General features: G+C 68.5%; 55 protein-coding genes, 3 tRNA genes and 1 pseudogene (1 of these 59 only partly in view). 25 read left to right on the top strand and 34 right to left on the bottom strand.

The window, feature by feature from the left end:
• The 3 genes in view from eccCa to G6N16_RS02405 are tightly spaced (at most 49 nt apart) and all read right to left on the bottom strand, a layout consistent with a single transcriptional unit that may run on beyond the window.
• A protein-coding gene (eccCa, locus tag G6N16_RS02395) for a type VII secretion protein EccCa (RefSeq protein WP_083032504.1) crosses the window boundary here: on the bottom strand, positions 1 to 2,971 show its 5' portion. Its footprint begins 1,109 nt before the window's first position; 2,971 of the gene's 4,080 nt are visible here — the first part of the coding sequence; the start codon lies at positions 2,969 to 2,971; the stop codon falls past the left edge of the window.
• A gap of 1 nt (position 2,972) precedes the next feature.
• Entirely contained in the window at positions 2,973 to 4,412 is a 1,440-nt protein-coding gene (eccB, locus tag G6N16_RS02400; RefSeq protein ID WP_083032506.1) for a type VII secretion protein EccB, read from the bottom strand.
• A 49-nt stretch (positions 4,413 to 4,461) separates the two neighbouring features.
• On the bottom strand, positions 4,462 to 4,770 hold the full coding sequence (locus G6N16_RS02405; RefSeq protein ID WP_083032507.1) for a DUF2710 family protein: 309 nt from the start codon (positions 4,768 to 4,770) through the stop codon (positions 4,462 to 4,464).
• 105 nt (positions 4,771 to 4,875) lie between these two features.
• Here G6N16_RS02405 and G6N16_RS21530 point away from each other — a divergent pair, with 105 nt between their 5' ends.
• Positions 4,876 to 5,031 carry a hypothetical protein gene (locus G6N16_RS21530; RefSeq protein ID WP_165756840.1) on the top strand — a complete coding sequence of 52 codons (156 nt, stop codon included), beginning with the start codon at positions 4,876 to 4,878 and terminating at the stop codon, positions 5,029 to 5,031.
• On the opposite strand, the gene G6N16_RS02410 is transcribed toward G6N16_RS21530, so the two are convergent.
• The 6 genes from G6N16_RS02410 to G6N16_RS02435 form a co-directional block, all read right to left on the bottom strand.
• Entirely contained in the window at positions 5,006 to 5,317 is a 312-nt protein-coding gene (locus tag G6N16_RS02410) for a DUF2694 family protein (protein WP_083032509.1), read from the bottom strand. The genes G6N16_RS21530 and G6N16_RS02410 overlap by 26 nt on opposite strands.
• Positions 5,314 to 5,631, bottom strand: a complete 318-nt coding sequence (locus tag G6N16_RS02415) for an ESX-1 secretion-associated protein (RefSeq protein WP_083032510.1) — start codon at positions 5,629 to 5,631, stop codon at positions 5,314 to 5,316. The genes G6N16_RS02410 and G6N16_RS02415 overlap by 4 nt, the downstream gene beginning before the upstream one ends.
• Before the next feature lie 28 nt (positions 5,632 to 5,659).
• Complete coding sequence (locus G6N16_RS02420; RefSeq protein ID WP_234805955.1) at positions 5,660 to 7,126, bottom strand: DUF4226 domain-containing protein; 1,467 nt, start codon at positions 7,124 to 7,126, stop codon at positions 5,660 to 5,662.
• Between the two features lie 48 nt (positions 7,127 to 7,174).
• Complete coding sequence (locus G6N16_RS02425; RefSeq protein ID WP_133052976.1) at positions 7,175 to 7,549, bottom strand: DUF4226 domain-containing protein; 375 nt, start codon at positions 7,547 to 7,549, stop codon at positions 7,175 to 7,177.
• A 149-nt stretch (positions 7,550 to 7,698) separates the two neighbouring features.
• Positions 7,699 to 8,517, bottom strand: coding sequence for a C40 family peptidase (locus tag G6N16_RS02430; RefSeq protein WP_083032513.1), 819 nt, complete (start codon positions 8,515 to 8,517; stop codon positions 7,699 to 7,701).
• A 30-nt stretch (positions 8,518 to 8,547) separates the two neighbouring features.
• On the bottom strand, positions 8,548 to 9,309 hold the full coding sequence (locus G6N16_RS02435; protein WP_083032515.1) for a helix-turn-helix domain-containing protein: 762 nt from the start codon (positions 9,307 to 9,309) through the stop codon (positions 8,548 to 8,550).
• A 144-nt stretch (positions 9,310 to 9,453) separates the two neighbouring features.
• On the opposite strand from G6N16_RS02435, the gene G6N16_RS02440 reads away from it, so the two are divergent.
• Positions 9,454 to 9,858: a WhiB family transcriptional regulator gene (locus G6N16_RS02440; RefSeq protein ID WP_083032516.1), complete on the top strand. Its 405-nt coding sequence runs from the start codon at positions 9,454 to 9,456 to the stop codon at positions 9,856 to 9,858.
• 58 nt (positions 9,859 to 9,916) lie between these two features.
• Here the strand turns inward: G6N16_RS02440 and G6N16_RS02445 are convergent, their stop codons facing one another.
• Both G6N16_RS02445 and G6N16_RS02450 read right to left on the bottom strand, forming a co-directional pair.
• Positions 9,917 to 10,993: a phosphotransferase family protein gene (locus tag G6N16_RS02445; protein WP_083032548.1), complete on the bottom strand. Its 1,077-nt coding sequence runs from the start codon at positions 10,991 to 10,993 to the stop codon at positions 9,917 to 9,919.
• 154 nt (positions 10,994 to 11,147) lie between these two features.
• Positions 11,148 to 11,387, bottom strand: a complete 240-nt coding sequence (locus G6N16_RS02450) for a hypothetical protein (protein ID WP_083032518.1) — start codon at positions 11,385 to 11,387, stop codon at positions 11,148 to 11,150.
• Positions 11,388 to 11,632: 245 nt separating this feature from the next.
• Between G6N16_RS02450 and G6N16_RS02455 the strand changes: the two genes are divergently transcribed.
• Positions 11,633 to 11,998 carry a SpoIIAA family protein gene (locus tag G6N16_RS02455; RefSeq protein WP_083032519.1) on the top strand — a complete coding sequence of 122 codons (366 nt, stop codon included), beginning with the start codon at positions 11,633 to 11,635 and terminating at the stop codon, positions 11,996 to 11,998.
• Here the strand turns inward: G6N16_RS02455 and G6N16_RS02460 are convergent.
• Positions 11,995 to 12,531: a DUF488 domain-containing protein gene (locus G6N16_RS02460; protein WP_083032521.1), complete on the bottom strand. Its 537-nt coding sequence runs from the start codon at positions 12,529 to 12,531 to the stop codon at positions 11,995 to 11,997. The two genes, G6N16_RS02455 and G6N16_RS02460, sit on opposite strands and share 4 nt — an antisense overlap.
• A gap of 42 nt (positions 12,532 to 12,573) precedes the next feature.
• Positions 12,574 to 13,323: an SDR family oxidoreductase gene (locus tag G6N16_RS02465; RefSeq protein ID WP_083032522.1), complete on the bottom strand. Its 750-nt coding sequence runs from the start codon at positions 13,321 to 13,323 to the stop codon at positions 12,574 to 12,576.
• Between the two features lie 76 nt (positions 13,324 to 13,399).
• On the opposite strand from G6N16_RS02465, the gene G6N16_RS02470 reads away from it, so the two are divergent.
• On the top strand, positions 13,400 to 14,281 hold the full coding sequence (locus G6N16_RS02470) for a LysR family transcriptional regulator (protein ID WP_083032524.1): 882 nt from the start codon (positions 13,400 to 13,402) through the stop codon (positions 14,279 to 14,281).
• A gap of 30 nt (positions 14,282 to 14,311) precedes the next feature.
• Positions 14,312 to 15,037, top strand: coding sequence for a VIT1/CCC1 transporter family protein (locus tag G6N16_RS02475; RefSeq protein ID WP_083032525.1), 726 nt, complete (start codon positions 14,312 to 14,314; stop codon positions 15,035 to 15,037).
• A gap of 37 nt (positions 15,038 to 15,074) precedes the next feature.
• On the opposite strand, the gene G6N16_RS02480 is transcribed toward G6N16_RS02475, so the two are convergent.
• Positions 15,075 to 15,536, bottom strand: a complete 462-nt coding sequence (locus G6N16_RS02480) for a MarR family winged helix-turn-helix transcriptional regulator (RefSeq protein ID WP_083032527.1) — start codon at positions 15,534 to 15,536, stop codon at positions 15,075 to 15,077.
• A gap of 255 nt (positions 15,537 to 15,791) precedes the next feature.
• Between G6N16_RS02480 and G6N16_RS02485 the strand changes: the two genes are divergently transcribed.
• Positions 15,792 to 16,403: a hypothetical protein gene (locus G6N16_RS02485; RefSeq protein ID WP_110810926.1), complete on the top strand. Its 612-nt coding sequence runs from the start codon at positions 15,792 to 15,794 to the stop codon at positions 16,401 to 16,403.
• 134 nt (positions 16,404 to 16,537) lie between these two features.
• On the opposite strand, the gene G6N16_RS02490 is transcribed toward G6N16_RS02485, so the two are convergent.
• Positions 16,538 to 18,013, bottom strand: a complete 1,476-nt coding sequence (locus G6N16_RS02490; RefSeq protein WP_234805956.1) for a serine/threonine-protein kinase — start codon at positions 18,011 to 18,013, stop codon at positions 16,538 to 16,540.
• A 177-nt stretch (positions 18,014 to 18,190) separates the two neighbouring features.
• Here G6N16_RS02490 and G6N16_RS02495 point away from each other — a divergent pair, with 177 nt between their 5' ends.
• Positions 18,191 to 18,970 (top strand): DUF3159 domain-containing protein, encoded by a 780-nt coding sequence (locus G6N16_RS02495; protein ID WP_083032530.1) that lies wholly within the window; start codon positions 18,191 to 18,193, stop codon positions 18,968 to 18,970.
• A 22-nt stretch (positions 18,971 to 18,992) separates the two neighbouring features.
• Here the strand turns inward: G6N16_RS02495 and G6N16_RS02500 are convergent, their stop codons facing one another.
• Positions 18,993 to 19,211 carry a hypothetical protein gene (locus G6N16_RS02500; RefSeq protein ID WP_083032531.1) on the bottom strand — a complete coding sequence of 73 codons (219 nt, stop codon included), beginning with the start codon at positions 19,209 to 19,211 and terminating at the stop codon, positions 18,993 to 18,995.
• 187 nt (positions 19,212 to 19,398) lie between these two features.
• On the opposite strand from G6N16_RS02500, the gene G6N16_RS02505 reads away from it, so the two are divergent.
• A complete protein-coding gene (locus tag G6N16_RS02505) occupies positions 19,399 to 20,862 on the top strand; it encodes an HNH endonuclease signature motif containing protein (protein WP_083032533.1) in 1,464 nt (487 codons plus the stop codon).
• Between the two features lie 10 nt (positions 20,863 to 20,872).
• On the opposite strand, the gene G6N16_RS02510 is transcribed toward G6N16_RS02505, so the two are convergent.
• Positions 20,873 to 21,736 (bottom strand): AAA family ATPase, encoded by an 864-nt coding sequence (locus G6N16_RS02510; protein ID WP_234805957.1) that lies wholly within the window; start codon positions 21,734 to 21,736, stop codon positions 20,873 to 20,875.
• A 161-nt stretch (positions 21,737 to 21,897) separates the two neighbouring features.
• Positions 21,898 to 23,742 (bottom strand): alpha/beta fold hydrolase, encoded by a 1,845-nt coding sequence (locus G6N16_RS02515; protein ID WP_133052977.1) that lies wholly within the window; start codon positions 23,740 to 23,742, stop codon positions 21,898 to 21,900.
• Positions 23,743 to 24,343: 601 nt separating this feature from the next.
• Between G6N16_RS02515 and G6N16_RS02520 the strand changes: the two genes are divergently transcribed.
• On the top strand, positions 24,344 to 24,994 hold the full coding sequence (locus G6N16_RS02520) for a TetR/AcrR family transcriptional regulator (RefSeq protein ID WP_234805958.1): 651 nt from the start codon (positions 24,344 to 24,346) through the stop codon (positions 24,992 to 24,994).
• An 8-nt stretch (positions 24,995 to 25,002) separates the two neighbouring features.
• Here the strand turns inward: G6N16_RS02520 and G6N16_RS02525 are convergent, their stop codons facing one another.
• Positions 25,003 to 25,617 (bottom strand): pyridoxamine 5'-phosphate oxidase family protein, encoded by a 615-nt coding sequence (locus G6N16_RS02525; RefSeq protein WP_083032539.1) that lies wholly within the window; start codon positions 25,615 to 25,617, stop codon positions 25,003 to 25,005.
• 192 nt (positions 25,618 to 25,809) lie between these two features.
• Positions 25,810 to 25,892 (bottom strand) — tRNA-Leu (locus G6N16_RS02530).
• A 228-nt stretch (positions 25,893 to 26,120) separates the two neighbouring features.
• Here G6N16_RS02530 and G6N16_RS02535 point away from each other — a divergent pair.
• The 7 genes from G6N16_RS02535 (at position 26,121) to pknB (ending at position 36,155) form a co-directional block, all read left to right on the top strand.
• On the top strand, positions 26,121 to 27,833 hold the full coding sequence (locus G6N16_RS02535; protein WP_163787745.1) for an FHA domain-containing protein: 1,713 nt from the start codon (positions 26,121 to 26,123) through the stop codon (positions 27,831 to 27,833).
• Between the two features lie 99 nt (positions 27,834 to 27,932).
• A complete protein-coding gene (locus tag G6N16_RS02540) occupies positions 27,933 to 28,400 on the top strand; it encodes an FHA domain-containing protein FhaB/FipA (protein WP_083032542.1) in 468 nt (155 codons plus the stop codon).
• Positions 28,397 to 29,956, top strand: a complete 1,560-nt coding sequence (locus G6N16_RS02545; RefSeq protein ID WP_163787746.1) for a PP2C family protein-serine/threonine phosphatase — start codon at positions 28,397 to 28,399, stop codon at positions 29,954 to 29,956. The genes G6N16_RS02540 and G6N16_RS02545 overlap by 4 nt, the downstream gene beginning before the upstream one ends.
• A complete protein-coding gene (locus G6N16_RS02550; protein ID WP_083030199.1) occupies positions 29,953 to 31,350 on the top strand; it encodes a peptidoglycan glycosyltransferase RodA in 1,398 nt (465 codons plus the stop codon). The genes G6N16_RS02545 and G6N16_RS02550 overlap by 4 nt, the downstream gene beginning before the upstream one ends.
• Positions 31,347 to 32,822 carry a D,D-transpeptidase PbpA gene (pbpA, locus tag G6N16_RS02555; protein ID WP_083030198.1) on the top strand — a complete coding sequence of 492 codons (1,476 nt, stop codon included), beginning with the start codon at positions 31,347 to 31,349 and terminating at the stop codon, positions 32,820 to 32,822. The genes G6N16_RS02550 and pbpA overlap by 4 nt, the downstream gene beginning before the upstream one ends.
• Positions 32,823 to 32,979: 157 nt before the next feature.
• On the top strand, positions 32,980 to 34,287 hold the full coding sequence (locus G6N16_RS02560) for a serine/threonine-protein kinase (RefSeq protein WP_083030197.1): 1,308 nt from the start codon (positions 32,980 to 32,982) through the stop codon (positions 34,285 to 34,287).
• Positions 34,284 to 36,155, top strand: coding sequence for a Stk1 family PASTA domain-containing Ser/Thr kinase (gene pknB, locus G6N16_RS02565; RefSeq protein WP_083030196.1), 1,872 nt, complete (start codon positions 34,284 to 34,286; stop codon positions 36,153 to 36,155). Before G6N16_RS02560 ends, pknB begins: the two co-directional genes overlap by 4 nt.
• A gap of 63 nt (positions 36,156 to 36,218) precedes the next feature.
• Here pknB and G6N16_RS02570 read toward each other — a convergent pair whose 3' ends face one another.
• Entirely contained in the window at positions 36,219 to 36,887 is a 669-nt protein-coding gene (locus tag G6N16_RS02570) for an aminodeoxychorismate/anthranilate synthase component II (RefSeq protein ID WP_083030195.1), read from the bottom strand.
• Between the two features lie 63 nt (positions 36,888 to 36,950).
• Positions 36,951 to 37,694 (bottom strand): DUF881 domain-containing protein, encoded by a 744-nt coding sequence (locus G6N16_RS02575; RefSeq protein WP_083030194.1) that lies wholly within the window; start codon positions 37,692 to 37,694, stop codon positions 36,951 to 36,953.
• Between the two features lie 96 nt (positions 37,695 to 37,790).
• On the opposite strand from G6N16_RS02575, the gene crgA reads away from it, so the two are divergent.
• On the top strand, positions 37,791 to 38,072 hold the full coding sequence (gene crgA / locus G6N16_RS02580; RefSeq protein ID WP_083030193.1) for a cell division protein CrgA: 282 nt from the start codon (positions 37,791 to 37,793) through the stop codon (positions 38,070 to 38,072).
• A gap of 157 nt (positions 38,073 to 38,229) precedes the next feature.
• Positions 38,230 to 38,661, top strand: a complete 432-nt coding sequence (locus G6N16_RS02585) for a PH domain-containing protein (RefSeq protein ID WP_083030192.1) — start codon at positions 38,230 to 38,232, stop codon at positions 38,659 to 38,661.
• A 96-nt stretch (positions 38,662 to 38,757) separates the two neighbouring features.
• Here G6N16_RS02585 and G6N16_RS02590 read toward each other — a convergent pair whose 3' ends face one another.
• Positions 38,758 to 39,303: a peptidylprolyl isomerase gene (locus tag G6N16_RS02590; protein WP_165756826.1), complete on the bottom strand. Its 546-nt coding sequence runs from the start codon at positions 39,301 to 39,303 to the stop codon at positions 38,758 to 38,760.
• Positions 39,304 to 39,429: 126 nt separating this feature from the next.
• Here G6N16_RS02590 and cwsA point away from each other — a divergent pair, with 126 nt between their 5' ends.
• Entirely contained in the window at positions 39,430 to 39,852 is a 423-nt protein-coding gene (gene cwsA, locus G6N16_RS02595) for a cell wall synthesis protein CwsA (RefSeq protein ID WP_083030191.1), read from the top strand.
• On the opposite strand, the gene G6N16_RS02600 is transcribed toward cwsA, so the two are convergent.
• The 11 genes from G6N16_RS02600 to dnaA all read right to left on the bottom strand — a co-directional run bounded on the left by G6N16_RS02600 (position 39,782) and on the right by dnaA (position 52,632).
• A complete protein-coding gene (locus G6N16_RS02600) occupies positions 39,782 to 41,035 on the bottom strand; it encodes a glycosyltransferase 87 family protein (protein WP_163787747.1) in 1,254 nt (417 codons plus the stop codon). The genes cwsA and G6N16_RS02600 overlap by 71 nt on opposite strands.
• Before the next feature lie 78 nt (positions 41,036 to 41,113).
• Positions 41,114 to 41,374: a hypothetical protein gene (locus G6N16_RS02605; protein WP_133052910.1), complete on the bottom strand. Its 261-nt coding sequence runs from the start codon at positions 41,372 to 41,374 to the stop codon at positions 41,114 to 41,116.
• Between the two features lie 73 nt (positions 41,375 to 41,447).
• Positions 41,448 to 41,520 (bottom strand) — tRNA-Ala (locus G6N16_RS02610).
• A 169-nt stretch (positions 41,521 to 41,689) separates the two neighbouring features.
• A tRNA-Ile gene (locus G6N16_RS02615) sits at positions 41,690 to 41,763 on the bottom strand.
• A gap of 92 nt (positions 41,764 to 41,855) precedes the next feature.
• Positions 41,856 to 42,830 (bottom strand): DUF3566 domain-containing protein, encoded by a 975-nt coding sequence (locus G6N16_RS02620; RefSeq protein ID WP_234805785.1) that lies wholly within the window; start codon positions 42,828 to 42,830, stop codon positions 41,856 to 41,858.
• Between the two features lie 33 nt (positions 42,831 to 42,863).
• Positions 42,864 to 45,371: a DNA gyrase subunit A gene (gyrA, locus tag G6N16_RS02625; RefSeq protein ID WP_083030188.1), complete on the bottom strand. Its 2,508-nt coding sequence runs from the start codon at positions 45,369 to 45,371 to the stop codon at positions 42,864 to 42,866.
• A gap of 43 nt (positions 45,372 to 45,414) precedes the next feature.
• Positions 45,415 to 47,439, bottom strand: a complete 2,025-nt coding sequence (gyrB, locus tag G6N16_RS02630; protein ID WP_083030187.1) for a DNA topoisomerase (ATP-hydrolyzing) subunit B — start codon at positions 47,437 to 47,439, stop codon at positions 45,415 to 45,417.
• A 207-nt stretch (positions 47,440 to 47,646) separates the two neighbouring features.
• Positions 47,647 to 48,216 carry a DUF721 family protein gene (locus G6N16_RS02635; RefSeq protein ID WP_083030186.1) on the bottom strand — a complete coding sequence of 190 codons (570 nt, stop codon included), beginning with the start codon at positions 48,214 to 48,216 and terminating at the stop codon, positions 47,647 to 47,649.
• Positions 48,209 to 49,357 carry a DNA replication/repair protein RecF gene (gene recF / locus G6N16_RS02640; protein ID WP_083030185.1) on the bottom strand — a complete coding sequence of 383 codons (1,149 nt, stop codon included), beginning with the start codon at positions 49,355 to 49,357 and terminating at the stop codon, positions 48,209 to 48,211. The genes G6N16_RS02635 and recF overlap by 8 nt, the downstream gene beginning before the upstream one ends.
• Positions 49,358 to 49,373: 16 nt before the next feature.
• Positions 49,374 to 50,561: a DNA polymerase III subunit beta gene (dnaN, locus tag G6N16_RS02645; protein ID WP_083030184.1), complete on the bottom strand. Its 1,188-nt coding sequence runs from the start codon at positions 50,559 to 50,561 to the stop codon at positions 49,374 to 49,376.
• A gap of 580 nt (positions 50,562 to 51,141) precedes the next feature.
• A complete protein-coding gene (dnaA, locus tag G6N16_RS02650) occupies positions 51,142 to 52,632 on the bottom strand; it encodes a chromosomal replication initiator protein DnaA (protein ID WP_083030183.1) in 1,491 nt (496 codons plus the stop codon).
• A 599-nt stretch (positions 52,633 to 53,231) separates the two neighbouring features.
• Here dnaA and rpmH point away from each other — a divergent pair.
• The 6 genes and pseudogenes from rpmH to rsmG form a co-directional block, all read left to right on the top strand.
• Entirely contained in the window at positions 53,232 to 53,375 is a 144-nt protein-coding gene (gene rpmH / locus G6N16_RS02655) for a 50S ribosomal protein L34 (RefSeq protein ID WP_068001749.1), read from the top strand.
• A 23-nt stretch (positions 53,376 to 53,398) separates the two neighbouring features.
• Positions 53,399 to 53,761 (top strand): ribonuclease P protein component, encoded by a 363-nt coding sequence (gene rnpA / locus G6N16_RS02660; RefSeq protein ID WP_083030182.1) that lies wholly within the window; start codon positions 53,399 to 53,401, stop codon positions 53,759 to 53,761.
• Complete coding sequence (gene yidD, locus G6N16_RS02665) at positions 53,758 to 54,096, top strand: membrane protein insertion efficiency factor YidD (protein ID WP_407663614.1); 339 nt, start codon at positions 53,758 to 53,760, stop codon at positions 54,094 to 54,096. Before rnpA ends, yidD begins: the two co-directional genes overlap by 4 nt.
• Positions 54,089 to 55,222 (top strand): membrane protein insertase YidC, encoded by a 1,134-nt coding sequence (yidC, locus tag G6N16_RS02670; protein ID WP_083030181.1) that lies wholly within the window; start codon positions 54,089 to 54,091, stop codon positions 55,220 to 55,222. Before yidD ends, yidC begins: the two co-directional genes overlap by 8 nt.
• 84 nt (positions 55,223 to 55,306) lie before the next feature.
• Entirely contained in the window at positions 55,307 to 55,882 is a 576-nt protein-coding gene (locus G6N16_RS02675; protein WP_083030205.1) for a Jag family protein, read from the top strand.
• A gap of 52 nt (positions 55,883 to 55,934) precedes the next feature.
• Positions 55,935 to 56,612: pseudogene (rsmG, locus tag G6N16_RS02680) on the top strand (16S rRNA (guanine(527)-N(7))-methyltransferase RsmG); the annotation flags it as partial.
• Positions 56,613 to 56,622 lie beyond the last annotated feature (10 nt).

Here is a 56,622-nt window from a genome sequence, read left to right on the forward strand (position 1 = left end):
CCAGGGCGATCACCCGGTCCCCGGTTGCCATGTCCTTCTCGTAGAGGTCGCCGAAGTTGTCGACCACCAGGAACACGTCGCCGAAGTGGTCATCGGGATCGGTGCCCCGACTGTCGGCGTCCCGCCCGAAACGCCGGTCTCGGAACTCGGCGATGTCGATCTGGAACGCCTTGAACGCCGCCTCCCGCGCGTCTCGCAGCGCCTCCAGGGTTGCCAGGGTCCGCGCCACGCCCTCGGCGTCGGTCATCGACACCACCGCCGCCACGTGCGGCAGCTCCTCGGCCGGGAACAGCGCCGAGCCGATGCCGTAGAAGGTGATCCGTTCGGGTCGGTACATCAGCGCCGCGGTGGTCATCAGGGTCATCAGGGCGGTGGACTTTCCGCGCTGGGTGGTGCCGACCACCATCACGTTGTCCATCGCCGCGTCGACGACGTGCACCCGCTGGGTGTGATCCTCGGGCAGATCCTCGATGCCGGCCGGGAACACCAGTCCCGGGTTGTCGCCGTAGTCCTGCTGCCACGGTTTGCCCCGCCATGCCTGAACCAGCCGGTCGGCGGTTTCGGGTGCTTCCAGTGGCGGCAGCCAGATCCGGTGGGGCGCCCGGGCCGGATGCGCGACGAGGGCGTCGCGGATCACCTCGAGCAGCTTCATCCGCTTGAAACCGTCGTCGTGGTACAGGAATTCATCGGGTTCGGGTTCGACGTCGACGGCAGCCAGTGCGGCGGCGTCCGCCTCCGACAGTGGCTGGTGCTGCCAGGTCAGCGCCCGTGGACGGTCGAGGGACAGGTCGACCGTGGCGGGGCCGCAGTCGGCCTTGGGCACGACGAACGGCGTCGACACGTAGAAGCAGCGGAACTGTTCGAGCTCCCGGGGACCGACCTTGAGCAACGCGTACCCGTTGTCCTGCGACGGCAGGTGCAGCGCGGCGTCGCTGCCGATCACATCGCGGGAGTCCTCGGCCGTCTCGGCGCGCAGGGCGACCCGAAAGGCGATGTTGCTCTTGGCCTTACTCAGCGAGGAAAGGTCCAGGCGTTGCCCGCCGAGGGTGAAGAAGACGTTGCAGCCGCGGCCCTCCTGGCCGATGTGGATCACCAGGTCGATCCAGTCCGGGTGGTGATGAAACAGCTCCAGGTATTCGTCGATGATCACCAGCAGGATCGGCACCGGCTCCAGATCCCGGCCGGCCAGCCGCATCTCCTCGTACTCGTTGGCGTCCCGTGCTCCGGCCTGTTTGAACAATCGGTAACGACGGGCGATTTCACCGTTGACGGCCTTGCGCATCCGCTCGGCCAGATGCCGGTCGTCCTTACCCAGGTTCGACAGCGAACCGGCCACGTGCGGCAGCCCGGCCAGGTCCTGGGCGGCGGATTCGAACTTCATGTCGACGAAGATGATGTTGAACGTCTCCGGCGAATGGGTGAGTGCGATCCCGTTGCACAGCGCCAGGAAGTATTCCGACTTCCCGGATCCCGACGTGCCGATCACCACCGAGTGGAAGCCGTATCCGCCGAAGTCCTTGGCCCGCAACGAGATGTTCTGCAGCTCGCCGCCCGGTTTCACCCCGACCGGAACGGTCGCCCACAGCGGGTCGGCGCGGCCGCGCCGCTGCGCCCACAGTCGGTCGATGTCGAGCCGGCGCGGGTCGGTGATACCGAGGGCCCGCAGCAGCTCCGCGCCCTGGCCCGGCGTCTCCGCCTGTTCGCCGGCACCCAGTGGCGTCCAGCGCGCCAACGCGCGCGCATACCGGGCGGCCGTCGACTCCGACAGCTCGTCGGGCTTGGCGTAGAACGATCCGCCGTGCCGCAGCACACCGTCGTGCAGCTCGAATCGCTCGTCGTCGCAGGAGAATCCGACGCCGACGCCGGGCCGCGCGGCCAGTCGCAGCACGGTGATGCCGGACATGCCCATCCGGCCGGTCACCCCCTCCCAAGCGTCCGGGGCGGTGACGGCGTCGTCGACGATCAGCCAGTGCGGGCGCGGGCGGTCGGTTCCCCGGGCCATCGGCGAGGGCATCGACACCGGACTGGCGGTACTCGGCGGGCTCCACGGACCGCGGCTCTTGTGGTGCAGTTCGGCGTCGAGCTCCTCCTCCAGTTCACCCGGTGAGGCGAACACCAGCCGCCGGGGTCCGCAGGCGTCGAAGCGGGTGTCGTGTTGGTTGTGCGGCAGCCACAGTAGCCACGCCCAGTGCTCGGGGTGCCGGGTGACCAGCAGGATCTTCACCTCGGCCGGACTGTGGTAGGCGGCCACCGAGCACAGCGCGGCCCGGGCAACCGCGCGCCGCTGCGCCGCATCGTCGCCGATCACCGAGAATCCGGGCCGCGACCGCAGGCTGAGCACCTTGCCGATGTCGCGAATCCTGCTCTGCTCCAGGATGAAATCGCGCAGCGCGCCGCCGGTGACCGGTTCGAGTTCTTCGCCGACGGGCACCTCGGGCCATTGCAGCGATACCGCGGAGTCCGCGGCCTGCTGGATCCCGATGCCGATGCGTACGTCCAGGAAGTCGGGGTCGGCCGGGCGCCGCTCCCACATCCGCGGACTGCCGATGACCGCGTCGAGTGTGCGCGGGTCGGCGTGGACGAACTGCTGACCGCGCCGCTGCTGGTCGGCCGCGCGCTGGATCTCGTCGCGGTCATCGTCGAGCTGGCGCAGGTATCCGCGGCGCTGCCGCTCCAGTTCTCCCCAGCCGATCCGGCGACCGCGGCCCAGCCGGCCGCTGAACATCATGGCGCCGAATCCGACGAGACCGATCATCGGGAAGAAGCCCGACTGCAGCGATCGCACGCCGGAGGCGTACATCACCACCAGGGTCCCGATGATGCCGACCAGCAGCGCCGGGATGGCAATCATCAGCAGGATGTTTCGGGGTTCCCGCTCCGGCAGGGCCAGCGGCGCGGCGACGGCCACCCGCGCCGGAGGCAGAACCGGCGGTGGAATCCGTTGCGGACGAACGTATCCGCGCTTCGACACGTCAGCCGCCGCCGATCGCGTCCCGGGCGGCCAATGCCGCCGGCCGGGTGACGGCCGGTCCCGCGGCGAAGGTGCGCAACAACGGCCAGGGTGCCTGCACGACGTCGCCGGCGTCGATACCCAGCGCCGAGAGCGTCGCCTCATCCCAGTCGATGCCGAACCGGACCCCCTGCGGGGAGATCCAGAACAGGCTCTCCCGAGTCTCGGTCTCCGGTGCGGCACTGGTGCTGGCCACCAGGTTCGCCGCACCCGGCAGCACCAGGGTCTGGTCCGCCTCCACCGAGTCGGGTCGCCGGTCCTCACGTACCAGCGACACCAGTCGCGGGTCCTGGGACTGCGGGATCGGCAATCCCCGCCCGGACAGCACCCGGGTGACCGACCGGCGGTCGGTGGCCAGCTTCGCCCAGGACACGCAGGTGACCGGGTTGGTGGCGGTGTCGACGAACTCCAGGCGTCGATCCGGGTAGTAGTCGACCGCGAGTGCGTCGACGGCGGGCAGCCCGATCAACCTGTCCGGCGAGATCGGCTGCGGCGCGGTGCTGCCCTGGTGCACGGCGGTGCGCAACAGGTCGGCGACGAATCGGCTGACCGACTGGACCCCGTCGGCCAGCAGCACGTGGTAGCCCGACGGGGTGCCGCCGGCGTCGTGGGTGGCCAGGACAGTACCGACCGGGGTGCCGTCCAACCACCGCGACGGGGTGCCCGCGCCCGGCACGACGGGCACGATCAGCGGCTCGGTCGCCGGCAGCGCGTCGTAGAGCGCGGTGGAGATCGGGATGGGCCGGGTTACCCCCGGGTCGAGCCCCAGGTTGAACGTCAGGGTTCGGTCCGTCGGGTCGATCCGGGACCGCTGCCCGTTCCAGACGACGTGGGTGGCTCCCGCGTGGCTGACCAGGATGGCGCGGTCGGGGGCCAGCTCGTCGGCACGGCCGCCGGTGGTCGGGGTGCCCGCGATGGCGGTCACCCGGATCGCCGAGCCATGACCCGGTGCGGTGTCGCACAGCGTCCACGCCGAGTTTCCGCGGGTGACGGCGAGTTCCTCGGGGGCACCGGGGATTCCGATCATCGGGCCGGTCGGGTGGCGGGCGATTTCCGAGGCGCTGACCCAGGTGGGCGCCTCCGAGCTGCCGGTGGCCAGCCGCGCCGAGGTGAGGTTGAGCGCGGGATGCAGCCGCCCGTCGATACGCGCGTAGACCGCTCCGGTCCGGCGGTCTCCGACGATGCTGGCCTCCCCCACCAGCCCCGCCGGTTTGAGGACGTGCAGCAGCGCCATCCAGCCCACGCCGATCAGCACGAACAACATGCCCAGTGCCAGGGCGGCCTGTTGCTTGCGGTCGTCGTGCTTCATCCGGACGGAGAACCGGGTGATGGCGGCGCGCAACCGCCGGTTGTAGAACAGGTGTCCGGAGTTCTGGTCTCGGTTGGAGAGGTTCAGCGGCATGGCATCCGCCCGTGGAGTCCGGGCCGATGTCGCGCCGCCGGCCGGAGGGTCATTGCAGTTCGCTGCCGTAGCGGGCCAGGTTGTCGGCGTATGCCTCGTCGCGGAGTGCCGCGAAGACGCTGTTGATCCGGTCGGCGAGTTCGTCGTGGGTGTATTCGGTGACCGTGTGGGCGCCCAGGACCAGTTCGAGTAACCGGCCGTCGGCGTTGACGACGGCGCGTACGTCGCCGAGGTCGGCGGTGTAGGTGATGTGCTCGGCCTCGCTGACCAGGGCCTCCCAGCGGTCGGCGGCCGCGGTCAGGTCGGCCAGTACCGCCTCGACCAGGGCCCGGTCCTCGCCGGGGTCGTTGACCGTCACCTCATCCTCACCCCCCGCGCTCGAGCGTACGACCGAACCGGCGTACTCCCAAGGGGTTGGGACAACTGAATTGTGCGACCCGGTGCCGGGCAGTACCGTGCGGTGATGGCCGAGGTGTCGTTACAGCAGCAGTTGGACGAGGTGCGCGCGCTGCTGTCCCGCGCCCGGGCGCTGTTCGGCGCGAATCCCGTTGAGCCGCCTGCTGATTTCGTGCCGGAAATCGTGTCGCCCGGTGCTACCCCCGGCGCTCGGCGCGTTTGAGCCGATGCTCCAGCAGGTGTTCCCGGGCGGTCGCCAGGTGGGCCGGGGTCGGTAGTTCGTCGGACGGGGTGTGGCCGGCCGCGGTGATCTCCTCGCGAACCGCCAGCACCGCCATCAGGTGCGAGACCTGCCCGGCCCGGGTGATGGCCTCCGCCAGGCTGGCCGCATCGGTGCGCAGCGCACCCTCGGTCAGGATGACGCTGTCCAGGTAGCCGCCCCGGGTGCTGCGGAACAGGATGTGTCCGCTGGGATGGGGGGCGTCGAACGCCGGATCCGGTCCGATCACGGCCGGTCCTCGAGCAGCGCGCGCAGCCGGGCCGCGCCGTCGGCCTCGTTGCGTTCCCAGAGGTTGGCCGCCTCGTGCAGATGCTGGGCGAGTTGATGGTGCTCGTCGGCCTGGGCCAGATAGCACTTTCTGCGCTGCTCCAACAGGTCCCGGGCCGCTTCCCGGAACTCACCGAAGATGGGGCCGAGGGAGTCGATGCTGCACTGGATGTCGCCGTGCTTTTCCGGCACTGCGCGCAGCTGATCGGCGGCCTCGTCGTGCCGGGCGGCCAGACCGCGCAATTGGGCGGGATCGACGTCGATGTTGTCGGCCATCGCGGGTTTCCTTTCGGCATGTCCGACCCTAGGTGGCCGGGCGGGTGGGTGCAGGGGTTTGTCCGGGTTGGGCTGCGGCGGGCGCTCTCTCAGCGTCCTCGGCCATCAGCGGTTGCCAACCCAGGAAGTTCGGGCCGCCGACGTTGGCGATCGGCTGCAACTGGCCGTCGAACCAGGCGCGGTTCCCGTCGAGGGCGACCGCGAGCCGGTCGGTGAACATCGCGATGTCCCCGGACTGCAGCTTCGCCGGGTCCAGCGGGTGCTCGATCGGGGTGTCCGGCGCCGGCACCACGATGCCCTGCTGGCGGAACGCGTCGGTGATCGGGGTGCCGGCCAGCGTCGCGGTGAGCGCGGCCGCTATCCGACCGTCGGCGACGGTGACGACGTCGCCGTCGGGCAGGGTGACCCCGGCGGGTTCGGCCTGCGCCCCGTCGCCGGCGCTCGGTCCGGTCTCAGGGTTCGCGTCCTCGGCCCCACCGGGGTCCGGGTCGGTATCCGGGTCGGCGGTCCTCGGGTCGTTGGGATCTGCGAACAGATCCTGCAGTCTCTCCGATGACGCCAGCGGATACCTGTCCGCGGTCGGGGAGGTCCCGAGTCCGCTCTCCCCGCTGCCGACCGCCGGCATCGACAGCGTCGGCAGGCTCGGCAGGGTGACCGGTGTGCCGCCGCTCTGCCCGACGGGCGTGGTCCCGACGGGGGTGCCTGCGGCCGGGGCGCTCTGGGCGGGCTCGGCGCTCGCCGGTGCAGTCGTCGCCGGGGATTCGAGGTAGGGGTCCAGATACGGGTCCGCCGGGTCGCCGACGCCGTAGGCCTCCGCGGGCGGCGGGGCGGCGGGGTTGGTCGCCCCGCCGGACGTTGGCACGGCCGCACCGGGACTCGTCGCGCCCGGGGTTGCCGTACCGGGAGTCGTCGCGCCTGCTGCGGACGGGTCCGACGGCGGGGTCGCCGAGGCGCGGTACAGGGCCGACCAGGCGCTGGCCAGCCCTGCGCGGGATACCGCGTCCAGGCTCGCATTTTCGATCACCGCGCCGATCTCGCGTAGCTTGCCGATCAGGTACCGCTGGAAGTCCCGGGCGCCGGCCGGGGTGTCCAGGTCGGTGCGGGTTCGGACCGCGTTCTCGACGTCGGCCTGCAGTCTGTCCAGCGCGGCGGTGCCGTCTGCGGTGACGGCGTGCGCGCTGAGGATGGCGGTGACGACGTGCAGGTCCAGCAGGGCGACCGCCGAGTTCTGGTTCGCCAGTGCGGTCTCGGCCAGGTTTATCGCCGACGCCCCCGCGCCGTCGCCCGGTCCGATCGGTGCGTGGCTGTCCGGGTCGAACAGCGTGGGGTGGTTGCGCCGGATCGCCTCGACGACGCCCTCCCAGGCCTCCGGTCGTTGGCCGAGCGCCGTCAGGTCGGTCTGCGCCGGATCCAGTCCCGATCGCCACGCCTCGGGGTCTCCGGTACACCGCGCGACGTGTCCGATGACGCTGAGCACATCGGCGAAAGTGGTCACGCCGCGGACGCTACCGCCGCTGCCTCAAGGTGCCAATTCAACCCGGGGTCAGTCTGTGGATAACCCGGCGCTCTGCCGATAGATCTCGGAAAGTTCCTTCAGCACAGCAGCTTTAGCCTCGCCGGCGGACTGCGCGTCGGTGACGACCGCACTGATATCGCGCAGCTTTCCGATCAGCAGCCGACGGGTGGCCGCGGCCTGCTCGGGCGCATCGGCGCCCACCCGGTCACCGGCGGCCACCAGTGCGTCGAGTTCCTCATCGATGCCGTCGAGTCGGCGCAGTGCGGCGTCGACGGCGGCGTGCGCATCGCGCAGGGTCGCGCGCAGCCGTGCGTCGGCGGCGGCGAGTTCGGCGTCCCGGCGCGCCAACACGGACTGCGCGTCGCTCAGTACCCCGGCGGCCCGGCCCCGCTGGTCCGACATGGCCTCACCGTACTCCCGGTCGCCCCCGAGCACACTTCACTCCCGCACCCTCGGGCCGCACTCCCGCTCCCGGCCATTGACCCAGACCTCACGCCGACGACACGCGCGTTTCGACCGACGTGGATTCTGAACCGATGCCAAAGGGGCGCTCAGCCGGGGCGCCGGATGGCGATCGCCGATCCCAGCCTGCTGATCTGCACGTTGCGACCGGGCTCGGGCGCCTCGACCACCATGCCGTTGCCGATCGCCATCTGGACGTGCCCGGTGCTGGGGAACACCAGGTCGCCGGGCTGGACGTCGGAGCGAGCAACCGGGATCCCGATGTTGATCTGCTCGTAGGTGGTGCGCGGCAGGCTGATCCCGGCCTGCCGGTAGGACCATTGGGTGAGGCCCGAGCAGTCGAAGGTGTCCGGACCGGTGGCGCCCCACACGTAGGGCCGGCCCAGCCTGGACAGCGCCGAGCGCACCGCCGCCGCGCGGGCCCCCTGCGGAAGCGTGAGCTTGAGCCCGGTGCGCCCGCGGCGCTGCGCCAGGTAGCGCAGGGCCCGCAGTGCCGCGGCCCGACGCCGGGCGTTGTTGCGGGCGGCGAGCACATGCCGGTGCTGCGCGCGCAGGCGCCGGATCCGTCGTCGCAGCGCCTCTCGTTGCGCGACTGGCGAATTCGACGTCGGCACCTGGTCCGCTCTGGCCTCGGCGAGGATCCGACCGGTTGCGGTGCGCGCCTCGGCGTGCTCGGCGTGAGCGTCGGCCAGGCGGGTGTGGGCCGTGCCGTCGGTCACCCCGGCCCGCCAGAAGTCGGTGCGGGCGTCGGTGATCGTGCGCCGGTAACCGGCGGTGACGGCTACCCGATCGGCGCCGGCGCCCAGCGCCGCGACGGCCTTCTCGGCATCGGGCGCGCCGACGGCCATCGGGGCGGACTCACCGAGGAACAGCGCGTGCGCCCGGGTCAGCAGCTCCAGCTCCGACATCCTCGGCACCTCCCCGTCAGTTCGTCCCCGTCAGTTGGTTTCGCCCACGCTCCGGTCGCCGGCGTGGGCTGCGACGAAGGCCCGGACCCGGGCCAGCGCCCCCGCCGGCACCGCGCCCCGGATGCGGATGTCCCACAGTTCGTCGGCGTCGATGCCCAGCAGGGCGGCGATCACGGTTTCCGGCAGCCCGGACTCGGTACAGGCGCGGTCGAACTGGGCGGCAAGGGCACCGGGCAGCCGGGCGAGCAATTCGGCGCGGGTGTGTTCGAGTTCGCGCAGCGAGTCCAGCAGCGCACCGCCGGGCGCCGCGCCCGCGTTCACCGCGACCCGCCACGAATTGGCGGCCAGTAGCTCGGCCTTCACGCACTGGGTGATCACCGAATGAATATACGTCTCATATTCGTTTGATGTGCTCGCGGGCAGTCGGGCGATCACCGCGCGCAGCGTTTCCAGCTGGGCTTCGGCGAACCCTTCGAACACCGCCGTGTCGGCGTTGCGGTCCACCACAACGGGTCCGGGCCCGGGCGTTTTCGGCTTGGCCGGCACACCGGTCAGTTCGGCCAGTTCTCGTTGCGGATCGTCGGAGAGCAGTAGCCGACCGTAGCTGCCCGGCGGCAGGCCGAGGCCGTTCTCTACCTTCTGAACTGTGCTTTTATGCGGCTTACGGGCGCCGCGCTCCAGGAAGCTCAACCCCATCACGCTGACCCCGGTGGCTGCCGCCAGCTCGGCCAGCGACCATCCCCGCGCCTCCCGCAGGGACCGGATCGCGGCGCCGGCAGATTCCCGGCTCATCCGCGTACTCCGACCATGCCCGAATGGTACACAGCCGGTTCATCCGCCTGTGGATATCTGGTTTGATCGTCGTTTCTCTTGCCTTCGCGCCGTTTCCATGTATACGATATTGTCATCGTTTTGAATCGGAGGAGGGATCAGATCATGGAGCTTCCGCCCTGCACGACGGATCCGGACCTGTGGTTCGGCTACTGCGACGACGACAGCACCGACGGCACCTCCAAGGCCCGGGTGTACCAAGCCGCCGCGTTGACCGCCCGCACGCTGTGCCTGCGGCGCTGTCCGCTGGCGCAGCAGCGCCGGTGCGCGCGCTATGCGCTGGAGGGCGGGGAGGCCTTCGGAGTGTGGGCGGGGATCAAGCTGCCCGGCAACCAGTGGCGGCAGCGCCGCGAGCTGGACCGGGCCCGCGCACACCTGCGGCGCATTGCCGCCGGCGAGGTCACCCCGCGCGAGATCCCGGAGAACGACGCCCTGCTGCGCCGCGGCGGCGGCCCCGCACCCGCGCAGGCGATCGTGTTCCACCTGCCGGTGCGCCGCCCCGCCGCCTGACGCCCGCCACCGCCGGTTCCCCAGCCTCGCGCCGAGCCTGCGCGCCGCTCCGGGACCGCTACGTCGCCGTCATCTCGTCGATCAGCTCAAGGGTGCCGAGCTCGCGGATGGCGGCGCAGCCCCGAGACAGCATCGCCAGCATCATGTCGTCGCCGCGCTCGCTCGAGGCGGCGAAGGCCACCCCGAAGGTGGAGATGAGGGTAATCTGCGGCAGACCCAAACGGTAGTCGCGCCAACAGCTTTGCGCGTCGTACCCGGTCACGCCGTAGCCGATCAGCGCCCGGTGGTAGGCCTCGACCAGTTCGCGTTCGGCGCCGGAGCGCTGCTCCACCGGGAGTCCGGTACCCAGGAAGTAGGCGAGATCGCGGGCGGGGAGTCCGACCGACAGTGTCTGCCAGTCCACCACCGTCACCCGGGTTCGCTGGGGGTCATAGAGCAGATTGTCCAGCCGGTAGTCGCCGTGCAGCAGCGCGAAACGCTCGGGCTCGCACATCAGCCAGTCCCGGGTGTGCTCGGCGGTCGCCGTCAGCGTGTCGCGGTCGGCGGCCGTCATCCGGTCTCCGAGCACGCCGAGGGTGGTCTCGGCGGCCGCGACGGCGGCCATCTGCAGGCCCGCGGCGAAGTCGGCGTCCGGGCGCGGCATCGTCACCCCGGGGAAGGTCAGCCACTCGGGGTCGCCCCACCGGGGGCCGTGCAGTCCGGCAAGTGCGACGACGGCGAGCTCGGCCTCCCGGATGGAACACCCCCGGATCTGGTCACCCTGCACCGAGGGTGCCAGATCTCCGAGCAGCATGGCGAAATCCAGTCCGTCCCGGTCGATCTCGCAGAAATAGCACGGCGGCAGCGGCACCGCCAAGGTGGCGGCGGCATGCGTGTAGAACATGTACTCGGCCCGGTATCCCAGGGTCACCCGGGCCCGGACGTCCTGGTCCTGGGACACCAGTTTGGCCACCAGCGTGCTCGGCAGCTCGGCGGACGGATCGGCGTATTGCGGCCGGACCCGGTACGTGGCCCCGGTCTGTCCAGTGCCGACGGTTTCGACCGTCACCGCGGTGACCGGCGCGCCGAGCACCTCGGTCAACCAGGTCGCGGTGATGTCGTCGGGGCCCGCCGGAATCTCGACACTTGTCGCCATGGCCACCTCACTGTGATCGCTTCTGCGGATGCGACGCTTCACCGGCATCGCGTTACAGAGTCAAGCACGAACGTAAGGCTTTCGGGTCGATGCGCTGATATCCGCGGCGACCAGCGGGCCCGGGCCGAGACCGTCGCTGTCCGGCCGGGGACGGCTACGGGGTTCCGGCGGCGACGCGGTAGCAGTTGGTGCCGCCGATGCCGAACACCGTCACGCTCTCGCACCGCATGAAGCTGCCGTCGGGCTGATCCGACGGGTGGTCGCACCGGCCGCCTCCGTTGCCCAGCACCGTGATGTTCGTTCCCATGCACTCGGCCGAAGCGACCGGAGCCGAGATGACCCAGCCGGTCAGCGCCGCGCCGACGGCCATAACAGCGATTCCCAACTTTTTCATGATTTTCCCCCTTGGCTCGTGGCAACGGTGCGTTGCCGTGACCGCAACGTTGCCGAATCGTTGCCCGGAAAGCCATGGATTTAAACAGCTTGACTAACAAGTTCATCCGTTCGGACTACAAGAACCCGGCCCGAGCGCCTCCGGTCGTATGACACCAGCTCAGGCACCCGAGAGCGGCGCGGCTCCCGGCCCGGATCGGGCGTACCGTCGAGACTGCCTCACCGCGCTCTGCCGAAGGAGATCCGATGATCGAGTTGCTGTCCGATATGCCCGCCGGAGTCGCCGGGATCTCGGTGTCCGGAAAGCTCAGCCGCGACGACCTCGCGGTGGTGCCGACCCTGGAGGACGCCTTCAAGGGCGACGAGTTCCGGCTCGTCGAGGTGATCAACGACGACTACGCGGGCTTCGGCCACGGAGGTCTGGTGGAAGACATGCGCGTCGGGTTCGGCGCGCTGATCAAGCACCACGCCCAGTTCAAGCGAATCGCCATCGTGACGAACCTGAGCTGGGTCACCCACACCATCCACGCCCTCGCCTGGATGATCCCCGGCGAGATGAAGACCTTCACCCTCGACGAACTGGACCAGGCCAAGGAGTGGGCCGCGAGCTAGTCTGCCGCCCGCACCGGCGGATAGGTGATGTCCCAACCGTCGACGCGCGCGTTTTCGTCCAGTACCGCCCGCCGGGTCGAGGTGGGCGAAAGGATGTCGATCACCTCGACACCGGCGACGATCAGTGCGTCGGTGATCAACCGGCGATGGCAGCGCCACGGCACCGCCTCGCTGCACATGATCGCCGGGCGCTCACGGGCAGCCATCGCCAGCAGCTCGTCGAGACCCTCCCGGAACTGCGGGGTTGCCATGTAGTCGGCGTAGTCGCGAAACGCCTTGACCCGCCACGCGCCGTTGGGGCTCGCGACGCCCACCGGGGTGTGGCGTCGTCCACCCAGCTTGGGCAGCCAGCGATACTCGATGTCATCGGGCAGTTCGGCGATGATCGCGTCCCGGTTCCACTGCGGGAACTTCCGGGACGACGGGTAGGACCGCACGTCGGCGAGCAGCGTTATGTCGTTGGCGCGCAACATCGCCAGCACTTCCCCGAACTCGCGGGTCGAGTGCCCGATTGTCCACACCCGTTCTGCCATCACGTTTCACTGTAGTGACCCGCGGCGGTTGGGTGGAGGTGGTCAGCGGGTGGTGTAGCCGCCGTTGACGAACAGCGTCTGCCCGTTGACCCAGTGTCCCGGACCGGCGAGGAACACCACCAACGGCGCGATGTCCTCGATTCGGGTCAGCCGGTTGCCCATCGCCTGGGACTTGTGGAACTCCACCCGCTCCGGGGTCTCCTGCGGATAGAAGAACGGCGTGTCCATCGGTCCCGGGGCAACGTTGTTGACGTTGATGCCACGGTCGGCGAATTCCTTTGCGCCGGCGCGGGTGAAGTGCTCGACGGGACTCTTGGACCCAGCGTAGGACGAGTAGCCGTCGGTGAAGGCGGCCAGCAGCGACGTCACGATCGTGGTCACCGAACCGCCGTCGTTGAGCCGCCGGCCGGCCTCCTGCAGAAAGAAGAATGCGGCCTTGGCGTTGACGTCGAACATGGCGTCGTACTCGTCCTCGGCGATCTCCAGGATCGGCTTGCGCAGCACCTTGCCGACGGTGTTGACCGCGATGTCGACCGACCCGAACGCGCCGGCCGCGACATCGAAGAGTGCGGCGATGTTCTCCGGCCTGGTGAGATCGCCCCGTACCTTGATCGCCTCGGCGCCGGCGGCCCGCACCGCTTCGACGGTCCGGTCCGCATCGGGTTCGCTCGCCGCGCTGTTGTAGTGCACCGCGACGTTGACACCGGCACGGCCCAGTTCGGTGCTGATCAGACCGCCGAGATTCTTCGCGCCGGCGGCAACGACGGCAGACTTTCCTTTGAGTTCGCTCATGGCTCGGACGTTAATCCGTTCATCCACAAAACAGAAACAGTTGATTCACGTTTTCTCACAATTAGTATTTGTTGTCATGGTCGCCGATCTTCGCCGCCTCCGGCATTTCACCGCGGTTGCGGAGGCGGGCGGTTTCACCGCCGCTGCCACCACCGCGCACCTCAGTCAACAGGCGCTGAGCACCTCGGTGCGTCAGCTTGAGACGGAGTTGGGCGTCGACCTGTTCGTGCGCACCGGGCGCCGCGCGGTCCTCACCCCGGCCGGACGGGCACTGCTCGCCGAGGCGCGGCCACTGCTGACGGCCGCCCGCACCGTCGACCAGCGGGTCCGTGCCGCGGCGGCCAGCCCTCGAGTATGGACGGTCGGACACAGCCCCGCACTGGACAGCGCGCAGGTGTACACGCTCATCGAACCGGCGATCACCGCGTTCCCGGAGATGTCGTTCACCCTGCGTCAGTGCTATCCCGATCAGTTGATCGCCGGGATACTCGACGGCACATTGGACCTGGGCCTGCGCCGCGGCGTTGCCGACGGCGCCGATATGGCCGCGGGGGTCATCGGCTACCACCGCATCCGCGCCGCAATACCCGCCTCCCACCGACTGGCGGAAGCTCCGCACATCACCGTGAACGACCTCGCGGACGACCGACTGGTGCTGTGGGCGCCACCCGGGGCGTCCTTCTTCAGCGACTTCCTGATGGCCGCCTGCCGACGCTGCGGCTTCGAACCCGACTTCGTGGTGAGCCGAGTGCAGGGTGCGGCGATGGTGGCCGCTCCGCTGACCACCGGAGCGATTGCCCTGGTGACGGCCGAGCCCGGGCCGGTCATGAATGGCCGCGTCCGCGTCGTCGAGCTGGAGCCACCGCTGCTGGTCCCGGTCCAGGCGCTGTGGCAACGCCACACGGTGTCCGACATCCGTGATGTCCTGCTCGCCGACGAGCGGGTTCGCCAAGGCTAAGTTTGCTGGCGCGGCCCCCGCGAGCTCTCTATGGTCAGGAGCGTGACCGCCACCTCGCATCCGTTTGAGCCACACACCGAAGGCCTTGCGGCACGGCTGAACTGGCTTCGCGCCGGCGTGCTCGGCGCCAACGACGGCATCGTGTCGACGGCGGGCATGGTGGTCGGCGTCGCCGCGGCGAGCGCCGATCGCGGTCCCATTTTGACCGCCGGCGTTGCCGGCCTGCTCGCCGGGGCCGTCTCCATGGCACTGGGTGAGTACGTGTCGGTCAGCACCCAGCGGGATACCGAGAAGGCGTTGCTGACCAAGGAACGCCGCGAGCTGCGGACCGAACCGGCCGCCGAACTGGAGGAACTGACCGGTATCTACCGGGCGAAGGGGTTGTCACCGGAGACTGCGCGGACCGTCGCCCAGGAGCTCACCGCGCACGACGCGTTCACCGCACACGCCGAGGCGGAGCTCGGCATCGACCCGCAGGAACTGACCAACCCGTGGCAGGCGGCGTTCTCCTCGGCGCTCTCGTTCACCATCGGTGCATTGCTACCGCTGATCGCCATCCTCTGGCCGCCCGCGACGGCGCGGATCCCGATCACCGCCGTCACGGTGCTGGCGGCGCTGGCCGTCACCGGCGTCGTCTCGGCACGCCTCGGTCGGGCAAATCCGCGGCGAGCAGTACTACGCAACATGGTCGGCGGCGGGCTCGCGCTGCTGGTCACCTTCGCGGTCGGACATCTGGTCGGGGTTGCGATCGGCTGATTCGCGGGTTCGGTCAGGGTCGCGGGCGGTCCCGGCTTCAGTCCCGACGGCAGTTGGCGGTGTCGTCGGACCCCGTCGGCCACGGGATCCCGACCTCGCCGAGAAGTTGCTTGAGTTCATGGCGGCGGTCGTCGCCGAGGCCCGTCAGCACCCGCTCGTCGGCGACCCGGATGGCCGCCTCGGCCCGTTTCAGCAGCGTCGTGCCGTCCCGGGTGAGCCTGGCCGGCAACGCCTTCCCGGTCGCCGGGGTGACCGGTCGGGTGACCGCGCCGCGCTCTTCCAGGCCGCGCAGCACCTGGTTCATCGCCTGCGCCGAAACCTGCGTGCCGCGGGCTAGCTCGGCGCTGGTCTGACCCGGCTTCAGAGCGAGAATCCGCATGCACACGTACTCGGGCAGCCCGATGCCCAGCGGACTCAGTTCGGCGGTGACCTGCGGCCGTAGCGCAGCCATGACCCGATACAGCAGAAAGCCCAGTGGCTCGTCGTCGGCGCCGGTCATGCCCCATATCGTGACACGCACCTCCTTTCCTGCGAGCGTGCGCGTCCCCGGTCGACACGCCGCACCCCCTTCCCGCGAGCTTCCCGCGCGCGTGCGTATCTCGCGCGTGCGTATCCCCGGTGGACACGCCGATCGTTCACAGCCGCCTCACATATCAGGTTCCTTGACACCTACACCGACCGTGCGTATCAAGGAAATTGATAGATGGGCTCGCCACACTGGGTTGGCCCGGTATCTACGCGAAGGGACACGAGGATGTTTTTCAACGGATTCAACGGCGGACCCGGTTGGGGCGGACAGCAATTCGGCGGGCCCGGCGGGTTCGGCGGCGGCTTCGGCGGTGGGTTCGGGCCCGGCGGGTTCGGAGGCTTCGGCGGGGGCGGCTTCGGCGGTCCGGGTGCCGGCAGAGGACCCTGGTTCCTCAAGCGCGCCGCGTTCGGCACCGCCGCGGTTCTGCTCGACGGCCCCGCCACCGCCGCCCAGGTGATCGAGCGCGTCTCGGCCGCCACCGACGGCGCGCTCAACCCTCCGGAGGACATCGTCGAACTGGCCATCGCCCTGCTCGCCGGGCGCGGACTGGTCACGGTTGACGACGGGGTGGCCTCACTGACCGATCTCGGCAGGCAGCTCCTGGCCTTCCGCGGCGTCACCAGCGAGACCGCACAGCTGTTCTTCAAGAAGGCCGGCAAGTTCGCCGACGTGTTCAAGATCCGCAAGGAGCTGTTCGAGGTCGCCGGGCTGGCCCGCACCATCGCCTTCACCGGGACCGACGAGCAGAAGGCCAAGCTGGCCGAGACCCGCGGCAAGGTCCTCGCGGCCCTGACCGAGGCCAAGAAGGAACTGCACCGCGTCCTCGCCGACGGCTGATTCCCGCAGACCCGCCGCGGGTGACCTTCGGGTCATCCGCGGCGGTCTGCGCTGGTGAACCACCGCGCGGGCCCCGGACCCGAATGGGCATGCGCCGCCGAACATTGGCGCGCGTGCAGGAGATTCGGGGATCGCTACCTGTCGATATCCGAATCGGTGATCAACAGGCTGCCGTCGCGACGGATGATCCGGAACCACCGATTCTCGCTGGACACCCGCCCGTCGTTGCTCACGTACTCCAGATGAGCGACGACGCGCTGGTCCCCGTCGGGAGCAACCGCGGTCACCGACACCGAGCGGATGGACGCCCAGAAGTCGCGGTAGCCGCTCCATCCGGCACGCTGCTGGTAGCCCGCGTCGAGCTTCGGCCAGGCGTCCTCCGGGCGACCCGGAAGCAACGCGTAGTAGCCGGTGACGAATGCCTGCATCTCATCGAAGCCGATTCCCGTGGCCGGGGCCGAAGCGCTGGTGCTCACGGCCGGCGCACTGCTCACGACAGAGCCTCCACGGGGACCCGCGGTCGAGTTCCCACCGCCCCGCTGACCCATGATCGCGACCGTGGCGGCGACAGCCACCGCCACCAGCGCCAGGACGCCGAGCAGGATCAACAGCACCGGACTGCGCTGCGGCACCGCGGCGGGCATCGGTGTGACCGGCTGCGGGGCGGGCGCCGGGATGGGCTGTGGCAGTACCGCGGTCTGCGGTGCCCACCGGGTCACCGGGACCGTTGCCGGCGTCGGTTCCCGACCGACCCCGACGGCGGGCGCAGACGGCTGGGCGGCGGCCTGCAGCGCCGCCGCGAACTCACCGCAGGTCGCATACCGCTGATCCGGGTCTTTCGCCAGCACCCGGCGAAACACCTCGTCCACGCCGGCCGGCAATGCCGGATTCACCGCCGACGCCGATGGGATCGGCGCTGTCAAATGCGCCATCAGCACCGTGGACATCGAGTCCCCGGCATACGGCGGCTGTCCGGTCATCAGCTCAAAGGCCGTGCAGCCCAACGAGTAGAGGTCGGCCCGACTGTCCAGCGGGCGGCCTTCGATGGCCTCCGGCGAGACGTAGGAGACGGTGCCCATCGTCATCCCCACCGAGGTCAGCGCCGTGCCCTGGTCGGCCACCTTCGCTATCCCGAAGTCGGCGAGCTTGACCGTCGCGAGTTGGCCACCCGGTTCGAAGGCCAGCAGGATGTTCGCCGGCTTCACGTCGCGATGGGTGATCTGATACTGCGCGTAGGCGTAATCCAGTGCTGCGCCAGCCTTTTCGATGACGGGAATGACGAGGCCCAGCGGCAGCGGTCCGTGCTGCTGCAGCATCTGCGCCGCGTCCGAACCGTCGATGTACTCCATCGCCAACCACAGCCGCCCGTCGTACTCGCCACGGTCGTAGATGGTGATGACGTTCGGGTGCCGCAACCCCGCCAGCAGGCTGGCCTCCTGGTCGAACCGGGCCCGAAACTTCTCGTCGCCGCTGACGGCCGCGTTCAGCAGCTTCACCGCATCGCGGCGCGGGAGCCGGGGGTGCTGCACGAGATACACCTCGCCCATGCCGCCCGACCCGATGAGGCGAATCACCCGGTATTCGCCGATCGCGGCAACAGGCTCAGTCACCCGCCGAGTCTCGCATGCGACGGCCCGGGCGGCGGCGTCGACGCGAGCCGCGTCGACCGTGGGCCGGAATCAACCCGTCGGGTCAGGAGGTCCCACGCTCGGCGTCATGCACCCCGGGACACCGCGGCGGGTCGCATCAGCCCCCGGTGTCGTGCAATCCTCGATACTCTTCCGTCCATGACGGGCTTCATCGACGGCTACCTACGCTCACCGCTTTCCGGTATCGCCCCCTGGGTCTTGATGTCGGTGCTGTCGAGCCCCGGCAAGTTCGAGGTCGCGGTCTGTACCGCGCTGGGACTGACCCTCGCGACGCTGTGGCTAGCCCGGCGGCGCGGCATCTCGATCCACACACTGGAAGTGTTCGGCGCGCTGTTCTTCATCGCACTGGCCATCGTCGGCCTGGTGGCGACCCCCGGAGTGATTTCCTGGCTGGAACTGTGGGCCGGCGAACTCACCAACGTCGCGCTGGCACTGTTCGTCATCGCCACCATCGTCGTCCGCCGACCGTTCACCCTGCCGTACGCGAAAGAGCAAGCTCCCCAAGAGTATTGGGACTCACCGCTATTCATCCGGATCAACTACGTCATCTCGACGGTATGGGCGATGGCCTTCACCTTCTCGGCGGCGGTCGGCTTGGTCGGCGACGCGGTCCTGTACCAGCCGGACAACTTCTGGACCGGCTGGGTATTGCAGCTGGCGGCGATCTTGTTCGCGGTGTCGTTCACCGAGTTCTATCCCGACCATGCAAGCGCCAAGGATGCAGCCGCGCGCGGCGAGCAGGAACCGGCGCCGCCGATCGCGAAGCTTTTCGACTGGCTCCCGACCTTCGTGCTGATCGCCGGGATCTTCGGCTGGGTCACCGACGCTCTGCCCGACGCCGCCGGGATCGGGATGATCGTCGCCGGCGTGCTCGGCAATGTCGTCGTCAACAAGCTCGTCCCCGCCGAGGCGGCCTGACGCCGACGCCCCCGTCCCAACGTCAGCACTTCAGATCCTTCACGGCGTCGCCGACCTTGTCGACGACGTCCTTGGCGACGCCGGGACCTTGATCGCCCTGGCTGTCTTCCGGCTGCTCGTTCTCACCCTGCTGCGCGGTGTCGTTGTCGACCGGATCGTCGGCGTGCGCCATGGGCGCCCACACGAGCAGTGCCCCGGCGGCGAGAGCGGCGGCGTAGCGCGCAGCGGTGATCTTGACCATCGTGAACCCCCTGGTGGTTTTCTGCCGAACCAATGTGCTCGGCACGTCCCTGTCGGCGGCCTAGCGAAAACGACGCCGGACGGGGACGGCTTCCGTGGATATTTTCTCATTGAATTCTTAGAGTTTGGGAGTCTGTTTTGTCGGCCTGACCGGCGTTTTTGTCAGTGGCTCGAACTAGCGTTTGGGTATGAGTTCGACGACGGTTCCCGGGGAGGGGATTCCCGGATGTGGGCTCCCGGAGCCGGGGGTGGGCCGGCTGGCGGATCGCGGGACCGTCGCTGCCGCGCTGAGCCGGCTGGAGGCCGCCGCCTCCGACTTCGACGCGTTGAACCTCGACGCGTTGTCGGACACCGATGTACTGGCGGTGGCGGGCCGGTTGGAGGCCGTGGCCCGGGCCCATGCGGTCACCGATCACCGGGTCATGGCGCGCCTCGCCCGGCTCAGCCCCCGGGAATTCGGCGCCAAAAGCGTGGTGGAGCTGATCGCGACCCGGCTGCGGATCAGCCGCCGCGCCACCCACACCCGGCTCCGCGCCGCCGCCCTACTATCCCCCCAGCTGCCCATCACCGGGGCCGCGTTGCCCCCGAAACTCCCGGCGACCGCCGCCGCGGTCTCCGAAGGCCGCATCAGCGGCGAACACGTCACCGTCATCGCCGACTTTATGGCCCGCCTGCCCCAGCGCGTCGAACCGGAACTGCGCGCGGAAGTGGAAGCCGAGTTGGCCGGCTACGCCACCGAAACCACGCCTGAAGACCTGCGCGCGTTGGCGTTGCGGCTGGCGTCGATGATCGACACCGACGGGCCGCTGGACGATGAGGACCGGGCACGTCGGCGCGGCATCGTCATCGGCCCCCAAGGCGTCGACGGGATGAGCAAACTCACCGGCTGGGTGACCCCGCAGTGGCGGGCCACCGTCGAAGCGATCTGCGCCAAACTCGGGGCGCCGGGCATGTGCGACCCCACCCAAAAGGATCCCTGCGTCGACGGGACCCCCACCCAGGAACACATCGACGGGGATAAACGCAGCGTGGAGCAGCGCACCCATGATGCGCTGCTGGCTGCTGGGCGCGCGGTCCTGGCCTCGGGAAGCCTCGGCAAACTCAACGGCCTGCCGGCGACCATCGTCATCACCACCACCTTGCAAGATCTCACCGATGCCGTCGGGGTGGGGATCACCGCCGGGGGCACCGTGCTCCCGATGTCCGATGTGATCCGCGAAGCCCGCGAGGCGTATCACTACCTGGCGGTGTTCGATCGCCACACCAACATCCCCCTGTATCTGGGACGGTCGCGGCGCACCGCGAGTCCCGGGCAGCGGATCGTGCTCTACGCCCGCGATCTCGGGTGCACATTCCCCACCTGCACCACGCCGGGCTACCGGTGCGAGATCCACCACTGCGACCCCTGGCGCGGTGTCGGGCAGACCAACGTCGACGCCATGGCCCAAACCTGTCCGGGCCACCACCGGATGACTGAAGGACACCCCGCCACCCGCTGGACCGTCCGCCTGCGCAAAGACGGCCTCGTCGAATGGGTCCCACCCCCCAAACTCGACACCGACGGACCGCGGGTCAACAACTACCACCACCCGGGGCGCCTGCTCACCCGATACCGCAACCGACCCAGAACCACCGGAACACTGCGGAGTTAACGAACCGTCGTTACAGGTACAGACCGTCGGGCACGGCAGCCCGGTATCGACCACTACCGACCTCGGCCAACAGTCCGTCGGTGCTGATCGGCTCGCCATCAGGTACGGAAAGTACTGCACGCCTGACGATTTCACGCAGATCACTACCGCTGATCTGTTCGGGCAGCCGGCCCACCACCGTCGCGGTATCCACTCCGGATCCACCAGGCAATCCCGCAACGAGACTCGCCAGGATGCGGGCGGCGGCGGCGCGACTTGGGAAGCCGACCTCGACAATCGCGTCGAAACGTCCCGTCCGGATCGCCGCCTGATCCAAGGTGGTGGCATCGTTGGTAGACGCCAAAGTCAGAATGCGGGCATCCGCGGCGATGTCCATGGCCTGCAACAACTCCGACAGTCCCGACCTGCCGCCCCTCCGGTCGGCGCACCACAGGTCGACATCCTCCAACACCAATAGCACCGGACCGCCCAACTTCTCGGCTTCCTCTACCACCGAGGTCAACAGCTGCTCATCGGCCCGCGCTGCGAGTCGATCGAGTACTTCGCGGGCCCCGCTCTGATGTTCGGGCCTGACGTACACGCTGACCGAGAGGTCGCTCATCAGCCCTCGCCGAATGTCGATCCCGATCACGCACCCGACATCCGCGAGCACCGTCCCGGCCGGGAAGAAGGCGCGCAGGCACTGCGGATGCCGCAACGCGCGGCCGCCGATTTCGGTCTGAGTCCACCTCGGTGGAGCGCTGTACTGGCCTGCTCCCACCTCGCAGGCCTGTTCGTGAGCATCGATCCACTCGGCCAACACCAATGCGGTGGTCACCTGCGCCACCGGTGTGAGCTCGTGCTCCTCATCCACAAGGTTTCCGATGTCGGTCACGCCAAGACACCGGGCGGTGAATCTGTCTGCCGACTCCGCACCGTCGGGGCGCTCGACGACACCGACCAGCAACTCCCCCAGCGCTTTCAGGCTCGGTCGCTGACCAGGCTGACACGCCGCCCGTGGGTCGGCAAGCGCTTTTGCCCGCTGCCGCTGTGTCGCTACCGGAGGGCGATGAGTGGCGACACCGCCTCGGGGTTATCGGCCACCAACGGCTGGTAGACCGCGAACCGGAACAGCACGTCGAGAATCACCTTTGCGATCGGATCCCACGGCATTGCGATCACGGTCTTGTCCGAGGCCTGGTCCAGCGGGGTCGCGCTCGCAGGCCCCGCCGGGTTGTAGCTGGGCGGGGTGCCGTCGTACATGTCGTTGATCCAGCTACTCGCGAGCACTTTCACCGCATCGATGTTCTCGGGCTTCGAGAAACCGGCGACGATGTACTCCGCGACCTGCAGGATCGGGTTGCCGCCCTGCAGTGCATCGATGTGTCGACCGCCGGCGAGCACCACTCCGTTGAAGGAATCCGGGCGCGCGGCCTGCAGCTCATCTCCCACCACTCCGTCGAGGTTCCACGTGTAGCGCTCCGACGAAATCTCCAGCACCGGCCGGTAATCGTCTCCGCTGAGTCTGTCCAACCCATCCGGGATGGCGTTGTCCATGTCGACGGCATCAAGCAGGACGACGCCCTTCAGGTTCCCGATGGATTCATCGTCCATCTTTTCTGCGGCACCCATGACGAGCGTGCCGCCCAGTGAATGCCCGACGAGCACGAAGTCCTTCGGCAGCGCCCCGGTGTAGCCGGCCTCGGCGGCACTGGCCGTCAACTGCGGCCGATCGCCTCGGAACAGATCGGCCACGTCCTGCTGCAGCGGATCGCCTCCGAGCCATTCAGCCTTGGGGTCAAACAGATTCGACGACATCGACGGTGCGACGACGATGCTGTTGGTGCTCTCGGCCAGATACGCCGCGGTGTAGCTGTACATCGGCCCGGTGGCCATGAACCCGTGCTGCAGATAGATCAGCCGGGTGTTCTCGTCGACCTCGTCCGGGAAGTACCAGTCCGCGCGGACCGTCTTGCCGGAATCCGGCAGCACCAGCGTCGAGGTCCGCACCGTCACATTGCTGCCGGCGGGTAGCACCGGCGGCCCGGAGAAGATCTGCAGCACCGCGCCGAGCAACGAGAAGACCACCGAGCCGACGACGTTGACCGGTCCGGCCAACTCTGCGTCGCGCAGAGTGTCCACGCCCTGGCTCAGCGAGGTGGCGACGCCGATGGCCGTGGCCCGCACAGTGGTGGCGAAGACATGGGCCGCGTCAGAGGTGTCGGTCACCAGCGTCCTCAGCTGGGAGGTGAGCTGAGCCAGGGCCGCGGTGGTCGGCACGGCGTTGTTGCCGGCCAGGGACGCCGGCTCCGGCTTGGCCGTGGCATCGGTGGTGACGATGGCGAGCGTTTTCACCGGCGTTGCCTGCCCGGTGACCGTTTCCCCGTTCTCCGCTTCACCGGCCGCGGGTTCGCTCGAAGCCGAAGCCACGGTTGCCCGCTGCGTCCGATCCCCCGGCACCCGTGCGGTCAGCGCCACCAGTAGCTCACGGCCACGGGCCTCGGCCTGCTCGGTGAACGATCCCGGCTCGATCGTCTCCTCGGGCACACCGCTGCCGGGCAGCGTCACGGGGATCTGCGCAATGAGGTCCTGCGGCGCAGGTAGTTTCAGAACTCCCGCGGGGATCCGCAACCCGGCCGTCTCGACGCCCGAGTCGGTTGTCTCGACTCCCGAGGACGCGGGGGGATGCTCTGTGATCGACTGCGCCTTGAACTCCTCCGCCGACGGCGCGGGCGATTCAGGACGGACTTTGTCCGCATGGCGGCCCAGGTTGGCACCGCCACCGGCGCCGTCCACTCCGTCACCAACGCTGCCCAAGCTGCCTCCGCCGTCCAACCCGCCGCGGACGCCCACCGAACCGCGGCCGCCGCCGCCATCGGCACCGCCATCGGCGCCATCCACGCCGACGGCACTCCCGCCCTTCGCGGACCGACGCAGCCCGTCTCCGATCCGGCGGTCGAACGACGGCCTCGTCGCACCGGCCTGAGTGCTCCCGGAAACGCCCCGCCGGTTCGGCCGAACTCGGTCCGGCCCGGTGTTCGACTCCCTGACGGCATCGCCGGTGCCGGCCGTCGTTGCGGACGGCCGCTCACCCACCACCCGCGCCGCCCCCCGGTCGCCCTGCGAACCGTCACCGCCTCGCGACGACGGCGCACGATCAGCCGCCTGCCGCCGCGGCGAGTGGTCCGGTCGGGAATGAGACGACGCGTTGTCTCCGGGATCAGCCGATGCGGTCGGGACGACGGCACCACCCACTCCCAGCCACAGGCCACCGGTCAGCAGCGCAAGGCCGATCACGGCGGTGGGACGGGTGACAGGTCGAGAAGGGGTCATCGGTGCGGCTCCTGTCCGAGGGCTTCGGCGTCGTGCCAACTGGCCGGCGGCGCCCGTTGCGAAAATAATTACACAAATCGATAGTTATGTTTCTTTTTTGGCTACGCCGGTATCCCACACCGCTCCGGCATACTGGTGGCAACCGCACTCCCGAGCAGGACGAACGCCCGTGTCAACAGCCCAACGCCGTCCCCGGGGCCGGCCCGCCGGTGGCGGTATTTCCGCCGAGCAGGCCAAGACCGTGCTGATGAACGCCGCCGAGGAACTGTTCATCACCAAGGGCTACCGGGTCACCACGATGGAAGACATCGCCCGGCACGCCGGTTACTCCCGCGCTGCCATCTACCGGCAGTTCCCCAACCGCCGAGCGCTGATCGCCGCGATGGTCAACCGCATCACCCAACGGCACATCGCCGCGATGCTCCCCCGACTGCCCGAAGGCGCCGGGCTGATCACCATCCTGGTCGAGGCGCTCGTCATCGTCGCCTCCGAACTGGTCGAGGACCCGCTACTCCAGTCCATGGCCGAGCAGGCCTCCGATGACACCGTCGTCGTGTTGATCGCTGAAGATCCCGCACTCACCCAGCTGGTAGAGGCAACCATCGCCGGCATCATCGCCACCGACGCCAACGTGTTCCGGCCCGGGCTACAGCCCTACGACGTCGCGCAGTTCATCATCGCCACCGCACTGGGCCTGCTGCTGCAGACGGTGCCGGGCACCGGCGATCCCGACGTGGCCCGCCGCTATCTGGAGACATTCATACTTCCGGCGATCGTCGCCGATCCGCCCCCGGCAACCCGGGTGTTTCCCCCGGCGTGAGCCGGCCGCTACTGCCCGGCCACCAGACGCTCGACGGATACCGGTATCGGAAGCGGGGAATTCGACTGGGGTGCACCGTAGTTCCGGCTCACCGGAATGGTTCCGGTCCACGCGGTTTCCGACGGCGCGGCCGGACCACGACGAGCCTTTGAAATCCAGCGGCCGTCGGTGATCGGCAGCGCCAGCACCAGTGTCTGGGCGATATCCCGAGCGGTGTGCGGCGGGCATTCGAGATCGCGTCCCGGAATCAAGGTGCCGGTGAACAGGTCCAGCACCGTCGCGCGCTCGTCGCCGTCGATCACCTCACAGACCCCACGCACCACCGCGGATCGGTAGTTCGCCGAGTGGTCTATCTGAGCCTCGGCGATCACCAGCGCGTCAAGCAGGTAGGCGCTGACCGCCACCTTCGCCCCGGCCGCGGCGTGCCGCAGCGCCCCTGCCCCGGTCGACCCGTGCAGCAGCAGCCGGTCGCCGTCGCGAACCACCAGAATCGGGATGGCCCACGGTTCGTCGTCGAACACCGTCGACAGCGTGCCCACCAGGCACCGGTCGAAGACCTCGTCGAGCAGGGCGCGGTCCCCTCCCCTATCCGTCTTACGGGTCAGTTCGCGCAGTGCATCCATGCGGTGCAGTCAACGCGCCGGCAAAAATCAGCGCAATCTATTTTGGCCGGCCTGCGGCCATCCCGTCGCACGCCCTCGGCAGAACTCGGGCAGCCCGCCCGGCCCAACCGGGACCTAAGCCACCAAACACAAAGGTCACGACCTCTTTCGAGTCCGTGACCTCTGTGTCCGGTTCCGCAGAACCGCAATCTGTGGGCGAAGGGGGACTTGAACCCCCACGTCCCGAAGGACACTGGCACCTGAAGCCAGCGCGTCTGCCATTCCGCCACTCGCCCGAGCGACGCGGGGCAGCCTATCACGGGTGGCTGCCGACCTCCCAAATGCGAGGTCGGGGGTACAGACAGCAGTATCCACAGGCCTCTGACCTGTACGAATCGGATTCTCAGAATATTGCCGGTGCCCACCCGGGTCGGTCGGCACTTACCATTGAGCGGTATCAACACAGTGTTGCGACACGCGGCGATCTGCTGCGGAAACCGATCCGCGTGGGGCAGGAGGTGACGATGGGGCTGGTGCAGCGGCTCGATCGGAAGCTCGAGTCCACCGTCGGCGACGCGTTCGCCCGGGTATTCGGCGGCTCCATCGTTCCCCAGGAAATCGAGTCGGCATTGCGCCGGGAGGCCACCGACGGCGTCCGTACCCTGCACGGCGGCCAGCCACTGGCCCCCAACGACTACATCATTACCCTCAGTGAGCCCGACTATCAGAAGACGCTGGCCGATCCCGATCTCACTTCGGATACTTTTGCCAGGCATCTGTTGGGTTTTCTCAGGGAACAGGGATGGCAAACGTATGGTGAGGTGGTCGTCAGATTCGACCGATCTGCACAGCTGCACACCGGGCAGGTCCGGGCACGCGGGGTCGTCAACCCCGACGCCACCCGACACCCTGGCCGTAGCGTAGTTGCACCCGACCCAGCACAATCAGACCAGGCATTGACGGCAGAACCAGGAGTACCACCGATGACCGACAATCCGAGCTACCGCGGCAACCAGGGGCAGGGCGGGGATTACTTCGACTACACCCGCGGCCCCGACGACCAGCGTGGCCAGGATCCGCGGGCACCCTACGGCGAGCAGGGCGCCCCGGCTGCCGGCGGCGATCCCGGCCAGGGCTACGGCGCCCCGCAGGGTGGCTACGGTGGGCCCCAGGGCGGGTACGGCCAGGCACCCAGCGGCGGCTACGGCGCACCGCAGGGTGGTTATGACCAGCCGCAGGGCGGCTACGGACAGCCTCAGGGTGGCTACGGCCAGGCACCAGCCGGCGGGTACGGCGCACCCCAGGGCGGCTACGGCCAGGCCAGCGGCGGCCATCCGGCGCCCGGACCCGACTACGGCCAGGCACCTCAGCAGGACTACGGCCAGGGCGGGTACGGCCAGCCGAACTACGGCCAGCCCCCGCAACCCGACTACGGCCAGCAGAACTACGGCCAGGCACCCCAGCAGGGCTACGGTGCCGCGCCGCAGGGCGGCTACGGTCCGCAGTCCGGCGGCTACGACCAAGGCGGCTACGGCCAGGCACCCCAGCAGCCCGACTACGGCCAGCAGAACTACGGCCAGCAGTCCGGCGGCTACGACCAGGGCGGCTACGGAGCCGCCCCGGCGGGTGGCTACGGCCAGGCACCCCAGCAGCCCGACTACGGTCAGGCACCCCAAGCCGACTACGGCCAGCCCCCGGCCGGCGGTTACGGCCAGCAGGACTACGGCCAGGCACCCGCGGGCGGTTACGGCCAGCCCGATTACGGCCAGGCCCCTCAGGCCGACTACGGCCAGCAGAGTTACGGCCAACCGGATTACGGTCAGCAGGGCTACGGCCAGCCCCCGCAGCCCGAGTACGGCCAGTCCTCCGGCGGCTACGGCGACTACCCGGCCGGTGGCTACGAACAAGGCGGCTACGACCAGGGCGGCTACGGCGCCCCGTCCGCCGGTGCCAGCACGGTGACCCTGCAGCTCGACGACGGCAGCGGCCGCACCTACCAGTTGCGCGAGGGCGCGAACGTGATCGGCCGCGGCCAGGATGCCCAGTTCCGGCTGCCCGACACCGGCGTCTCGCGGCGGCACCTGGAGATCCGCTGGGACGGCCACGTCGCACTGCTCGCCGACCTCAACTCCACCAACGGCACCACGGTGAACAACGCGCCGGTGCAGGAGTGGCAGCTGGCCGACGGCGACGTGATCCGCCTGGGCCACTCCGAGATCGTCGTCCGCGTCCACTGACGCCACATACCGGGATCCTCCGGACTCCGGACGCGGGCCGAAGTATCGTGACCGAGCCGCAGCCGGATGTGGCGCACACGCAGGACGGGAGGACGACGCATGCAGGGCATCGTGCTGCAACTGTCGCGCGCCGGTTTCCTGCTGTTGCTCTGGGTGTTCATCTGGCAGGTGCTGCGGGTGCTGCGCACCGACATCTACGCCCCCGCCGGTTCCGTGATGGTGCGACGGGGACTCGCCCTGCGCGGTTCCCTGCTGCCGGCCCGCCAGCAACGCACCACCGCGCGGTACCTGGTGGTCACCGAGGGCGCGCTGTCGGGAACCCGGATCACCCTGGGGTCCCAACCGGTGCTGATCGGCCGTGCGGACGACTCCACCCTGGTGTTGACCGATGATTACGCCTCGACCCGCCACGCGCGGCTCGCACAACGCGGTTCGGAGTGGTACGTGGAGGATTTAGGATCGACCAATGGCACGTACCTGGACAGGGCGAAAGTGACAACGGCGGTACGGGTTCCCCTCGCCACGCCGGTGCGTATCGGCAAGACGGCAATCGAGCTGCGCCCGTGACGCTGGTATTGCGCTACGCGGCGCGCAGCGATCGAGGTCTGGTCCGCTCCAACAACGAGGACTCCGTGTACGCCGGCGCCCGGCTGCTCGCGCTGGCCGACGGCATGGGTGGCCACGCCGCCGGTGAGGTCGCCTCGCAGCTCGTCATCGCCGGTCTGGCACACCTCGACGAGGACGAGCCCGGCGGCGATCTGCTGTCCAAGCTCGACGCCGCGGTCCATCAGGGCAATTCCGCGATCGCCGCGCAGGTCGAGGCCGAGCCCGAGCTGGAGGGCATGGGCACCACGCTGACGGCCATCCTGTTCGCCGGCAACCGGCTCGGCCTGGTGCACGTCGGCGACTCCCGCGGCTACCTGCTGCGCGACGGGGAGCTGACCCAGATCACCAAGGACGACACCTTCGTGCAGACCCTGGTCGACGAGGGCCGGATCACCGCCGAAGAGGCGCACAGTCACCCGCAGCGTTCGCTGATCATGCGGGCGCTCACCGGTCACGAGGTCGAGCCCACACTGATCATGCGGGAGGCCCGCGTCGGCGACCGCTACCTGCTCTGCTCGGACGGGCTGTCCGATCCGGTCAGCGACGAGACCATCCGGGAGGCACTGCAGACGCCCGACGTCACGGCGGCCGCCGACCGGCTCATCGAGCTGGCCCTGCGCGGCGGCGGTCCCGACAATGTGACCGTTGTGGTCGCCGACGTCGTCGACGAGGACTTCGGCAGCCAGACGCAGCCGATCCTGGCCGGCGCGGTGTCCGGCGAGGACCGGGACTCGGCGCCGCCGGACACCGCCGCCGGCCGTGCCTCCGCGATCAATCAGCGGCAGCCACCGAGCAAACGCGTCGTACCGACCCCCGAACCGCCCCCGCGCAAACCACGGGGGCGGCGTCGGTTCCTGATAGCCGCGGCGCTCGTCGTGCTGCTGATCCTGGCCGGCATCGCGGCGACGTCGGTGATCCGGATGAACTACTACGTCGCCACCCACGAAGGCACCGTCTCGGTCATGCGCGGCGTCCCCGGCTCGTTCCTCGGCATCAGCCTGCAGTCGCCCTACCTGCAGGGTTGTCTGAACGATTCCAACGAGGAATCCCAGATCAGCTACGGCGAGACGCACCCCGGCTGCGCGCTGATGACGCCCGACGACCTCAAGCCCGACGCCCGCAACGGGGTCAACCAAGGCCTGCCGACCGGATCGCTGGACGACGCCATCAAGCAACTCCAAGACCTGGCCAAGAACTCCGTGCTGCCGGTCTGCGACACCTCCTACGGCGGCCCGATCCCCACCGGCCCGCTGCCCGGACCCGCGCCGAACGCCTCCACGGCCACCCCGGCGCCCAGCGTCACCGCGAGCCCGAGCGCCACCCCGGGCACCGCCACACCCGCGCAGACCACGCCGGCGCCCCGCACCCCGGCCGCGACGACCACCACCGACAGCGCCGCCGAGGAAGAGCACCACGACGTGCCGCCGACGGTGCCGCACTTCCCCCAGGCCCCCTCGACACAGAACCCGGTTCGCCAGGCACAGATCCCCGGCACCACCTGCCGGGAAGCGGCGTGACTACCGAGCCGCAGTCTCCGGTGGCGGTCGTCCCGCCCCCACCGAACCGCCGCAACACCGAGCTGGTGCTGCTGTGCTTGGCCGCCGTGCTCGCCGCCGTCGCCCTGCTCAACGTCGAACTCAACCAGGACCGGGCCCTCGGCCCGAACATCATCACCTTCCCGCTGGCCTTCCTGGTGCTCTTCGGCGCGGCTCACCTGGCTGTGCGACGGTTTGCCCCGCACGCCGATCCCGTGCTGCTTCCGGTCGTCACCGCGATCAACGGCCTGGGCCTGGTACTGATCCACCGGCTGGACCTCGGTGACCCGACGGCGAACCCGACGGCCGGGCACCAACTGCTGTGGACCGCCGTCGGGCTGACCGGCTTCGTCGTCGTGCTCGTCCGGCTCAACGACCACCGCAAACTTGCGCGGTACGGGTACGTGTGCGGATTCACCGGGCTGATCCTGCTGATCGTGCCGGCGCTGCTCCCCGCTCTCTACTCCGAACAGAACGGCGCCAAGATTTGGGTGCAGTTCAAAGGCTTTTCCATCCAGCCGGCCGAGTTCTCCAAGATTCTGCTGCTGATCTTCTTCGCCGCCGTGCTGGTCTCCAAGCGCAACGTTTTCACCAGTGCCGGCAAACACGTACTGGGTATGGATCTGCCCCGCCCGCGCGACCTGGCGCCGCTGCTGGCCGCCTGGATTCTGGCCGTCGGCGTGATGGTGCTGGAGCGGGACCTGGGTACCTCGCTGCTGCTGTACGCGTCGTTCCTGACCGTCGTGTACATCGCCACCGACCGGCTCAGCTGGGTGGTGATCGGCCTCGCGTTGTTTGCCGGCGGCAGCATCATCGCCTACCACCTGTTCAACCACGTGCGGGTGCGGGTGCAGAACTGGCTGGATCCGTTCGCCGATCCGGACAGCGGCTACCAGATGATGCAGTCGCTGTTCAGCTTCGCCACCGGCGGGGTGTTCGGCACCGGACTGGGCAACGGCCAGCCCAACACCGTCCCGGCCGCCAGCACCGATTTCATCATCGCGGTGGTCGGTGAGGAGCTCGGCCTGGTCGGGCTGGCCGGCGTGCTGATGCTCTACGCCATCCTGATCGTCCGCGGGCTGCGCACCGCGCTGGCGGTCCGCGACAGCTTCGGCAAGCTGCTGGCCGCCGGCCTGGCCGCCACTGTCGGAATCCAGCTGTTCATCGTCGTCGGCGGCGTCACCAAGCTGATCCCGTTGACCGGGCTGACCACGCCGTGGATGTCCTACGGCGGCTCGTCACTGGTAGCCAACTACCTGCTGCTGGCCATCCTGATCCGGATCAGCCACGCCGCCCGCCGGCCGATCGGTGAGGTCGGCACCCCGGCCGCCACGCCCATCGCGGCCGCCCCGACCGAGGTGCTGGGCAGAACATGAACACCGCCGTGCGTCGCGTCGCCCTGATGATCATGGGACTGATCGTCCTGCTGCTGCTCAACGCCACCTTCACCCAGGTGTTCAACGCCGACGGGCTGCGCGCGGATCCGCGTAACCAGCGGGTGCTGCTCGACGAGTACTCGCGCCAGCGCGGGCAGATCACCGCCGGCGGGCAGCTGATGGCGTACTCGGAGTCCACCGACAACCGCTACCGGTTCCTGCGCTCCTACCCCAATCCCCTGGTCTACGCACCGGTGACGGGTTTCTATTCGCTCAGCTACTCCAGCACCGGCCTGGAACGCGCCGAGGACGCCATCCTCAACGGTTCCGACCAGCGGCTATTCGGCCAGCGGCTGGTGGACTTCTTCACCGCCCGGGATCCGCGCGGCGGCAACGTCGACACCACGATCGTGCCGGAGGTCCAGCAGGCGGCCTGGCAGGCCATGCAGCAGGGCTGCAACGGCCCGTGCAAGGGCGCCGTCGTCGCGCTCGAGCCGTCCACCGGCAAGATCCTGGCGCTGGTGTCCTCACCGTCCTACGACCCCAATCCGCTGGCCTCCCACAACGAAGCGGAGCAGTCCGCCGCCTGGGAAGCCCTGCAGAAAGATCCGGCCTCCCCGATGACCAACCGGGCCATCGCCGAGACCTACCCGCCGGGGTCCACGTTCAAGGTGGTGGTGACCGCGGCCGCCCTGGAGTCCGGGATCTCCGTCAACGAGCAACTGACCTCGGCGCCGTCCATCCAGCTGCCCGACTCCAACTCTCGCCTGGAGAACTTCGCCGGAACCCCGTGCGGTCCGGGCCCGACGGCGTCGCTGCACGACGCGTTCGCGAAGTCCTGCAACACCGCCTTCGTTCAGCTGGGCACCCGCCTCGGAACCGACGCCCTGCGCCGGGCGGCGACCGCCTTCGGGCTCGACTCCCCCACCGAGCCGATTCCCCTGCAGGTCGCCGGTTCGACCGTCGGGGCGATCCCGGACGCCGCGGCGCTGGCGATGTCGAGCATCGGCCAGAAGGACGTCGCACTGACCCCGCTGCAGAACGCGCAGGTGGCCGCCGCGGTGGCCAACGGCGGGCTGATGATGAAGCCGTATCTGGTGGCCGACCTGAAGGGTCCCGACCGGGTCAGCCTGCAGGCCACCACCCCGACCGAGCAGCGGCGTGCAGTTTCTCCGGATGTCGCGACTAAGCTAACTGATTTGATGGTCGCCGCCGAACAGTCCACCCAGCAAACCGGGGCCATCCCGGGTGTCCAGATCGCGTCCAAAACCGGCACCGCCGAACACGGAACCGATCCGCGGCACACCCCACCGCACGCCTGGTACATCGCGTTCGCGCCGGCCCGGGCACCGAAGGTCGCGGTGGCAGTGGTGGTCGAAGACGGCGGCCAACGACTGTCGGCCACCGGAGGGGCGGTGGCCGCACCGATCGGCCGTGCCGTGATCGCGGCGGCACTGCAGGGAGGAACATGAACGCGCCAGGGGAGGGACGGACCATGAGTCCGCGGAGTCGACACCGCGCCAGGATCGCCGCACCGCGCCTGACGACGATGCCGCACGCCCGACCCGTCTCGGTGCAGAATCAGTTCATGGCCGACCGCCGCGGACCCGCCCGCTCGGGAGCGCAGCCGTGAGCCCCCGCGTCGGAGTGACGCTCTCCGGCCGGTACCGGCTCCAGCGTCTGATCGCCACCGGCGGCATGGGCCAGGTCTGGGAGGCCGTCGACTCCCGGCTGGGCCGGCGCGTCGCCGTCAAGGTTCTCAAGGCCGAGTACTCCTCGGACCCCGAGTTCGTCGAGCGGTTCCGCTCCGAGGCCCGCACCGTCGCGCGGCTCAACCACCCGGGCATCGCCGGCGTGCATGACTACGGCGAGACCGATATGGACGGCGAGGGCCGCACCGCCTATCTGGTGATGGAACTGGTCAACGGCGAGCCGCTGAACTCCGTGCTCAAGCGCACCGGCCGGCTGTCCCTGCGGCACGCCCTGGACATGCTGGAGCAGACCGGACGCGCCCTGCAGGTCGCGCACACCGCCGGCCTGGTGCACCGCGACGTCAAGCCGGGCAACATCATGATCACCCCGACCGGCCAGGTGAAGCTGACCGACTTCGGCATCGCCAAGGCCGTCGACGCCGCCCCGGTCACCCAAACCGGCATGGTGATGGGCACCGCCCAGTACATCGCCCCCGAACAGGCCCTCGGACACGATGCCACTCCGGCCTCCGACGTCTACTCCCTCGGCGTGGTCGGCTACGAGGCGCTGTCGGGCCGACGACCGTTCACCGGCGACGGCGCGCTGACGGTGGCGATGAAGCACATCAAGGAGCCGCCCCCGCCGCTGCCCGCCGACCTGCCGCCCAACGTCCGCGAACTCATCGAGATCACGCTGTCGAAGAACCCGGGCGCCCGCTACCGCAACGGCGGCAGCTTCGCCGACGCGGTCGCGGCCGTGCGGGCCGGCCGTCGTCCGCCGCGGACGAACGCCGCCCCGGCGATCGGGCGTGCCACGCCGGCCGCCATCCCGGGCAGCGGCCCGCACCGAGCGGTCGCCGAGGCCCGGCCGGTGGCCGACACCCGCAGCGGCAGTACGGCGATGCGGCCGCGCTCGGGAGCCGGCAGCGCGCGCCGGCCCGCTCCCCCGCCCAAACGCGGATTCTCCTCGGGTCAGCGGGCTCTGCTGTGGTCGGCCGGCGTGCTCGGCGCGCTGGCCATCATCATCGCGGTGATCATCCTGGCGCAGTTCAAGGGCAATCAGGGCGAGCAGGGCGGCAACCGGTCCACCGTCACCCAGACCGAGACGCCTCCCCCTCAGACGTCCGAACCCGCGCCCGCGCACCCGTCGGGTTGGACGACCGGGCATCCTGAGCAGGGCAGCACCCTGCTCCTGGCAACTGCGGTGCCGCTCCTGCACCCCGGCACCGACGAGATAGCGACATGACCACGCCCCAGCACCTGTCCGACCGCTACGAGCTCGGCGAGATCCTCGGCTTCGGCGGTATGTCGGAAGTCCACCTGGCCCGCGACACCCGCCTGCACCGCGACGTCGCCGTCAAGGTGCTGCGTGCCGACCTGGCCCGCGACCCGAGTTTCTATCTGCGCTTCCGCCGCGAGGCGCAGAACGCGGCCGCGCTGAACCATCCCGCCATCGTCGCCGTCTACGACACCGGGGAGGCCGAGACCTCGGCCGGGCCGCTGCCCTACATCGTGATGGAGTACGTCGACGGGGTCACCCTGCGCGACATCGTGCACACCGAGGGCCCGATCCCGTCGCAGCGGGCGATCGAAATCATCGCCGACGCCTGCCAGGCGCTGAACTTCAGCCACCAGCACGGCATCATCCACCGTGACGTCAAGCCGGCCAACATCATGATCAGCAAGAACAAAGCGGTCAAGGTGATGGACTTCGGTATCGCGCGGGCGCTGGCCGACTCCAGCAATGTCACCCAGACCGCCGCGGTGATCGGCACCGCGCAGTATCTGTCCCCCGAGCAGGCCCGCGGCGAGTCCGTCGACGCCCGCTCCGACGTCTACTCGCTGGGCTGCGTGCTCTACGAAATCCTCACCGGGGAGCCGCCGTTCGTCGGTGACACCCCCGTCGCGGTGGCCTATCAGCACGTCCGCGAGGATCCGGTGCCGCCGTCGCACCGCAATCCCGAGATCTCGCCCTATCTGGACGCCATCGTGCTGAAGGCACTGGCGAAGAACCCGGAGAACCGGTACCAGACGGCCGCGGAGATGCGCGCCGACCTGATCCGGGTGCACAGCGGCCACGCGCCCGAGGCACCGAAGGTGCTCACCGACGCCGAGCGGTCCTCCATCCTGTCCGCACCGTCGCCGGCACGGTCGGTGCTCGCCGAACGCACCGACGAGCTGCCCCGGCAGGGCACGTCGGCCGCACGCCGCCAGTCGGTGACCCGCTGGCTGGTCGGCGTCGCGATCCTGACCGTGCTGACCGTCGTCGTCACCCTCGGGATCAACGTGCTGGGCGGCAATACCCGCGAGGTGCAGATCCCCCAGGTCCAGGGGCAGAGCCGCGATGCGGCCACCGCCACCCTGCAGAACCTCGGTTTCAAGATCACCATCCAGCAGAAGCCGGACAACAAGCAGGCTCCCGACCAGGTGATCGACACCGACCCGCCGGCCAACACCTCGGTGCGCGCGGGCAGCGAGGTCACCATCAACGTGTCCACCGGGCCGCAGCAGCAGGAGGTGCCCGATCTGGTCGGGCGCACCTACGCCGAGGCCGTACAGGCGTTGCAGGGCAAGGGTTTCACCCGGTTCACCCGGGCTGAGGTGCCGTCCACCCCGGAGCTCAAGGACAAGGTGGTCAACACCAATCCCCCGGCGGAGCAGACCTCGGCGATCACCAATGAGATCACCATCAACATCGGCACCGGCCCGGCCACCAAGGAGGTGCCGGATCTGCGCGGCCGGACGGCGGATGTCGCCCAGCAGAACCTGACGGTGTACGGGTTCACCCGGACAACCCAGGTTCCCGTCGACAACCCGGCACCGGCCGGTCAGATCGTCGGCACCACCCCGCCTGCGGGATCCAACGTCCCACTGGACACCGTGATCGAGCTGCAGATCTCCCGCGGTAACCAGTTCGTCATGCCGGATCTGACCGGCAGGTTCTGGGTCGACGCCGAGCCGCTGCTGCGGGCCCTGGGTTGGACCGGCAGCCTGGACAAGGGCAATGACGTGTCCAACAGCGGGCAGAAGACCAACGCCGTGGTGACGCAGAATCCGCCCGCGGGTGCCGGCGTCAACTTCGGCGCGAACATCTACGCGACGTTCGCCTCCTAGCTCCGCTCCCCCGGCTGTTCGGTCCCAGACGGCTCGGCACCCGCCGAGTCGGAGCCGGCCGGGTCAGGCGCGCGCGGTGGCGTCCCGCACGGTGGCCGCCAGGGTGGTCTCCAGCTCGGCGACCAGCGCCTCGCTCGGGCGCTGCCCGCAGTAGCCGAGCCAGTTGGCCAGCATCCGGTGGCCCCCCTCGGTGAGGATCGACTCCGGGTGGAACTGCACACCGTGGATCGGAAGGCTCCGATGCCGGACCGCCATGATCACCCCGCCCTCGGTGTGCGCGATGACCTCCAGTTCGGCCGGCACGGTGTCCGGCAGGATGGTCAGCGAGTGATACCGAGTCGCGGTGAACGGATTCGGAAGTCCTTCCAGCACACCGGTGTCCGAGTGGAACACCGTGCTGGTCTTGCCGTGCAGAAGTTCCGGGGCGCGGTCGACGGTCGCCCCGAAGGCCACACCGATCGCCTGGTGTCCCAGGCACACGCCGAGCAGCGGGGTCTCGGTCTGCGCGCAGGCCCGCACCAGGGCGATGGAGGCTCCGGCGCGCTCCGGGGTACCCGGCCCCGGGCTGAGCAGCACCCCGTCGAACTCCTCGGCAACGCGGGTCACCGCGGCCTCACCGGTCAGCCGCTCGTCGTCGTTGCGCCAGACCTGCGCCGTCACACCCAGCTGCCCGAGGTACTGCACCAGGTTGAAGACGAAGCTGTCGTAGTTATCGACGACGAGAATTTCCACGGCTCGAGATTACTCGGCGCCGCCAACCGGTTATCCGGCGCGAACCGTCCGGTTCGGTCGCGGTCAGTAGGGGATGGGCCCGATCGGTTGGGCGTGGGACGGCTGGACCGGACCGGTGTGGCCGACGAGCTCCAGCGTGCCGCGGGCTTCCTCGCGGTAGCCGAGCCCGAATCGCACGACGTACTGCCGGTACAGCGTGACCAGCGGCGCCGCGGCCAACGCCGCCTGCATCGCCGGCACGTCACCGATGGCCGAGATCGTGTACGGCGGGCTGTACGTGCGGCCGTTGAGCAGCAAGGTGTTGCCGACGCAGCGCGGCGCGGAGGTGGCGATCAGCCGCTGGTCCTGCATCTGGATGGCCTCGGCGCCCGCGCTCCACAGGGCGTTGAGGACGGCGGAGATGTCCTGCTGGTGGACCACCAGGTCGTCGGGGGAGGCGTCGCGGGGGAACCGGCCGTTGGCGTCGCGCTGGGCGTCGGTCAGTGTCACCACCAGGCCCGGGCCGCGGACCGGCGTGAGACCGGCCTCCAGCGCCAGCGCCGTGACCCGGGTCTGCATGGCCGACAGCGCCGCGTCGGGGGAGCCGCCGTGCACGCTGTCGATCTCGGTGGCCAGCCGGTCGCGACGGGCTAACAGCGCATCGACCGACGTCTGGGTGTCACGGACCATGTCCACCAGCCGCGGTGCGTCACTGCGCCGGATGTCGGCGCCCGCGGACAGCCCGTGAGTAGCCGCGAGCAGCAGCCCGGCCAGCAGACACACCACCGGAACCCCCAGATTCCAGCCGGGGCGCGACAGGCGAATCATCGGTCCTCCGGAGTGCTGTACCTGCGCCGGACGGCACTGGGATAGTCTTTTGAGGATTTCATCCTCGCACCCCGTGCACCAGCCGCGAAGGTAGCCATGCCCAAGTCCAAGGTCCGCAAGAAGTCAGACTTCACCGTCAGGCCGGTGAGCCGCACCCCGGTGAAGGTGAAGAGCGGACCGTCCAGCGTCTGGTTCGTGGTGCTGTTCATCGGGCTGATGCTGGGTGGCCTGCTGTGGCTGGCCGTCTTCCAGCTGGCGGCCACCGGATACGACGTTCCGCACGCCCTGCAGTGGATGGCGGATCTCAACGCCTGGAACTACGCGATCGCCTTCGCGATGATGATCACGGGTTTGCTGCTCACCATGCGGTGGCGGTGACCGGCGTCACAATCGGCGTCGTGGCCTCGGTGCCCAATCGGTGAACGCGCGGTGACCAGCGGCGCTCTCCGGTGACCAGCTCAATGACACGCGTGTAGTTCATCCCCATTGTGGATAGCATTTGTGGATAACCGCATCTGCCAAGGTAAGAAGTGTTATGGCTGATTTCCAGCAAACTCAGTGGGGCCCGACGACGGGCAGCCTCGCAACCCTCGCCGTGGCCGGCGCAGCCCTGCTTACCGCAGCTGTGATGCTGGTCACAGACCTGCCCGGGCGGGTACTGCTCGTTACCGCGGGTACCGGAATCGTATTGTTTGCGTGCTTCACCTGGCGGGCCCGGCCGAAGCTGGCAATCACCGACGACGGGCTCGCCCTGCGCGGCTGGTTTCGCACCTTCATCGTGACGCGCGCCGACCTCGCACTGCTGCGGATCACCGAGTTCCGACGCCTCGGCCGCAGCCAGCGAATGCTGGAGCTGGAAACCACCGACGATCAGCTGCGCGTCTTCACCCGGTGGGATCTGGGCGTCGACCCGCTCGAGGTTCTCGACGCGCTCACCGCCGCCGGCTACTCCGCGCCCCGCCACTGACGCGGGGCAGTGCAAGACCTTCGGACATGAACGGTCCCGGGGCCGAAACGGCCAGCCCCGGGACCGGACTATGCGTATTTCCGAGAGAGCGTGCGTCTAGGAGATGGTGATCGACTCGATCACCACCGGCTCCAGCGGCCGGTCGTTGCGGTCGACGGCGGTGCCGGCGATGGCGTCGACGACCTTCTGCGACTCGGGGTCGACGACCTCACCGAAGATGGTGTGCTTGCGGTTGAGGTGCGGGGTCTTGCCGACGGTGATGAAGAACTGCGAACCGTTGGTGCCCGGTCCGGCGTTGGCCATCGCCAGCAGGTAGGGCTTGTCGAAGGACAGTTCCGGGTGGAACTCGTCGGCGAACCGGTAGCCCGGGCCACCGCGGCCGGTGCCGGTCGGGTCGCCGCCCTGGATCATGAAGCCGTCGATGACGCGGTGGAAGACGGCGCCGTCGTAGAACGGTCCCGAGCTGCCGCCGGTGGCGTTCTCGGTGCTGTATTCCTTGGTGCCCTGGGCCAGGCCGGTGAAGTTCCCGACGGTCTTGGGGGCGTGGTTGCCGAACAGCGCGATCTTGATGTCACCGCGATTGGTGTGCAGCGTCGCGGTTGCGGTCTGAATGGGACTGGTCACGGTTTCACAGTCTGCCACCCCCCGGACCGGCCGAGGCGGCCAGGTCCGTCGGGCATCCCCGGATCCGGGGCGCCGGATACCGCCACCGATCGGCGTCCCGGATGGCAGGCTGGACAACCAGTCCCACTGCAGGAAGGTGCGCAAATGAGTTCCACCGCTGACGAATCGCTGACCCCGGGCCGGCGCCTGGCCCGGGGCCTGGCCTACACCGCGGTCGGTCCGCTCGACATCGGCCGGGGTGTGCTGGGCTTGGGTGTCGCGTCCACCCGCTCCGCGGCGGCCAATGCGCGTCTGCAGGTCGAGCGGGCCCGCCTGCGCCGCCAGCTGGCCGCAGCCCAGGAGGCTCTGTCCGACGACATCGCCGCCACCCAGGAGGCCGTCGCGGAACTGCCCGCGGCGATTGTGCGGATCGGCAAGTCGCACCGGGCCCGCCGGATCGGCCTGATCACCGGTATCGCCGTGGTCACGCTGGCCGGGGGAGCGGTGGCGTTCTCCATCATCCGTCGTTCGATGCAGCCGGACCCGTCGGCGCTGCCGCCCAGCGTCGAGGTCGACCCACACCCGTAGGGATGCACCCGGCCGCGCCGGCGGCCAGGACCGCGAACGCCAACAGCGGGTAGCTGTTGCCGACGACGTGCTGCCACCAGGACCAGTGGAGTTCCCGGTCGTTCATCATCGGCATTCGCTCGGACGGCCCGACGGTGAAGACCACCACCGCCAGCGCGACGGTCCCGACCAACCAGGGACTGCGGGCACCTTCGACGACGGCGTTGCCGGCGACCAGCAGCGCCGGCGCGATCCAGACCCAGTGATGGTTCCAGGAGATCGGCGAAACCAGCAGCACCAGCGCCGCATTGACCAACACGGCGGTGACCGGCTGCCCGGCCTCCAGCAGCCGTCGCATCCACCGCACCGCCAGCAGCAGCGCCACCGCCGACAGCGCAATCCACAGGCCGGACTGCCAGGCCTCCGGTAGCGGCAGGCGGGTCAGCATTCCGTTGAACGACTGGTTGTTGGCGAACCACGACGAGCCGATGCGGCGGGTGTCGCGCACCGTCTGCAGCCAGTACTGCGCCGAGTCCGCCGGCAGGATCAGCCACCCGGCGCCGACCGTCGCGGCGGCGGATGCCAGCGCGGTGGCCAGCGCCCGCCAATCGCGCCGGAGCAGGAAGAACAGCAGGAACACCGCGGGGGTCAGCTTGATCGCCATCGCGATGCCGATCAGCATTCCGCGCGGCCAGTGCCGGGCCCGGGTGAGGGTGTCGAACACCACCGCGGCCATCAGCACCAGATTGACCTGACCGAAGCTCAGCGTGCTGCGCACCGGTTCGATGAACTCGAACAGCGTCACCATGGCGATCACCACGGTGAGCGTGGTCAGCCGGTCGAGCTCGGGGCGCAGGCGCTTGCACACGATCCACAGCACCGCACCCAGGCAGCCCAGCGACGACAGGAAGAAGAGGGCCTGCGCGGCCGTCGTCGGCAGTACCGCCAGCGGGACGAAGGCCAGTGCGGCCGACGGCGGGTAGGTGAACCCCAGGCCCTGCGGACCGGCGATCAGCGGGTCGGTCGCATACAGCGGATACCCGGCCAGGATCGTGCGGGCGCCCGCCCGGTACACCTCGAGGTCCAGGAAGCCGACCCAGGTGTGGAACGCCAAGCCGGCGATGGTGGCGACGACGAAGGCGGCGCAGACACCGATCAGCGGCCACCGGTCCCGCCTGCCCGGAGAGGTTCGCAGCGGCTGCACCACCGCAGGCTAACAGCGCTGGGCTGCACCGACCGTCGGCGGCCATCGGGGGCCTCGCGTCGGCGCGGACCTGCCTGGTCAGCGGGGATATTTCGACACGGCCGTCGGGCTCGGACTCAGGCAGACCGGCTCGTTGCAGGGCAGCGTGGGCACGGTGGCGCTGGGGAAGGTCACCGACGTGCGATCGCGCGTGCGCTCCGGAACGGGCGCGGAGTTGACGGCCGGTTCCGGCGCCGACGGCGGCGGAGCGTCGTCGGAACCGCAGCCCCAGGTGCCGAATCCGATCGCACCCACGACCGCTATCGCACCCAGCGACTGGGCGACGGATCCTCGTGTCATGGTGCGTCCACGGTATCTCGCGCGGTACCGGTGGGCCAGGCCGGCGGCAACCCGGTCGGCGTTGAAACACCTGTGGAGCCTAGGAGATTCGAACTCCTGACATCTGCCTTGCAAAGGCAGCGCTCTACCAACTGAGCTAAGGCCCCTCGACCCGGGACGACCCGGTGGTTTCGGTTCCGTCGGGAATGGCGTGCCACACCTCACCGCGGAACTTCGACCAGATGATCGCGATCCCGCCGAGAACAACCGCTGCGATCAGCAACCGTTTCAACGGTCCGCCCTTTCGTACCGGTGCCATCCGCCGGCGAAAGCCGGTGGGCCTAGGAGGACTCGAACCTCCGACCTCTTCGTTATCAGCGAAGCGCTCTAACCGCCTGAGCTATAGGCCCGTTACAACCGCGCGCCGAGATTACCGTACCGACCGAGTGACGACCAAACCGATTGCGGTGGGCCAAGTGCCCCCGCCCGCCGAGTCCGCTGGTCAGTCCCGGTCCGCGAGGGTCACTTCGACCCCGCCGACGATGTCGGTGCTGATGTTGTAGACCATCGCGCCGAGGGTGGCCAGGGCGGTGAACAGCACGGTGTTGACCAGCCCGATGAGCAGGGCGCCGCCGAAGATCGTCCCGGCGCTGACCAGCTCGCCGCCGGTGCCGCCGGCGTTGGTCAGCAGGTCGCCGACGTTGCTGTTCAGCTTGCTCCAGACACCCATGCCGCCGAGGACCAGGTAGAGGATGGCCACCGAGATCATCCAGACGAAGAACAGCGCCACCGACAACAGGCCGGAGACCTTCAGCGTGCTCCACGGGTCGATGTGGCGGATCTGCATGCTGGCCCGGACGGGTCCGCTGCGGCCGCGTCCGGCCACCGTCACCCGGGCCGGTGACCGGGTCGCCGAGCCGTTGCCCGTCGACTCCCGGTCTCCGGTCGTGCTGCGCGGTGCCGACTTGGGCCGCGGGTCCGACAGATCCGGGAGTTCGCTGGCGTAGCTCTTCTGCTCCGCGTGACCCTTCTGCTCGGCGTGCGCGGGGGCCTCCGGCGTGGTGTCTGCGGGTTGGCTCTCCCGGGTGTCACGGGAGGCACCGGCGTCCCGCGCGCCCGCGGTTTCCCGCGCCGAAGCGATCTCGCTCGACGTCCCCGACACCGCGTGGTTCGGGGGAGTGGGAGCCGCGTGCGCCGGCGTCCGGCCCGAGGGCCGCTCGCCGGCCGGGCGCTCAGCCGGGCGCTCGCCGGCGGCTCGAGAGCCCCCGGTCTGCGCACGCGCCGCCCCCCGCTGCCAGGGCGGGGGATCGCCGGACTCGGTGATCCGGACGGTCGGCGGGCCCGACTCGGCGGCGTGTGCCGCCGAGCCCGCCGGTCGCGCACCCATCGCACGGTCGCCGGTCACCCGTCCTCCGGCGGCCGAAGCGTCGTCCGCCTCGGCCGGACGGGTGCCCCCGGGTTCGTTCGATGCTGTCACGCTGTTCCCTCGTCTCTGGTGCGCGAACTACCGCTAGCTCGTCGCCTCGTCGGCGTCGCCCTCGACATCCTCGGGCTCGTCGGCGTTGCGTGCAATCGCTATCAGTGTGTCGCCCTCGCCCAGGTTCATCAACCGAACACCCTTGGTCTGCCGTCCCGCCTTGCGGACCTGGCGCGCCGTGGTGCGGATCACCCCGCCCCCGGAGGTGATCGCGTAGAGCTCACTGGTGTCATCGACGATCAGCGCCCCGACCAGGCTGCCCCGGCGACGGTCGTACTGAATCGTCAGGATGCCCTTGCCGCCGCGGCCCTGCACGGTGTATTCGTCGATCGCGGTGCGCTTGGCATAGCCACCCGCGGTCGCCACCAACAGGTAGGTGTCCTCGCGGACCACGTTCAGCGACAGCAGCCAGTCGTCCTCGTTGAACCGCATGCCCTGCACACCCGAGGTGGCCCGGCCCATCGGCCGCAGCGCCTCGTCGGTGGCCGAGAACCGGATCGACTGGCCGTTGCCGGACACCAGCAGCAGATCGTCGTCGGACGTGCACAGCGCCGCACCCACCAGCTCGTCGCCGTCGCGCAGGTTGATCGCGACGATGCCGCCGGAGCGGTTGGAGTCGAAGTCGGTCAGCTTCGACTTCTTCACCAGACCCTTGCGGGTCGCGAGCACCAGGTACGGCGCGTCCTCGTAGCTCTTGATCTGGATGACCTGGGCGATGCGCTCCTCCGGCTGGAAGGCCAGCAGGTTCGCCACGTGCTGGCCGCGCGCCGTCCGCGACGCCTCGGGCAGTTCGTAGGCCTTGGCCCGGTACACCCGGCCCTGGGTGGTGAAGAACAGGATCCAGTCGTGGGTCGAGCACACGAAGAAGTGCGCGACGATGTCGTCGGCCTTCAGGCCCGCACCCTGAACGCCCTTGCCGCCGCGCTTCTGGCTGCGGTACAGGTCGGTCTTGGTGCGCTTGGCGTACCCGGTTTCGGTGATGGTGACGACGACGTCCTCGCGCGCGATCAGATCCTCGTCGCTGACCTCCCCGTCGGCCGGGATGATCCGGGTCCGACGGTCGTCGCCGTGCTTCTCGACGATCTCGGCCAGCTCGTCACGGACGATGGCCCGCTGGCGTTCCGGCTTGGCCAGGATGTCCTCGAGATCGGCGATCTCGGCTTCGATCTTGGCCAGATCATCGATGATCCGCTGGCGTTCCAGGGCGGCCAGCCGGCGCAACTGCATGTCCAGGATCGCCTGCGCCTGGATCTCGTCGACGTCGAGCAACTCCATCAAACCGGTGCGCGCGACATCGGCGTTGGCCGACGCCCGGATCAGCGCGATGACCTCGTCGAGGGCGTCCAGTGCCTTGACCAGACCGCGCAGGATGTGGGCCCGCTCGTTGGCCTTGCGCAGCCGGTAGGTGGTGCGCCGGATGATGACGTCGAGCTGATGGGCGACGTAGAGCCGGATCATCTGATCGAGGCGCAGCGTGCGCGGCACCCCGTCGACGATGGACAGCATGTTCGCGCCGAAGCTGGTCTGCAGCTGGGTGTGCTTGTAGAGATTGTTGAGCACCACCTTGGCGACGGCATCGCGCTTGAGCTCGATGACGATGCGCAGACCGACCCGGTCGCTGGACTGGTCCTCGATGTTGGAGATGCCGGCGAGTCTCCCGTCGCGGACCTGCTCGGCGATCGAGGTGATGAAGTTGTCGTGGTTGACCTGGTACGGCAACTCGGTGATCACCAGGCCGGTGCGGCCCTTGGCGACTTCCTCGATCTCGACCACGCCGCGCATCCGGACGGAGCCGCGGCCGGTCCGGTAGGCATCGGAGATGCCCTGGGACCCGACGATCAGGCCGTGGGTGGGGAAGTCGGGTCCCTTGACCCGTTCCATCACGGCTTCCAGCGTGGTCTCCTCGTCGGCCTCGTGGTGCTCCAGGCACCAGTAGACCGCCTCGGCCAACTCCCGCAGATTGTGCGGCGGGATGTTGGTGGCCATGCCGACGGCGATACCGCCGGAGCCGTTGGCGAGCAGGTTCGGGAACCGGCTCGGCAGCACCGTCGGTTCCTGCACTCGACCGTCGTAGTTCGGGATGAAATCGACTGTCTCCTCGTCGATTTCACGCAGCATATCCATGGCCAGCGGAGTCAGCCGGGCCTCGGTGTAACGCATGGCGGCTGGCGGGTCGTTGCCCGGCGAGCCGAAGTTGCCCTGACCGTCGACCAGGGGGTAGCGCAACGACCACGGCTGGGCCATCCGGACCAGGGTGTCGTAGATCGAGGCGTCACCGTGCGGGTGGTAGTTGCCCATGGTCTCGGCGACCGATCGGGCGGACTTGGCGTGGCTGCGGTCCGGCCGGAATCCGCTGTCGTACATGGCATACAGCACGCGTCGGTGCACCGGCTTGAGGCCGTCGCGGACCTCGGGCAGTGCCCGGCCGACGATCACGCTCATCGCGTAATCGATGTAGCTGTTCTGCATTTCCTGCTGGATGTCGACCGGTTCGATCCGGTCGGCCGGCCCCTCACCCGGGGGCAGCGTGGTGTCTGTCATCTATTCCTCGGTTCGACGATGGTCGGATTCGGCGGTTACCCGGTTAAACGTCCAGGAATCTCACGTCTTTGGCGTTGCGGGTGATGAAGCTGCGGCGGGCCTCCACGTCTTCTCCCATCAGGATCGAGAAGAGTTCGTCGGCGGACGCCGCGTCGTCGAGGGTGATCTGGCGCAGCACCCGGACCGAAGGGTCCATGGTGGTCTCCCACAGTTCCTTGGCGTCCATCTCGCCGAGGCCCTTGTAGCGCTGGATGCCGTCGTCCTTGTTGATCTTCTTGCCGGCTTCCGCACCCGCCTTTAGCAGGGCGTCGCGCTCCCGGTCGGAATAGGCGAATTCTGGTTCGCTGCGTTGCCATTTCAGCTTGTACAGCGGCGGCTGCGCCAGGAATACGTGCCCATTCTCGATCAGCGGCCGCATGAACCGGAACAGCAGGGTCAGCAGCAGCGTGGAGATGTGCTGGCCGTCGACGTCGGCGTCGGCCATCAGGACGATCTTGTAGTAGCGCAGCTTGGAGATGTCGAACTCGTCGTGGATGCCGGTGCCCAGCGCGGTGATGATGGCCTGGACTTCGGTGTTCTTCAAAACCCGGTCGATACGGGCCTTTTCGACGTTGATGATCTTTCCGCGCAGCGGCAGGATCGCCTGGAACATCGAATCGCGGCCGCTCTTGGCCGAGCCGCCGGCGGAGTCGCCCTCCACCACGTACAGCTCGGATTTGCTCGGGTCGCTGGAGCGGCAGTCGGCCAGCTTGCCCGGCAGGCCACCGAGGTCGGTGGCACTCTTGCGGCGCACCAACTCCCGGGCCTTGCGCGCGGCGAGACGGGCCTGCGCGGACGAAACTGCTTTGTTGACAACAGTTTTCGCCTCGGCGGGGTTCGCCTCGAACCAGTGGGTGAGCTGCTCGTTGCAGGTCTTCTGAACGAAGGACTTGACCTCGGTGTTGCCCAGCTTCGTCTTGGTCTGGCCCTCGAACTGCGGGTCGCTGACCTTCACCGAGATGACGGCGGCCAGTCCCTCGCGGATGTCGTCACCGGAAAGATTGGGATCCTTCTCCTTGAGCAGCTTCTTGTCCTTGGCGTACTTGTTGACCACCGAGGTCAACGCCGCGCGGAAGCCTTCCTCGTGGGTGCCGCCCTCGTGGGTGTTGATGGTGTTGGCGAAGGTGTGCACGGATTCGGAGTAGCCGGAGTTCCACTGCATGGCGATCTCGACTTCGTGGCCGGGGCCCTTCCCGTCGAAGTCGATGATGCTCTGCTGGATGGGGCTTTTCGTACGGTTGATGTGCTTGACGTAGTCGACCAGGCCGCCGGGGTAGTGGAACACCCGGTGCTTGACCTTGTGCACCGCCTTCTCCGCCTCCTGCTCCTCGGCGGTCTTTGGCGCCTCGGCGGTGTCGCTGACCACCTCGTCGGTGACCTCATTGCGGGTGACCCGCTCGTCGGTCAGCTCGATGGTCAGTCCCTTGTTGAGGAACGCCATCTCCTGCAGCCGGCGGGCGACGGTCTCGAAGTCATAGGTGGTGGTCTCGAAGACGTCGGGATCGGCCCAGAACCGGATGGTGGTGCCGGTCGCCTTGGTCTTGTCGCCCTGACGCAGGGTTCCGGGGACGGAGTTGTCGTAGGTCTGGAACCACTCGAAGCCGTCGGTCCGGATATCGGCTTCCAGCCGGGTGGACAGCGCGTTGACTACCGAGACGCCGACGCCGTGCAGACCGCCGGAGACGCTGTAGGCGCCCTCCTCGAACTTTCCGCCGGCGTGCAGCACGGTCATCACGACGTCGACGGTGGGGATGCCGGTGGCATGCATCCCGACCGGGATGCCGCGGCCGTTGTCGGTGACCTCAACACCACCGTCTTCCAGAATCCGGACGATGACCTTGTCGGCGAAGCCGGCCATCGCCTCGTCCACCGCGTTGTCGACGACTTCCCAGATCAGGTGGTGCAGACCGCGCTCTCCGGTGGACCCGATGTACATGCCCGGGCGTTTGCGGACGGCTTCGAGGCCTTCGAGAACTTTGATCGACTCTGCGCCGTATGCCTGCGGGGCATTCTTTTTCTGGGCAGCCACGATGAGAATGCTCTCCTTAGGGGTACGCAACGCCCACGGGCGGGTCGCCGGTGCGGGCCAAATGTTGTCGATAGTCTACAGCGAGGCACCGGCAGCACCGTTTCTCAGGGCGCGTTTCCACCGTGCTAATTGCGCCGTGAGCCGAATATCTCGACATCGGGTGCGTCCTGCCGCTTGAAGCGACCCGTCGCCACCTTGGTGGGCCCGTCAGCCGTAGGTGTCGCGCGGGCCACGGCCGCCGGGCATCGACCGATTCCCCTTGCGCCACGACGGGGCGGCCGGGCCGCTGATCTTCAGCGTTTTGACCACTCCGTCGCCGACGGCCGCCGCGATCTTGGCGAGCAGCTGCGCCTGCATCATCCTTAACTGCGTCGCCCACGCGGTGGATTCCGCCGCGATGGTCAGCACCCCGTCGCGCAGTCCAACCGGGTTGGCGTGTTCGGCGATCTGTTCGCCGACCACGGTGGACCACTGGCCGATCACCGAACCCTGCGCGACCCGCGAATCCCAACCCCGGGTGGCCGACAGGTCCCGGGTGGCGGCAGCAAAGGTCTGGGGGTCACGGGCATCGGGTCCCGGCCCGGACCAGCGCCTCCGCAGGTTGTTACCCCGGGTACGACGGGATGGCACCGCCCCGGTACGGCCGCGGCCGACGTCCTTGCCCTGCGAACGGGCCGCACCTCGGGCTTCCTCGAGAGTGCGCCGGACCAGATCCATTCCGGACAGCCCGGCAAGATGCGCGGGCGGACCGGCGTCGGGTTCCTGCGGATCAGTCATCGGTCATCACCGAAATCCTCTCCCCGTCATTGTCGCGCATCTGCACTCCGATGCGCCGCGCATCCCAGTTGTCCGGGATGTCGTCGGGCACCGCGGCCGTTACCACGACCTGCTCTGCCTCTTCGGCGACCGCCGCCAGCGCCCGGCGCCGGGAATTGTCGAGTTCGGCGAAGACGTCGTCGAGAAGAAGCACAGGTTCGACCCCGTCCGCGCGTAGCAGTTGATACGACGACAACCGCAACGACAGTGCCATGGACCAGGATTCACCATGGCTGGCGAATCCCTTGGCCGGTTGGTCGCCGAGATGCAGCTCCAGATCGTCGCGGTGCGGGCCCACCAGACACAGCCCCCGTTCCAGCTCGGCCGAGCGCCTGCGCTCCAACTCTTCCAACAGCGCGGCCTGCAGGTCCGAGACCGTCATCTCCGCGGTGACCGACGGCACCGATGATCGGTAACCAACCGCCGCCGGCCGTGACGACGGTGCCAGTCCGTGATAGGCGGTTTCCAGCTGGGGGCCAAGTTCAGTGACCAGCGCCAATCGCGCGGCCAGCAGTTCCGCCCCGTGCGTCGCGAGTTGTCCGTCCCATACATCGAGCGTCGAGATGACCGACGGGTCCCGGTGCCATCGGCCGCCGGTGGCAGATTTCAGCAGCGCAGACCGCTGTTTGAGGATCTTGTCATAGTCCGCACGCACCGCCGCGATCCGCGGGCGCAGCTGAGTAGCCAGATCGTCGAGATAGCGACGGCGTTCGCTGGGTTCACCGCGCACCAGCGCGAGATCCTCCGGGGCGAACAACACCGCCCGCAGCGCTCCGATGACGTCGCGGGTCCGTCGCACCGGTGAGCGGTTGAGCCGGGCCTTGTTGGCGCGGCCGGCCGCGATCTCCAGATCGAGCGCGAGTTCCCGGCCGTCGTTGACGACGATCATCGACACCACCGCGCGGTCCGCACCGGTCCTGATCAGCGGAGCGTCACCAGCCACCCGGTGGGAATTCAATGTCGCGCAATACCACAGGGCCTCAACGATATTCGTCTTGCCGTAGCCGTTGGGTCCGATCAGAACCGTACGCCCGGGGCCGAGTTCGAGCTCGGCGGTGGGCCAGGAGCGGAAGTCCCGCAACGCCAGGTGCCGCAGATACAAAATCTGTACCCGTCGGCTATCCGGGCAACCGGACCGGCATCAGCAGATAGACGTACTCCGAATCCTGGGCGGGGAACGGGCCGCTGCCCGACACCACGGTGTCATCGCCCACCGGGCGCAGCACCGCCGGCTTGTTGGCGGTGGTGAATCCGAAGGAGACTCGGTCAGAATGCAGCGCACCGAGACCATCGGTGAGGTAGGTCGGGTTGAACGCGATGGTCAACGGTTCACCGGCGAATTCGACGGCAAGCTCTTCCTCGGCCCGGCCGGTGTCTTCGGTCCCCGCCGAGAGCACCAGGGCGCCGTCGCCGAATTCCATCCGGATCTGGGCACCGCGGTCGGCGACGAGCGCGACACGTTTGATGGCTTCGGAGAGTTCCGCGACGGCCACCGTGGCGATCGCGGTGTGCTCGGCCGGCAGCAACTGACGGAACTTCGGGAACTCGGCGTCGAGCAGCCGGGTGGTGCTGCGCTTGCCGTCGCTGCGGATACCCAGCAGTCCTTCCTTGCCGACGCTGGGACCGGCTCCGAGCGCCAGGTGCACCTCGGTGCCCGCGGCCCCCGCCTTCGCGGCCTCGGCCAGGGTCTTGGCCGGAACCAGCACCGCGGCCTGGAGGCCGGCGCTGGTGGTGGACCAGGTGAGTTCGCGCACGGCGAGCCGGAAACGGTCGGTGGCGGCCAGGACGACCTTGTCCCCGTCGATCTCCACCCGGATTCCGGTGAGCATCGGCAGGGTGTCGTCCTTGCCGGCGGCCACGGCGACCTGGCCGATCGCCTCGGAGAAGACCTCGGCCGACAGCACGCCGGTTTCCTCCGGCAGGCTGGGCAGCGCCGGGTAGTCCTCGACCGCCATGGTCGGCAGGGAGAACTTGGCGCTACCGCAGTTCAAGTGAACCCGGGTTCCCTCGACGTGGACGTCGATCGGCTTGGCCGGGAGTGCCCGGGTGATATCCGACAGCAATCGACCGGATACCAAAACACTTCCCGGAGAGGCGATTTCGGCGGCGATCTGCACCTCGGCGGAGACCTCGTAATCGAACCCGGAGATCGTCAGGCCATTGTCGGTCCCGGTCAGCAGCACGCCGGCCAGGACCGGAGCGGTCGGTCGGGACGGGAGGCTACGGGCAACCCAGGCGACCGCGTCGGCGAAATCTTCCCGGACCAGACGAAACCGAAGATCGGTCAGACCAACACTCGACGTCACGACGCAATCACCAGGTACGCAGCCAGCATGTCAGGTCGAACCCTTTCCTCGAAACGCACGCCTTGCTGGGATTCCCCCATGGCGAGACCGCACCGACGAGCTCGGGGCTGTCGGTCATCGAAGAACAACCTAAGGCTTTCCCGGGCAAGTTGAAAGCGGCTCCGGTCAATCGATGGGCGGGCCGGCGAGCAGACCCGGATCGGCAACGTGATGGTTCTCCCCAAGGCCCTACTTCTGAGAAGAACTTAGAGAGATATTTCGGTAACAGTATTAGAGGTTGTGGAGTCTGTGGATAACCGGTCATTTAGCCAGGTGGAAGGAGATTTCGGGATGTGGATCGGCGGGGGATGAGGAGACCTGGGAGGGAGGCCGGCTGTGTACAGGTAGCAGTTGTGCAGTTTGTTCACAGTTCATCCGGCGGTTGCTTCGAGGGTTATCCACATTCGCGTACACATCAATGGACGTGACGGGTGTTGGCCGTGTGACGAAAGTTTTTGTGCGTCGAGGCGTGCAGGAACCCCGAAGTTGGGCGTGTCGTGTCGCGTGTCGTCCGCGGCAACGTGATCGGTGACCGGATTTGTCAGCGCTTGGAACGCTGCCGGATCCGGGTGGTGAGTTCCTTCACGTGATCGAAGACCTCACGGCGGTCGGCGATTTCCTTGAGGATCTTGCGCTGGGCGTACATCACCGTGGTGTGGTCGCGGCCGAAGGCCTGACCGATGCGGGGCAACGACAGATCGGTCAGCTCACGGCACAGATACATCGCGATCTGCCGGGACTGCGCCAGAGATCGGGTTTTTCCGGGTCCGCGCAGCTCCTCGACGGTGGTGTCGAAGTACTCGGCGGTGGCCGCCATGATGGTGGCGACGCTGATCTGGATGGTGCCCGCGTCGGCGAGCAGATCACGCAGCACGATCTCGGCCAGGGCGGTGTCGATCGGGGCCTTGTTCAGTGACGCGAACGCGGTGACCCGGATGAGAGCGCCCTCGAGCTCGCGGATGTTGCGCTCGATGCTGCTGGCGATGAGTTCGAGCACGTCATCGGGGACGTCGAGCCGCTCCATCTGGGCTTTCTTGCGCAGGATGGCGATCCGGGTCTCGATGTCGGGCGGTTGAACGTCGGTGATCAGACCCCACTCGAAGCGGGTCCGCAGCCGGTCTTCCAGGGTGGCCAGCTGTTTCGGCGGGCGATCGCTGGAGATGACGATCTGCTTGTTCGCATTGTGCAGGGTGTTGAAGGTGTGGAAGAACTCTTCCTGGATACCTTCTTTGCCCTCGATGAACTGGATGTCGTCGACCAGCAGGATGTCGATATCGCGGTAGCTGCGTTTGAACGCGACCTTCCGGTCGTCGCGCAGGGAGTTGATGAAGTCGTTGGTGAACTCTTCGGTGCTGACGTACTTGACCCGCATACCGGGAAACAGCCGCTGGGCGTAGTTGCCGGCCGCGTGCAGCAGGTGGGTCTTGCCCAGGCCGGACTCGCCCCAGATGAACAGCGGGTTGTACGCGCGCGCCGGGTTCTCCGCGATGGCCAGGGTGGCGGCATGGGCGAACCGGTTGGAGGCCCCGATGACGAACGTCTCGAAGGTGTACCGGCGGTTGAGGTTGTTGATGTCGGGCTCGGCGGAGTTGGCTCGGTGATCGGCCGCGAAATGATTCGGCCAGTCTTCCTCGGCGCCGTCGAGCAGGGTGTCGTCACCGTCCTCGTCGTCGTCGGCGTCCTCGAGCGGGACCGACGCATCCGGGCGGTCGGTCTCGGACTCATCCGGCGGGGCGATGCGGACACCGAGTTCGACGGGTTCCCCGAGGCGACGGCTCAGGGCCTCGACGATTTGGGTACGCAGATGCCGTTCGATCTCGTTCTGCACGAAGCTGCTGGGGACCGACAACAGCGCGAATCCCTCGACGAAGTTCAGCGGCCGGACGAGTTTGAGCCAGGCGCGCTGCTGGGGGGTGAGGGGTTTGGTGGGCGAGTCACCGTTGACCGAACCGTGGGGTTCGGTGTCGCCGTTGAGCTCCGCAACGACGTCGGTCCACAGGGCCGCGAAGTTGAGGTTGGGATCATTGGTCACGAGAGATCCCCCTAGTCCCAGGTCGTTTTGCGTGCTCAACAGTAGCCGTACCGGCACGTTCGTCCACAACGTTATCCACAGCTGTGGAGAGAGGGGTGTCCGATATGTGGATACCCGGCCGGTTGTCGATCACCCGGGGCGGATGCCGATAAACCTCCGCGACATGCCGTGTGACCTGCGGTTCCGGTGATATCGAAGAGGATTCTGGCAAGGTTTTCAGGTTGTCTCGGACGGGTTCGCGTTAAGCGCTCTGGCAGAAGCTAACAGGTTTATCTCAAGGTGCCAACCATCGGGTAACTTCTGCGGTGACGCCGGATCGGAAGATACGCGCTCTACCCGGTCGCTGCGCCGGTTTTCCGAGGGTAGACGGGACTCGTGAGGTCCCGGGTATCGAGTTTGACCCGGGCAACGCCGGTCAGTACCCTCGAGCAGTCGCCCACACATGGGTGATACGGCTGCGACCCGGGGATTTCCCGGGGACTGCGCCGGTTAGTGATGCAGAAGCGCACAGCTTGGAAACGGCAGCCGCGTCACCTGGGTCTGAGCGGTCGTCTCCGGCGTAGGTGGTTGGCTGCCAGAGGTAACGAGGAGATACAGCCGTGGCCAAGGGCAAGCGGACCTTTCAGCCGAACAACCGTCGTCGTGCCCGTGTGCACGGCTTTCGGCTTCGGATGCGTACTCGTGCGGGACGCGCCATCGTGTCCGGCCGGCGGAGCAAAGGCCGCCGCTCCCTGACCGCCTGATCACTACCGGGCAGGCGGGGACCGTGCTCCCAGCTCAGTACCGGATGACCAGGTCGGCAGAATTCGGGCACACCGTCAAACGGGGTACCCGAGTGGGCCAACCGGATCTGGTGCTCCACATCAATCGCGCCCACCCGACGGCCGGTGAAGAACCGGGCCCGCGGGTGGGTTTGATTGTGAGCAAATCCGTCGGAAACGCCGTGCAGCGGCATCGGGTGTCCCGGCGGTTGCGGCATTGTGTCGCCGGACTGCTCACCGAACTTCACCCCGATGACCGCCTGGTGATCCGCGCGCTGCCCGGCAGCAGTGACGCCGCGTCCGCGCGACTGAGCGAGGAACTGCGGTCCGGACTGCGTCGACTGTCCGCTCGGAGGAATCCGGCGTGAGTTCTTCTCCCGGCTCGACGTCTCCCCTACCGACTGCTGAGTCCGCCCGGCCGGTCGGCCGGATCGTCGGCGCGGTGGTCTATTTGATTCAGCTTTACCGGCACATGGTGTCGCCGCTGCGGCCACCGACTTGTCGGTTCATTCCCACCTGTAGTCAGTACGGGGTGGAGGCGTTGACCACGCACGGTTTGTTCCGCGGCACCTGGTTGACGACGGTTCGCTTGCTCAAGTGCGGTCCATGGCACCGTGGCGGTTGGGATCCGGTTCCCGAGCGCTCGGTGCCGTCCGGCGATGGTCATCGCTGTTGCGATGACGGGAACGAGTCCCATGTCTAATTTCAACTGGTTCAGCCTGGACTACGTGTACTACCCGGTCTCCGGGATCATGTGGCTCTGGTACAAGCTCTTCTCCGAGATTCCGGGGTTGGGCCCGACCAGCTTCTTCACCTGGGGACTGTCGGTGATGTTCCTGGTCTTCACGCTGCGCGCGATTCTGTACAAGCCGTTCGTCAAGCAGATCCGTACCACCCGCACCATGCAGGAGCTGCAGCCGCAGATCAAGGCGCTGCAGAAGAAGTACTCCAAGGACCGGCAGCGGATGGCTCTGGAGATGCAGAAGCTTCAGCGCGAACACAACTTCAACCCGGTGCTCGGGTGTCTACCGATGCTGGCGCAGGTGCCGGTGTTCATCGGCCTGTTCCACGTGCTGCGGTCCTTCAACCGGACGCAGCACGGCGTCGGTCAGCTCGGCCTGGACGTCGAAGTGAACAAGGAGCTGCCGAACTACTTCTTCAGCGCGCTCGACGTCCAGAACTTCCTCGCGGCGAATCTCCACGGTGCACCGCTGGGCGCCACGATGATCCAGCACCAGGGTCTGGAGGCGTTCGTCAACTTCAGCCGGCCCGCGGTGATCGCCGTCGGCGTTCCGTTGATGATCGCCGCGGGTATCGCCACCTACTTCAACAGCCGGGCGTCGATCAGCCGGCAGAGCCCCGAGGCCGCGGCGAACCCGCAGACCGCGCTGATGAACAAGCTGGCGCTGTACGTCTTCCCGCTCGGCGTCGTCGTCGGCGGCCCCTTCCTGCCCCTGGCCATCATCATCTACTGGTTCTCCAACAACATCTGGACCTTCGGCCAGCAGCACTACGTCTTCGGCAAGATCGCCAAGGAGGACGAGGAGAAGAAGGAAGAGCAACTCGCGCGACGGGCGGCTAACGCCCCGGCTCCGGGCGCCAAGCCCACGAAGCCGCGAAAGGGCGGTGCGGCTGCGGCTGCGGCCACCGAGGTGGCCGGGGAGATCACCGAGTCGGCGGGCAGCGAGGAATCCGCGACGGAGGTTTCGGAGGCCGATGGCGGATCTGCGGACGATGTCTCGAGCGGGGGGAGTACCGGCGGCGGCAAGCCGCGTCCGGGTGCCAGCCCACGACCGGGTGCGCGGCCGCAGCGCAAAAAGAAACGTTGACCCGAACCGGGTAGCGATGCGGCGGGGCCGGTGTGGAGATGACGCCGGCCAGGCCGCGAGTACGTGATTAAGGATGGGATGAATATGACTGAAGCCGAAATCGCCGACGAGGTGCAGGCGCCGGAGGGCGTGGCCGAGCCGGAGGACGCCACGGAAGAGGACAACGCGGCGGCCGAGCCGACGGGATCCGAGGACACCGAGGATCGCTTGGTCGCCGAGGGTGAGATCGCCGGCGACTATCTGGAGGAGCTGCTCGATCTGCTGGACTTCGACGGTGACATCGATCTCGACGTCGAGGGCAGCCGCGCGGTCGTCAGCATCGACGGCGGTGAAGACCTGGGCAAGTTGGTGGGCCGCAAGGGTGAGGTGCTCGACGCTCTGCAGGAACTCACCCGGTTGGCCGTGCACCAGAAGACCGGTGAACGCAGCAGGCTGATGCTGGATATCGCCGGCTGGCGCCGGCGCCGGCGCGAGGAGCTGGCTGCGCTGGGGGAGAAGCTCGCCCAGCGGGTGCTGGAGTCGGGGGAGCGCGAGCGCCTGGCGCCGATGACTCCGTTCGAGCGGAAGATCGTGCACGACGCGGTCGCCGGGATCGACGGCGTGCACAGCGAGAGCGAGGGAGCCGAGCCGGCTCGCCGCGTCGTCATCCTCGCCGACTGATTCAAAATTACATAGCTGTAGTTCGTAGACCGCGGGTCCGAACACCGGAAGGATGTTTCACGTGAAACATGACGCAGCCGAAGCGGCGGCGACGGTGTTCGGCCCGCGGCTTGCGTTGGCGGAGCGCTACGTCGAGCTGCTCGCCACGGCGGGTGTGGAGCGGGGATTGATCGGCCCCCGGGAATCCGACCGGTTGTGGGACCGCCACGTCCTGAATAGCGCTGCGGTCGCCGAGCTGATCGACGCCGACTGCCGGGTTGCGGACGTCGGGAGCGGCGCGGGACTGCCCGGGATTCCGTTGGCCATCGCCCGGCCCGACCTCTCGGTGGCCCTGATCGAACCCCTGGCGCGACGGACGACCTTCCTGGAGGAGGTCGTCGAGGAGCTCGGGCTCGATGTCCAGGTGCTGCGGGGCCGGGCGCAGGAGGTGGCGGCGACGGTCGAGCCGTTCGATGCGGTGACTTCGCGCGCCGTCGCCGCACTGGATAAGCTGACGGCCTGGTGTATGCCACTGGTGCGGCCCGGCGGGCGGATGCTCGCGATCAAGGGCGAGCGGGCTGCACTCGAACTTGAGGAACATCGCAAAGCACTGCAGAAGGCGGGCGCCCTCGACGCAGTCGTAGAGCATTGCGGCGCGGACTACCTGGATCCACCGGTGACCGTTGTGGTCGCCCGCGCCGACGACAGCCGCACCCGCGGCTCCGCGGCTGGCAAGCGAGCTGAACGGCGCGCGAGCGACG

Origin of the sequence: Mycolicibacterium insubricum (genome assembly GCF_010731615.1) — a bacterium.
GTDB classification, from domain to species: domain Bacteria; phylum Actinomycetota; class Actinomycetes; order Mycobacteriales; family Mycobacteriaceae; genus Mycobacterium; species Mycobacterium insubricum.

Coding starts and splice junctions, on each gene's coding strand:
- G6N16_RS02455 (WP_083032519.1), top strand. CDS start 11,633: ATGATCGAGTTGCTGTCCGATATGCCCGCCGGAGTCGCCGGGATCTCG.
- G6N16_RS02535 (WP_163787745.1), top strand. CDS start 26,121: ATGGGGCTGGTGCAGCGGCTCGATCGGAAGCTCGAGTCCACCGTCGGC.
- G6N16_RS02425 (WP_133052976.1), bottom strand. CDS start 7,549: ATGTCGGACCAGCGGGGCCGGGCCGCCGGGGTACTGAGCGACGCGCAG.
- G6N16_RS02505 (WP_083032533.1), top strand. CDS start 19,399: ATGAGTTCGACGACGGTTCCCGGGGAGGGGATTCCCGGATGTGGGCTC.
- G6N16_RS02605 (WP_133052910.1), bottom strand. CDS start 41,374: ATGACACGAGGATCCGTCGCCCAGTCGCTGGGTGCGATAGCGGTCGTG.
- G6N16_RS02585 (WP_083030192.1), top strand. CDS start 38,230: ATGGCTGATTTCCAGCAAACTCAGTGGGGCCCGACGACGGGCAGCCTC.
- yidC (WP_083030181.1), top strand. CDS start 54,089: ATGTCTAATTTCAACTGGTTCAGCCTGGACTACGTGTACTACCCGGTC.
- G6N16_RS21530 (WP_165756840.1), top strand. CDS start 4,876: ATGGCCGAGGTGTCGTTACAGCAGCAGTTGGACGAGGTGCGCGCGCTG.
- G6N16_RS02460 (WP_083032521.1), bottom strand. CDS start 12,531: ATGGCAGAACGGGTGTGGACAATCGGGCACTCGACCCGCGAGTTCGGG.
- G6N16_RS02500 (WP_083032531.1), bottom strand. CDS start 19,211: ATGGTCAAGATCACCGCTGCGCGCTACGCCGCCGCTCTCGCCGCCGGG.
- pknB (WP_083030196.1), top strand. CDS start 34,284: ATGACCACGCCCCAGCACCTGTCCGACCGCTACGAGCTCGGCGAGATC.
- cwsA (WP_083030191.1), top strand. CDS start 39,430: ATGAGTTCCACCGCTGACGAATCGCTGACCCCGGGCCGGCGCCTGGCC.
- G6N16_RS02475 (WP_083032525.1), top strand. CDS start 14,312: ATGGTCAGGAGCGTGACCGCCACCTCGCATCCGTTTGAGCCACACACC.
- G6N16_RS02525 (WP_083032539.1), bottom strand. CDS start 25,617: ATGGATGCACTGCGCGAACTGACCCGTAAGACGGATAGGGGAGGGGAC.
- G6N16_RS02415 (WP_083032510.1), bottom strand. CDS start 5,631: ATGGCCGACAACATCGACGTCGATCCCGCCCAATTGCGCGGTCTGGCC.
- G6N16_RS02470 (WP_083032524.1), top strand. CDS start 13,400: ATGGTCGCCGATCTTCGCCGCCTCCGGCATTTCACCGCGGTTGCGGAG.
- G6N16_RS02635 (WP_083030186.1), bottom strand. CDS start 48,216: ATGACTGATCCGCAGGAACCCGACGCCGGTCCGCCCGCGCATCTTGCC.
- G6N16_RS02440 (WP_083032516.1), top strand. CDS start 9,454: ATGGAGCTTCCGCCCTGCACGACGGATCCGGACCTGTGGTTCGGCTAC.
- gyrA (WP_083030188.1), bottom strand. CDS start 45,371: ATGACAGACACCACGCTGCCCCCGGGTGAGGGGCCGGCCGACCGGATC.
- eccB (WP_083032506.1), bottom strand. CDS start 4,412: ATGCCGCTGAACCTCTCCAACCGAGACCAGAACTCCGGACACCTGTTC.
- G6N16_RS02540 (WP_083032542.1), top strand. CDS start 27,933: ATGCAGGGCATCGTGCTGCAACTGTCGCGCGCCGGTTTCCTGCTGTTG.
- G6N16_RS02435 (WP_083032515.1), bottom strand. CDS start 9,309: ATGAGCCGGGAATCTGCCGGCGCCGCGATCCGGTCCCTGCGGGAGGCG.
- G6N16_RS02480 (WP_083032527.1), bottom strand. CDS start 15,536: ATGACCGGCGCCGACGACGAGCCACTGGGCTTTCTGCTGTATCGGGTC.
- crgA (WP_083030193.1), top strand. CDS start 37,791: ATGCCCAAGTCCAAGGTCCGCAAGAAGTCAGACTTCACCGTCAGGCCG.
- pbpA (WP_083030198.1), top strand. CDS start 31,347: ATGAACACCGCCGTGCGTCGCGTCGCCCTGATGATCATGGGACTGATC.
- G6N16_RS02485 (WP_110810926.1), top strand. CDS start 15,792: ATGTTTTTCAACGGATTCAACGGCGGACCCGGTTGGGGCGGACAGCAA.
- G6N16_RS02430 (WP_083032513.1), bottom strand. CDS start 8,517: ATGTCGGAGCTGGAGCTGCTGACCCGGGCGCACGCGCTGTTCCTCGGT.
- G6N16_RS02495 (WP_083032530.1), top strand. CDS start 18,191: ATGACGGGCTTCATCGACGGCTACCTACGCTCACCGCTTTCCGGTATC.
- G6N16_RS02450 (WP_083032518.1), bottom strand. CDS start 11,387: ATGAAAAAGTTGGGAATCGCTGTTATGGCCGTCGGCGCGGCGCTGACC.
- G6N16_RS02575 (WP_083030194.1), bottom strand. CDS start 37,694: ATGATTCGCCTGTCGCGCCCCGGCTGGAATCTGGGGGTTCCGGTGGTG.
- G6N16_RS02445 (WP_083032548.1), bottom strand. CDS start 10,993: ATGGCGACAAGTGTCGAGATTCCGGCGGGCCCCGACGACATCACCGCG.
- G6N16_RS02675 (WP_083030205.1), top strand. CDS start 55,307: ATGACTGAAGCCGAAATCGCCGACGAGGTGCAGGCGCCGGAGGGCGTG.
- G6N16_RS02465 (WP_083032522.1), bottom strand. CDS start 13,323: ATGAGCGAACTCAAAGGAAAGTCTGCCGTCGTTGCCGCCGGCGCGAAG.